Genomic DNA, 53,769 nt, shown 5'->3' with positions numbered 1-53,769 from the left:
CTTTCCGGGTCCACCGCTGGAGGGTTGACCGCAACGGCGAACAGTTCCTCCCCGAACGCCGTCATGGGGACGGTGGTGCTGGCCCCAGCAACACCCTAACCTAAAGAATCTCTGCAAGGCTGGAGGCCCCGCTCTTAGAACGGGGCCTCCAGCCTTGCCCTCATTCTGGACAAGTCCTGCTTAGATTCACGCGTGGAGGCGGCTTCTTCAGCGTGTGCAAAAACTATCCGGCGCCACTACCGGTAGAGTTTCGGGAAATAGCCGCAGCCTGCCCCGGGCAGTAATTACAGGGCAGGCAATGTGGACTCCACAGCCGTCTTTGAGGAACGCTGCATGCCTGAAATCCCCGGTCAGAGATCGTTGGTCTTTGAGTTTGACAGTATCCAGCAACGGCAGATGTGGCACCGGCACGGCCTTGGCGCATCGCCTCCAAGGGCTGACGCTAAAAACCTCACGGAAGAATTTTCCGGCCTGTTGCGGGTCGCCGACGTGTTAGCGGTTGAAATTCTGGTGACGGATTCGCAATTGTTGGACGGGGCCCTGTTTTTACACCACGGACCCGTGGGCGTACGGAAGCTTATGGCACGCAGCCCCGCGGAGCTGCCCGGAATTGTGGTGCTGGGCCGGGATGGGAATCTGGCCGAATGCCTACGCAAGATGTTGTTGGGACGGGACCCTGACGCCACAACATTGGCAAAGTTTGACTCCTCCACCTTGTCCGCGATCGGTGAGGATGCCGCAAAGATAGCGGAAGTGCTCCCAACCCGCGACAAGAAGCGGCTCGCAGACTGCGACGTTGCAGACATTGCCACAGTGGTTGCCGCAGAACTCCAGGGTGCATTGCATGGCAACAGCGAGGTTGTGGAACCCACTGGGGTGTTCGCGGAGTTGGCACGGCAGTGGGACGCTTGGTTCAAGGCTGCAGAGGACAAATTCTTTGACGTGCAGCCGTGGTCCGGAGCAATATTTGATATGGATTGGGCGCGGACCAAAAGGCCGGTACCCGACGAAATTCGGCTATTGAGCCAGGACGATGCAGCGCTGAACGAATCCCTGGACGTGTTGAAAGCCCACAACGGGCGGAGCACAGTCATGGCCCACCTCAATGATCCAGCTATCCCGCTATCAACACGCAACGTGGAGCAGCTTTGGGAATGGTGGAACAGCTTGTACTTCGATGCCATGGCCAAGCAGCATGGCTGCAGCTGGCTCCGGCTCACGGCAGACCAGGCGGAAGCTGCCGTCCAGGAATCTGGTGGGGGAGGAGGGCATAAACCCATTCAGTTTGAAGGTGAACTGTTGGGCGTGCTCAGCGCCATGCCTCCCACCGTGTATGCGTCAGCCAGGCATGCCTCACGCAAAGCCAGAGACAGGTGGCACCGCCATGCCAGTCAAGAGCACTCCAATGGCTTGGCCTACGCCATTACCAAGTTCAATGAGCCCATTGACTTGGTGGAGGCTCGTAGTTCACTGATCCGGCAGGCCGCGCTCATCCTCGGAGCGGCCATCCTCGGCGGCTTGGCCAGCATCTTCATCTCCGCCACCGCCGGTTGGGCCGCCGTGGTCAGCCTTGCCGTGGTGGTTATTTTGGCCACCCCAATAGCTGAATTCAGGGAACTGCACGCCATGCGGGGAAAGAAAATGAAAGCCTTTATTAATTACGCCGGAGCACACAATGCCTGAGTCTAAACCCCAGCGGGAGGAAGTCTGGAGCTCGCACGGCACTCCAGAGCTCAAAGTCCTGACGCAAAATGTTGACCACAACGGCCGCCAATGGCTGCAGCACATAGTCCAGGCCGACGGCGGAAACGCGGGGGTGGTTGTCGTTGCCACGCTCGGAGGCAAGTTTCTCATGGTGGAGCACTACCGCCCCGTCACCGGAACCACACTGCTTGAATTCCCCCGCGGATTTGGGGCTCCTCCCGATCCACGTCTGAGCGCCGAGGAGCAAAGCTGTGCGAACGGTTCACGAGAGCTTGCAGAAGAGACCGGCATAATCAGCCTCTCGGCCAGGTTCCTGGGCCACGTCTGGGCGGACAGCGGCCTGCTGGGAAACCGGATTGCCGTTGTGGCGGTGGAGGCTGCCACGCAGGATTCAACCCAAGCCGTGGACGGGGAAACCGACTCTCACCACTGGTTGAGCGCAAAGGAACTAACAGCAGAAATCAACACGGGGCGAATGTGCGACGGAATCAGCCTGGCCGCCTATTCGCTGTGGTGTGCAAAGCCGGCCGAACGCCCTGAGGAACCAATCGGGGTAAGCCCCGCCTTTGATGCCCCCAACACCGATAGATGCGACAATTAGGTGAGCTGGACGTGACGTATTGTCTTTCGTCTAGCGTGGGCCGATAGCCGGCCCGCTGCACTATTGCCAAGGAGCGCACAACTGGTGACTGGAAAAGCCGATCATGGCCATGCCCTTCCGTTGACGGATACGGAAGTTTTGCGCATCCGCAATGACTTCCCCATCCTGGAGCAGGAAGTCAACGGCAAGCCGCTGGTCTATCTGGACTCGGGTGCCACCTCGCAAAACCCGCTCAGTGTCATGGAAGCGGAGCAGGAATACTACGAGCAGCGCAACTCGGCCGTGCACCGCGGAGCCCACACCTTGGCCGTGGCAGCCACGGATGTTTTTGAAGACGCTCGGGAGACGGTTGCCGCATTCATCGGGGCAAAGAGCAACGAGCTGGTCTGGACGGCCAACGCCACAGCTGGCCTGAACCTGATCGCCTACTCCTTCGGCAACGCCAGCATCGGCAAGGTCTCGGAGCACGCCAAGCAGTTCGCCCTCACCGCAGGGGATGAGGTGCTGGTCACCGAGATGGAACACCACGCCAACCTGATTCCCTGGCAGGAGTTGTGCCGCCGCACGGGCGCCACCTTGCGCTTCATTCCCATTCACGACGACGGCACCCTGGACATGGACGCCGCCGCGGCGCTCATCACCGAGCGCACCAAGGTCCTGGCCTTCACCCATGTTTCCAACGTCACCGGTGTCATCAACCCGGTGGCCGAACTGGTGAACTTGGCGCACACCGTTGGCGCGCTGGTGGTTCTGGACGCCTGCCAATCGGCCCCGCACCTACCCCTTGACGTCAAGGCACTGGACGTTGACTTTGCCGTGTTCTCCGGCCACAAGATGCTGGCCCCCACCGGCATTGGTGGTGTGTACGGCCGCGCCGCGCTGCTGGACGCCATGCCGCCGTTCCTGACCGGCGGCTCCATGATCACCACCGTCACCATGGAAGAGGCCGGTTACTTGCCAGCTCCTCAGCGTTTTGAGGCTGGCACCCAGCCCATCTCGCAGGCTGCGGCCCTCGCTGCCGCCTGCAATTACCTGAGCGAGACGGGCATGGACCGGATCCATGCGTGGGAAGCCGAACTTGGCCAGCGTTTGGTGAGGGGGCTGGAAGGGATCGAAGGCATCAGAGTCTTGGGTCCGGCGTCGGGCATTCCGCGGGCTGGCCTGGCCGCCTTTGAGGTGGCTGGCGTGCACGCGCACGACGTCGGACAGTTCCTTGACGCTGCCGGCATCGCCGTTCGCGTGGGTCACCATTGCGCCCAGCCGCTGCACCGCCGCTTGGGCTTGAACTCTTCCACTCGGGCGAGCACCTATTTGTACAACACGACTGCCGAAGTTGATGCGTTCTTGGCTGCGGTGGCCGGGGTGCGTAGCTACTTTGGCGTGGAAGGTGCGTCATTGTGAGCGCGTTGGATTCGCTGTATCAGCAGATCATTTTGGAAGAGTCCAAGACCCGGCGCGGCGGTGACCTGCGTAACGATCAGTTGGACGGGCAGCATTTGCCGGCCAATGTGGGCCAGTGTCACCAGCTGAATCCGGTGTGTGGGGATGAGATCACGCTGCGGATTGAGACAGAAGGGAATGAGGTCTCCGGCATTCACTGGGCGGGGGATGGGTGCTCTATTTCGATGGCGTCGGCCTCCATCCTCAGCGATATGGTGGTGGGTCTGAACCGTGCCGAGGTGGCCGCGCTGATTGAGAATTTCCGTGAGGTCATGCGTTCTCGCGGAAAGGTTGTGGCGGACGAGGAGATCCTAGGCGATGCTGCAGCGTTGTCTGGGGTGTCGAAGTTCCCGGCAAGGGTTAAGTGCGCCATGCTCGCCTGGGTTGCTGCCGAGGATGCGATGAACCAGACGCGCTAGCTAGGCACATTCCCTTAGCGTATGACTCGGGCGTTGTGCAGGATTTGACGCCGGCGCAGTGCCCAGATGAACAGCACCAGTATGGCCCCTATGAATGCTCCGAAGGTGTTGGCGACGATGTCGCTCCACGCCGGAAACCGTTGGGGCAAGAAAATGCCTTGAGCCAGTTCGACCGCGCCGGAAACTGCCGCAGCAATGATTACTGAGAGCCACCACCATGGACGATGCAGGCGCAGTGTCAGCATGATCCCGAAGGGAATAAACAGCGCGATGTTGGCCGCAAATTCAATCTGCCGGTAGCCGATGAACCACTGGGGTAAGCCGTGACTGTGTAGCCACATGATGACGTGGTTGAGGGCGCCGTCAATAGGTCTGTCCACTGGTGACGGCCAAAACAAGATGGCCACCAGTGTGGCAAAGTAGACGATTGCCAGAACGACGGCGATCTTGTGGCTGGTGGTTCTCACAACGGTCAGTCTAAACGGGAAACTACTGCTCGTCTGTGCCCTGTTGGTAGACATCAGGGATACCGTCACCATCGTCATCGCGATTCTCGATGACGGCCAGCTTCCTGTAGTGCTTATTCCTCAAGCGAAGCACCACAGTGGCCAACAGTGCCGCGGTCAAGGAGCCAGCCAGAATGGCGACCTTTGCGTGGCTGTAGTGCGGGCTGTCGTCACCAAAGCTGAGTTCGCTGATCAGCAAGGAGACTGTGAAGCCGACACCCGCCAGGAGTGCAAGCCCCACAACATCGATCCAAGCCAGCCCGTCAGCGAGCTTGGCCTTGGTGGTCTTGGTAACGAGCCAGGTAGCGCCAAGAACTCCTATGAACTTGCCGAAAATCAAGGCCACGACAATGCCCACTGCCACGGTATCTGTGAACGCAGACTTCAGCCCGGCGATCCCACCCAAAGCAACACCAGCGGAGAAGAAAGCAAAGAGGGGCACTGCAAGACCGGCAGAAATGGGACGCATGAGGTGTTCAAAGTGTTCGGCCATTCCCGGACCAGCATCGGGCCCTCCCCGCTTTGCTGAGCGGATCACAGGGACAGTGAAACCGAGGAGTACGCCTGCGACCGTGGCGTGGACGCCCGACGCGTGAATCAAAGCCCAGGTGGCAAACGCCAAGGGGATCAGCAGATACCAGGACCTGATCCGTTTCTGAACCAGCCAGGTGAACGCGAGCAAGGGCAGGATTGCCAAAGCTAGGAACCCAAAGTTCATCTCGCCGGGGTAGAAGACGGCGATGATAGCGATGGCGATGAGATCGTCAACGACGGCAAGTGTCAGTAGGAAGGTGCGCAATGCGGTTGGTAGATGGGTGCTGATCACGGCCAGAACAGCCAAGGCGAAGGCTATATCAGTGGCTGTGGGAATGGCCCAGCCTTTGAGGACTTCCGGGCCAGCAGTCCAGTTGACGGCTACAAAGAAAAGCGCCGGGATAATCACACCACCCACCGCTGCGGTGATGGGGACGATTGCCCGCGCCGGATTGCGCAGATCGCCTGCCACAAATTCACGTTTGAGTTCCAGACCGGCAACGAAGAAGAAGATGGCCAGAAGGCCGTCAGAGGCCCAGCCGCCCAGACTCAGGTTGAGATGGAGGGCCTCGGGGCCGATCTTGAAGTCGCGGAGGTTGAAGTAGCTTTCCGCGATGGGTGAGTTTGCCCAGACGAGGGCGATCACCGTTGCCGCTAGAAGCAGAGCACCGCCCACGGTTTCGGAGCGGAGAATATTGTTGATGCGCACAAATTCGGGGTAGCTTCCGCGACCAAAAATGCGGGGTGTTGAGTTGGAGCTCATGGGCTGGATGGCCCTTTCGGTGGTGCAAAAGCGCCGACGCAATACATACTGCGACAAACTGCGCGGGCTTTTGGGGTTAGCAATGGCATTGCCGACCAGACTTCCCGGCGCACCTGATCACTAGTTTACAGCTTTGCTGGGTGGTATCCGACGGTACCCATAACAACATGATTGTTGAGCGGACCGTGGTGCCCTAGGTGAATGATCACTAGCCCATTGGCCAGAGAACTTAGCTGATTGGGGTCGAAAGTTTAGCCGTTTCGAAGTTGGTCTTCGTGTCGCTTATGGGTTTGGAAGAAAGGACTGCCTAATGGGGGCATGATTCTTTTCGAATAGGAACTCTTCATGAAAAAAGTTATGAAGGCAGCTGTAGCTGCTGGAGCCGCAGGTGCATTGCTTCTTGGGGGAGTCGGGACCTTGGCATTGTGGAACGCTGACGCAAACGTCAACGCGGGGACGGTCACAACGGGTCATCTGACAATGACAACTGACGCCGCAGAGGGAGTCTGGACCGAGACGAGCGAGGGGGTGGAGCCAGAAAGCGCTGCATTTAATCCCCTCACGGACCGAATGGTTCCCGGTGACGTCCTCACGTTCAAGCAGAATGTGATTATCGGTGCATCCGGCAAGAACTTGAAAGCGTTGCTCAGCGAAACCGGTCTGACTGGTGGGACAGTTCTTCCTGCCGAGGTGACAGTTGCTCTTGCCGTGGATGATTCGGACGCTGGCGTGTCGCAGGACGAGGATACCGGCGTGATTACTTTCGGCGCGGCAGCTGAATACACCGTTCCGGTGACGGTGACGGTGACTTTCTCAGACTCTGCCGTGGGTACCATGAACACCGCCGTTGATCTCGGTGCTCTGACCTTGACGTTGAACCAGGTCCGCTAACCGACGACGCCTTAGTCCTACATGCGCAAGATCCTCGTCACCGCCCTTGCTGCGGCCGTGTTTGTGGTGCTGTTTGCCAGCGCCCAAGGCACGGCCGCGCTTTGGCGTGCCGAGGCGCAGCTAGAACCGGGCGCCATCACGACGGGGACTTTGTCCCTAGCTGCGGGTGACGGTGTCACAAACGAACAAAACTTTGGGTTTTCTTCCCTCAACACTTCTGTCCTGGCGCCGGGAGGATTCGTCCAGGCACCTCTGACCATTAGCAACACCGGAACCACAGCGTTGACTTACACCCTGGCTGGGGCGCACTCGGTGACCACAGCGCCAAGTGCGGCGGATACGGAACTGGCTGGCGCCGTCGTCCTATCCATCCATGGCACAGCGGAAGCTGCGGTTTGTACGGCGGATTCCCCAAGTGCTGGGGTGGAGCTGTACCAAGGGTCATTGTCGGCTGGTGCAGCATTTGCTCAAGGCAGAGAACTGGCGCCAGACGCTACAGAAACACTGTGTGTGCGTGTCGCGTTGCCGGAGAAAGTGGAACCGATAGCGGCTGGTGGCTCCATCGAACTGCAACTGGGCTGGCGAGGTGACCAGCTGTGAGCACCGGCGTTGAGCAACCCCTCGAAACAAAGCCGGCGAAGGGCCGCAGAGCTGAACGCGTGGAGAAGACCGGCCCCTTGTGGTGGTTCGGACAAATCGCATCATGGTTTCTGCTGCTCACAATCCTTGCCATTGCCGCCGTCATGATTGTCATTCCGCGGATCGGCGGGGCCACTGCCTACACGGTGTTAACCGGGTCCATGGAGCCGGGCATGCCGCCGGGCAGCCTAGCCGTGGTGCGACCCGTGGACCCGACCACGCTGCGCACCGGCGATGTCATCACGTATCAACTGAAGTCGGGTGAACCCGCCGTCGTGACCCACCGTGTGGTGGGTGTGGGGCACACACTTGACGGAGAACTGAGGCTCACGGCCCGCGGGGACGCCAACACGGCCAACGACCCGCCCATTCAGGCTGAGCAGATCCGGGGCAGTCTTTGGTACAAGGCGCCTCTGCTGGGTTACCTCAATTCGGCGCTGAGCGGCTCGCAACGTCAGTGGCTGACCATCGCCGCGGTGGCAGGGCTGCTGGGTTACTCCGCATTTATGGCCGCCAGCGCCCTGCGTGATCGACTCGGAAGGAACCCGAAATCATGACCTTACTCATCGCTCAGCATCATGGAACGGGACGCAGGGCTGTCTTGGCTGTTGTAGTCGTTGCAGTCTTAAGTACGACGGCGGCACCCGCCTTTGCGCTGGCGGATCCACCCTCCGAAGTGGCTCAGGGGGCGCCTGCCGGGCTGTCTCCGGACAGGGGCAGCTCAGCGGTCCGGCTTGCCTACAGCGCTGACGGTGTGGGCTTTTCACAGACTGTTCCCGCAATCTTTGAAAACACCCCCAAGCTCGTGCCGGGTGAAAGCGTCGAGGAAAAACTGTGGGTGCGCAACGACTACGACGTCGCCGTGGACGTCGTGGTTGGCGCGCCCGTCCTTACCGCCGGCGGACCAGGCGCTGCGGAGCAACATGTTTCCGTCCCAGTGGGACAGGCGCCTGTTGAGGTGGAGCCGTCCACCGTTGTGACTTTGGACCCGGGCGCCAGCGGAACCGTACTCGTCCGGCTGACGTTGCCGGAAACAGCGGGCAATACCAGCCAGGGTCAGGCTTGGCCGGTCAATTTGCAGGTCAACATCAGTGAAGCTGCATCCTCACCGGAAGCTGCGACACAGCATGTAGAACTCGGTCATACGGGTGGCATGACTGGGATCTGGCCGCTGTCCGTTGCCGCAATCCTCGCCGGGGTGGGTGCGTACGCCGGTGCCCGCCGGCGCAACCGCCACCCCGTGACCGCCGTTCATGAAGGAACTGGATCATTTGAAAGCAGTGGATCATGAAGACCCGGCGGAGTACGGATGCCGTGAGAGGGGCCCGTAGCGGCAATCAGGTGAAGGCGCTGCTGTCATTGGGGCTCCTGGCCGGTTTTGGGGCAGTGTCTACTTTGGCTTCCTGGACCGGGGGAGCCACCGCAACGTCCACGATTGGTGCTGGCACGGTCGCTATCGGGGTGGGTGCCACGGGGCCGACAGTAGAGGAACGCTATACGTTCGATATGGGGACGAACTGGTATCCCGGTTTGAGCAAGACCACCATGATCACGGTAAAAAATACTGGAACATTGGCGGCACGGTACAAGGTCTCCGGGGCGATTGCGGACGAAAACGGTGAGGGCTGGGGTGCGGCCATGGCTGTGCAAATTGCCAACGGTGCCAGTTGTGAAGAGGGTGTGCTCTTGCAGAAGGATGCAGGCTCGGAATTTGATGAGCCGACTACTCAGGCGTCGTTAGCAGCTGGCGAAGCGCAGACACTGTGTGAGGAATATTCACTGCTCACCAATGCACCCACCACGCTCCAGGGAAAGTCGACCACCATCACCCTGAGGTTCACGGCAACCGTGGGGGTGTCGTCCTGACATGAAATCTCCCATGGCGGCCCAAAAGACGGTGCTGGAACGGTGGCTGCTCAATGTAGGCGCCGTACTTGGTGCGCTCTGCTTGGTATTGGCTGCAGCATCTGTGGTGTTTGGCATCAAGCCGTTGATCTTTTCATCCGGCTCCATGGGGCCAGCGATCCCCACCGGCTCTTTGGCGCTGGCTGTTCCGGCAGCTGCTGCCGAGGTCGCCCTTGGGGATGTGGTGTCGGTGGTAACCTCCGACGGCGTCCGCGTCACCCACCGAGTTGTTGCCAACGATCCCGCGACTGGACTGGCTCTGAAGGGTGACGCCAACCCTATCGCGGACCTGCAGCCCTATACCGGAGCAAACGTTGACCGGGTGGTTTTCAGCATCCCAGGGATGGGGTACGTGGCGAGCTGGCTCTCGTCGCCCTGGCTATTTGGGCTGGGTGGATTGCTCTGTGCCTACCTGATATACGTAGCGTTCTTCAGGCGTGACGCCGTCCCCGGAACAGAATCTGCGGACGGCGAGCCAGTCTCTAGTGTGACCAAGCCGCGGACCCGGCGTCGGACTTGGCTGGGGATTGGCGCCATGATGACGGTGCTGGCCTTGGTGGTTCCGCTGGGTCTGTCTGCGAAAGTGGAATCCACGCAGGCGGCGTGGACAGGGAGTGCAGTTGCCAGTTCGGGTGTGACAGCGTCAAAGATGCCTCCTGCGGGCGCGCTGAGCTGCCAGAAGGCCGCGAGTGGCAACCGATCAGTGACCGTCAAATGGCAGGCTCCGAGCAACGCTCCTGTGGCAGCGGACCTCTACCGGATCGAGGTGACGGCGGGAGGTCAGAGCAAAGACGTTACTGTGCCTGCAAGTACAACGTCGCAGGTATTGTCTTTGGATGACCCGAATGGACTTTTGGGAGGCCTCGTGGCCGCGCTGGGAAACCTTTTGGACTTCCTGTTGGGTGCGCCTAAACCCGTGGGCGTGAGCGTTGTGGCGATTTATCCAGGGGGCTGGGAATCCGGGGCTGTGCTAAATGGTGACATTGCCAAGATGGCGCCGTATCTTCTGGTATCGGCGAAGATTGAATGCACTCAGTAAGAGTCAGCAACAAGGAGACTTGGGAGGGCGGTATTTCTCCGCTATCTCTTCTTGTTGGCACGCTCGACGCGCCAATCCGATTGCGAGATGTGCACGGCCGGGCCGTTGCGGGGCGAACTCGAAGGTGAATTTGGGATCTCATCCCGACCGGAGAACCTAGAAACCGGAGCCACTGCAAGCGTTGCCAGCGAAACGTCACCAACGACACTCTAAAGTTCGCCTCCAATTCCGCCCCGCGGGCCTTCTGGAGGAGGCTAAGTCATCAACACATTGACGGGCATCGTGCCAATCACTGAAGGCATAGAAGCTGCACTGTGCTAGCCCGGCCGGTGAAATGCACAATGGCCCCGGTGGCGGCTCCTGTCATTCGCAGGTGCCACCACTGAGGCCACTCTTGTGTTTCACGGCACCCGGGTGGGCCGGGCGCCGTCGTGCTTGGAAGAATCAGCTGTGGCTGTTCAGCCATTCCTGCGCCAGCGTGGCCTGCAGGTTCAGTGCCCGCCCAATAACCGGCTCGGCGGCGGAGGCGATCTTCGCGCCCAAGAACGGCACGCTGGACTTGACCTCACCGGTCAGCTCAACCACTGTCGACTCGCCCGAGACCACCAGCTTCTGCACGGCCGAAACATCCACGGGCGCCTTGGCCACGGTCAACTTGATGGTGTTGGTGCGTGAACCGTCGGCTGCCGGGGCGCTCCAGGACTCATCCTGGGTCACCGTCAGGGTTGCGCCGAGCACCTTCTTGGCAATGTCGGGCATGCGCGTGGTGGGCAGGGTGCGCACCGTCTGGGTGGTGAACGCGCCGGTGGTGGCCCCGTTGATGGTGAAGGACTGCAGCTCGCCCCCCACGGTTTCGCTGACATGCTTGATGAAATCTTCGTTGGCAAAGACATCTGTCACGCTCTGGGCGGTGGCAGTAAGAGTTGTTGAGGCGGCAAGCGCCATGGTTCCTCCAAGATAAGGGGGTGTTTGGGGCAGTTCCTAGGATAGCAAGGCAGCGGGCGAGTAAGCTGGACAAGGTCCCGGAGTCGCACGCAGATTCTGGGCTTTCGTGCTGTCTTCAGCGCGCACAACAACGTATTTTTGCGGTTTCTGCCGTCAAGCACCAAGGAGAAAACCACCCATGAGTCTTGCAGGGTTGCGAACAGCGCTTTTAGAAGATCCACTGTTCGCCCGGGTGCGCAGCTACGCCGCCGCCAAACCGGCCACCCGCAGCACCGACGTGGCCTTTAGCGCACCCGCAGGCATGCGCGCGGTGCTCCTGGCTGAGATCGCCGATGGTTTGTCCGCCAGCCTCGCCACTTCCGCTGACCGACCGGGCGTTGTCCTCGCCGTCACCGCCACGGGCCGCGAGGCCGAAGACACTGTGGCCGCTCTGCGCTCCTACCTGCCCGACGCGGCAGTGGCAGAGTTCCCCAGTTGGGAGACACTCCCACACGAACGCCTCTCACCGCGTTCGGACACCGTGGGCCGTCGCCTCTCCGTGCTGCGCCGACTGGCTCATCCCGAGCACGACGCCGGAGATCACCTTCGTGTGATCGTGGCACCCATCCGTGCGGTGGTCCAGCCACTGGTGGCTGGCTTGGGCGAGTTGGTGCCAGTGCGGGTGAAAGTCGGAGAGGAAATCCCCTTCGCCCAACTCATCAAGTCGCTCTCGGATGCGGCATATGCGCGCGTGGATATGGTCACCCACCGTGGTGAATTCGCCGTGCGCGGTGGCATCATCGATGTCTTCCCGCCCACCGATAACCACCCGATCCGTGTAGAATTCTTCGGCGACGAGGTTGATTCCATGCGGTGGTTCAGCATCGCCGATCAGCGCACACTCACATCCGTCAAGGGCTCGGTCAGCCACCCGGACGAACTCTACGCACCCCCCTGCAGGGAAATCCTCATTACCCCAACGGTGATGGGCCGGGCCGCAAAGCTCAAAGACGCCATGCCTGGCGCGGCGGCAATGTTGGAAAAGATTGCCGGCGGCATTGCTGTGGAGGGTATGGAATCCCTGGCGCCAGCCCTCGTTGACGGCATGGTGCCGCTGGCCTCCTTGTTGCCTGCCGCATCCATCGCCGTGGTGCTGGATCCCGAAAAAGTCAGCGCCAGGGCGCACGATCTGGAATCCACCAACGAAGAGTTTTTGGAAGCCGCCTGGTCCACAGCGTCCGACGGCGGCAACGCCCCGCTCGATCTGTCTCAGGCCAGCGGTGGAGCCGCCGGGGTGGATCTGGCCTCGGCTGGGTTTAAGTCATTGGCGCAAACTCGCGAGACGGCCCTCGAGTATGGGATTGGCTGGTGGGCTCTGAGTTCTTTGGCTCAGGATGAAGAACTGGAGCCGTCCACCGACGTGCTGAACCTGCACGCCCGGGAACCTCGGGGCTACCGGGGCGATGTGGCAGAGATGATGGAGTTCATCGGCTCCCGCGTCAAGGACCAGTGGCGGATTGTCGTAGCCACCCAGGGCCCCGGCCCGGCCCAACGCCTGGCTGAGCTGTTCCACGAAGCCAACATCCCGGCGTCGCGCGTGGACTCACTGGATGCGCCGCCGCAGCCGGGCATCATCGAGGTGACCACGGCAGATACCGGGCGCGGCTTTGTCCTCGACTCGCTCAAACTGGGGCTGCTCACCGAAGCGGATCTCTTGGGGCGAGCCTCTGCCGTCTCCACCCGCGACATGCGCAAGATGCCTTCGAAGCGGCGCAACGCCGTGGACCCCCTGCAGCTTGCAGCCGGGGACTTTGTGGTTCACGAGCAGCACGGTGTGGGTAAATTTGTGGAGCTCATCCAGCGCAAGGTGGCTGGTGCCGGCGTAGGCGGGGCTGCCGGCCTGCGCGAATACCTGGTGCTCGAATATGCGCCGTCCAAGCGTGGGGCTCCGGGAGACCGGCTATTTGTGCCCACCGATCAGCTGGATCAAGTGACCGCGTATGTGGGTGGGGACGCCCCGGCGCTCTCAAAGATGGGTGGCTCCGACTGGGCTGCCACCAAGTCCAAGGCTCGCAAGGCCGTCAAGGAAATTGCTGGAGAACTGATCCGGCTGTACTCAGCGCGTATGGCATCGAAGGGCCATGCCTTCGGGCCAGATACCCCCTGGCAGGCCGAGCTGGAAGAAGCCTTCCCGTACGTTGAGACTCCGGATCAGCTGGTGGCCATCAACGAGGTCAAGGCTGACATGGAGAAGGAAGTCCCCATGGACCGGTTGATCTCCGGCGATGTGGGCTACGGCAAGACTGAAATTGCTGTGCGAGCTGCCTTCAAGGCGGTGCAGGACGGCAAGCAAGTTGCCGTTTTGGTGCCCACCACGCTGCTGGCGCAACAGCACTACGAAACGTTCAACGAGCGTTTCTCCGGTTTCCCGATTCGGGTGAAGCCGCTGTCGCGCTTCCAAACTGCCAAGGAATCCAAAGAGATCACGGAGGGCGTGCGCACTGGATCGGTGGACGTTGTCATCGGCACGCACCGCCTGCTCTCCAAGGACTTCGCCTTCAAGGACCTTGGCTTGGTCATTGTCGATGAGGAGCAGCGTTTTGGTGTGGAGCACAAGGAGGCTCTGAAGAAGATGCGCACCAACGTGGATGTCCTCGCAATGAGCGCCACACCCATTCCGCGAACCTTGGAAATGTCCATGACCGGCATCCGAGAAACCTCCACGCTGGCCACCCCTCCCGAAGAACGTCACCCCGTGCTGACGTACGTCGGTGCACATAGTGATAAGCAGGTGGGTGCTGCCATCCGCCGCGAGCTCATGCGCGAGGGCCAGGTGTTTTATGTGCACAACCGGGTTAAATCAATTGAGCGCACCGCCGCCCACATCCAACAGCTGGTGCCCGACGCCCGTGTGGCCGTGGCACACGGGCAGATGTCCGAGTCCCGGCTGGAGCAGATCATCGTGGACTTCTGGGAGAAGCGCTTCGATGTGCTGGTGTGCACGACCATCATTGAGACCGGCCTAGACATCTCCAACGCCAACACGCTGATTGTGGAGCAGGCCAACAACTATGGGCTGTCCCAGCTCCACCAGTTGCGTGGGCGTGTGGGACGTGGACGTGAGCGGGCCTACGCATACTTCCTCTACCCGGCAGATAAGCCGCTGGGTGAAGTTGCGCTGGAACGACTCAAGGCCGTAGCCGCACACAACGAGCTCGGCGCCGGAATGGCGTTGGCCATGAAGGACCTTGAAATCCGTGGCGCCGGTAACTTGCTGGGTGGGGAACAGTCAGGCCACATCCAAGGTGTTGGCTTTGACCTCTACATCCGTCTGGTGGGCGAGGCTGTGGCCGACTTCCGCGGCGACGGTGAAGAGCGGGCCGCCGAGATGAAGATTGAACTGCCCGTCAACGCCCACCTGCCGCACGACTACGTGCCGGGGGAGCGGCTGCGCCTTGAGGCCTACCGGAAGCTGGCCGCTGCTGTCACTGTTGAAGCCATTGCCGAGGTAGAGGCTGAACTTATTGACCGGTACGGAGAGCTGCCGCCGGCGGCCGTGAACCTGCTGGCTGTGGCCAACTTCAAGGTACTGGCCCGGGCGGCAGGGCTGACGGACGTTGCTCTGCAAGGCAACTTCATCAAGTTTGCTCCTGCTGAACTGCCAGAATCCAAGGAGATGCGTCTGAACCGCATGTACCCGGGGTCCATGGCAAAGCCTGCGCTGAACGCGATTCTGATTCCGAAGCCGAAGACTGCACGGATTGGTGGCCGCGATCTGGCCGATGCTGAAGTGCTCAAGTGGGCCCAGGGCGTGCTTGAAGCGATCTTCGAGACGACACCGGAAACGGTGGCAGCGAAGTAACGTGCTGCTTCGGAGCCTGCCAGCAGCGCTATGCTCCGGACTGGAAGTGGGTCTGGCGCATCTTGATCACTGGCGCCAGACCCAGCATGAGTCCGGCGCATAAAAAACGGCTAGGCGGCTTCGAACCGAAGCTCGCGGAGGGAATCGAGCGCGGCATCGCCTATGTGGTGCAGCTGAACCAATGCAGCGTGAGCTGTTGCAGGGTCCCCGGCTTGGGCTACCGCCAGGATCTGTGCTCCTGAGGCCTCCAATTGTGCGGCGCCCACCATCGCGGCGGAGACTTGGATGCTTCCGGCAGCGTCACGTGCTTGCTCATGGTTTCCCGCCGCGACAGCCTCTTCAAGCCGCGCCATCCGGCGCGGCCACATCATCGCGAAGGCATTGGCGAAGTTGGAGGCCAGTTGTGTGCTGCCCAGATCGGTGGCCAGCTGCGCCAGCGCAGCACGGTCAAGGACAGGCAAACCGCCAACATCGAAGATGCCGGCAAGGGCGGGAGTATTTCTGCCATCCATGTTTCTGGCAGTCTTAGCCCACGCATTGCGCCCGGTCACCAAACGAGCCATGGCACGGGGATAGTACAAGTACGTGGCGTAAAGATACATCAGGGCACCGATCCCCAAGAAGATGCCGCCAAATCCGCGGCCTTCCTCTCGTGTCTTGCCGCGGTAGAGGACTCCCCAGCTGGCATAGGGGATAAACAAAAATACCGCAGCAACAGCAATCTGGGCCAGTACATCGGCGCCGGTGGTGAGACCAAAACGCCCGTCAATGACGGCCAAGTACGTAAGGACTGGTACCAGCGCCAAGTTGATCATCATAATCAGCGGCTGGGCCATGAAGTAGTGGATTTCTAGCGCACCCGAAAATTTCAGGGCCTTGGCACGCCGTAGTTCCGGCAACAAGGATGCACACTCCATATTGCCCTGGGCCCAACGGGTCCGTTGGGTCAGTAAGCGCTGTGTGAACGGGAGCGCCTCCTGAGAAACATGACCCTCCGGGACGTAATGATTACGCCACCCCAAACCCAAGATGCGCAAACCCAATTCATAATCCTCAGCGAGCTTATTGCCCCACGGTTTGCCATATTTCTCGGCCACCTGATCCAGTACCGACATGCGGGTGAACTGTCCGTTGCCACCCATGCCCACAGTGCCGGTGCGTACGCGCAGCGCTTGCATGGCCGAATTGGTGGCACGGAACTCCAGATCCTGCATCCGGATCAAGTATCTCGCCACCACATTCGCAAACATCCCGCGTTCCGGCAGTGGACGGCGGTCATCACGGTTCTTCATCCAGACTTCCAGTTGAGCCGCCCCCACCGTAGGATCGCCAAATGACTCGGGACCCGATAGAAACTTCAGCGCATCATCGGAGAGATATCCATCGGCGTCGAGGATTCCGATGACTGTCTGAGCTCGGCGCGTGCGCTCATTTCCCACGAAGTCAGAGACCACCGAAAAGGCATAGTTCAAGGCCTCGCCCTTTCCAATTCTGGCCTCGGGGCGAACCCGAGAAATCAGATGCACCTTGTCATCAAACGCCATGGCCCGGGTGACCACGGCGGCTGTGCAGTCCTCGCTGGCGTCGTCAATGACCCAGACATGGGCAAAAGGAAAGCTGGTGCGGGCCGAGGAAATAGTTGCCGCCACAACGTTTTCCTCATCCCTGCACGGGATAAGAAAATGCCACTCGAGCGATTCCGGGTCGCCGGTGCTGTTGGGGCGTCTGCGCCAATAACCGTAGTAGAGCATGGAGATATACGTGAGCGCACACGAGGCCGTCAAGGTTACCGCCAGCAGTGCAGTATCCCGCCAAAAGTTCTCGCCGAAGTTACCGAACAATCCGGAACTGCAGAAAACTACAAAGGCTGCCGCGCCGTAGAGCAACGCCAGAATCACCATGATCACTGAATCGGCAAGACCTCGGACAGGGGGTGAAGCTGGTGGCACAGGGCAGTCCTAGGGATCGTCAGAGGGCGAAGGTATTTATCACTATACTGGGCAAATGCTGGACTTCATGGGGAAAAACGCACTGGTGATTGAAGACGATGATGACATTAGAGGCCTGCTGGAAATAGTGCTGGGGCAAATGGGATTTACCGTGACTGCGGTGGATACCGGCACTGCAGGACTCAGCAGCGCGCAAGCCCTCAGCCCGGACTTGGTGACCTTGGATGTTGGACTGCCAGATGTCGATGGTGTGAGCGTGCTGAGGGAACTTCGCACCTTCCACGAAGGCACTGTGGTCATGCTGAGCGCTCGCGGCCAGCAGGGTGACATTGATTCGGCCATGGCTGCTGGAGCAAGCGGCTATCTTCTGAAGCCGTTCCGACCGGCATCGCTGAAACAAGAACTCGTGGCCATCCTTGCCAGCTGATCTGTCCGCCGATCGCACGGCCACCTTGGAGCCCCTTAGCTGGCGTGGAACGGTGGAGAGAGAATTCTTTGGCTTGCCTCGGGTCCATAGAGCGCTGCTGAGTCAGGCACCTCTGACAATCACGACGCTGGTCGTTGTCATCTTCTTGGCGCTGATTGATCCGGCCTTGATAACAAATTTGCTGTTTGTTCTGGGCTTGTCCGGGGTGTTTCTGCTGGTGGGGGTAGCGGCACTGCTGCGCTGGAAAGTTCTGCCTGACTGGTTCATCTGGGTGATCCCGTTGGCCGATTTCATTGCCATTGGGGCCATGGTGCACGGCGCCAACCAATCGTTGAGTGGGCTTTCGCTGCTATCAGTCTTTCCGGTCTTGTGGTTGGCGTGGTCGGATATGCCGCCAAAATTCACCCGGATCATAGCCTTTGTTGGTCCTTTGACCATTGCGTGGGCACCCTTCCTGTTCGGCGGGGTTGAACCCAGCCGTGCTGGCCTGATCAAACCATTACTGATTCCTATCATTATGTTGGGTCTGGCTACTGCCGCCACCGTTGTCACCAAGAGTCTTCAAGTGCAAGCCGAACGCTTGAGCGCAGCAACGGGCGAGGCTCAGCTGCGGGCCAGCCAGCTGGACAGCATCATCAACGTGGCTGAGGTTGGCGTAGTTGTTGTCGACGGAGGAGGCCACGACCTTCTCATGAACAAATACCAACAGGCCATCCATTCCCTGGCTCTGCCTGCTGCGAAGGCCGATTCAGCGGAGGCTGAACTGCTTGTTTTTGGTCCTGACCGGTTAACGCGTGTCCCGTCTGAGGAGAGGCCCGTCCGACGCGCGGTCAACGGTGAGGAATACTCGGGGGAACTGTACTGGATTGGGTCGGGAACCGGACAGCGGGCAATGTCTACTTCGGCTCGCCAGATTGTGGATGAGTGTGGGGCCCGCCGAGGGGCAGTTGTGGTGTTCCACGACGTAAGCGAGGTGATGGAGGCGGTGGCTGCGCAGGAGGACTTTGTGGCCAGTGTTTCCCACGAGTTGCGGACCCCGCTCACCTCTATTCTGGGGTACCTAGAGTTGGTGCTCGATGATCTTGACGACGACGTTGCCGCCAGCTATCTCAAGATAGTCTCGCGGAATGCTGAACGGCTACTGAGACTGGTCAACGACCTGTTGGGATCTGCACGTGAGGCTATGACGCTCACCCCGCAGATGGGTGACTTGCAAGCCATCCTGGTCTCGGCGGTAGACGCGGCTCGACACCGCGCTGAACAGCGGAACGTGAGGATTCACCTCGATGTGGAATCGGAAATGCTGGGCAGCTTTGACCGCGGCAGAATCGGGCAAGCGATAGATAATTTGATCTCCAACGCAGTCAAATTCGCCTCCAGCCCCGGCATTGTCGAGGTCGTCGGAAAGTCCACAGCCACCGGGTTGAGCGTGTCGGTGCGTGACGATGGGATCGGAATAAGCCCCGAGGAACAAATGAGCCTGTTCACCCGCTTTTACCGCACTGAGTCAGCTCGTCAAGCTGCAGTTCCTGGCGTGGGGTTGGGTCTAGCCATCACGAAGACCATTGCGGACGCTCATGGCGGGACCGTGACAGTGGCGAGCACCGTGGGCGAAGGCAGCACGTTCAGGCTGAGTATTCCACGCTGAGGATTGGGAGGGCTAACTCTCAGCGCTGGCGGACGCGGGGACAACCATGAGAGGTGAGGTGACCGGCGTCGTGCTTGTTAAACAACTGAACCGCAGCACGGGCTTTCGCCAGTTGCTGCGGTTCAGTGAGCGTACGCCCAGCATGAGCATTTACGTGGGGGTGAAAGTCGCCCCTCCTACTCGGTTCTTAGCGAAAGCACTTAGGCGTTCTGCGCCCTCGGCGCCCCCATTCCTGGGTTGATCTGATGTGGACCACTCGCCGACGGGCGGACGTCGAAGTCGAACATTGCGGTGGGCAGGTACACCGTTGAACAGGAGTTCGGGATGTCAACGACGCCGGAGAGCCGGCCCTCAATGGGAGCTGCACCGAGGAGCAGATAGGCCTGCTCCGGAGCGTAGCCAAACTTCGACAGGTAGTCGATGGCGTGAAGACATGCCCGCTGATACGACAGATGCGAATCCAGGTAGCGCTGCTCACCGTCCAAAGTGACTGACGTGCCGGAGAAAGCGATCCATTCGCTGAACTGTGGCTCGACTCGCCCTGGCATGAAGATGGCATTCTCGGAGACACCGTACGTGTCCATACCGCCGCGAATGATGTCCACACGCAAATCGATGAAACCACCCATCTCGATGGCGCCGCAGAATGTGATTTCGCCGTCACCCTGGGAGAAGTGCAAGTCACCCAGGGACAGGTTCGCGCCGTCAACAAATACAGGATAGAAGATCCGGGTCCCCTTGGACAGGTTCTTGATGTCCTGATTTCCACCGTTTTCACGCGGTGGTGCTGTACGAGCGGCCTCGGAGCCAACCCTGCCCCATTCGCTGGCCGGCACACCGCCCAATACGGCGTGCTCTGCCTCCGGCGGGAGAGCCAGCGGCGGGACACGGAGCGGATCGGTGGCGATGAGGTCACCCTCGCGTTTGTTCCATTTGGCCAAAAGTGCTGCCGACGGGGCGGTACCCATGAGTCCAGGGTGGATGAGGCCCTCGAAGGAGACCTCCGGTACGTGCCGCGACGTTGCGACTTGACCGGTGAAATCCCAAATTGCCTTGTACGCATCCGGGAACTGGTCGGTGAGGAATCCGCCACCATTGTTTCTGGAGAAAATGCCGGTGTAACCCCAGCCCTGCCCAGCCAAAGGCCCGCTGTCCTCCTGCGGGATGGGGCCGACATCCAGGATGTCAACGATCAGCAGATCCCCCGGCCTGGCACCCTCGACGGCGAATGGCCCCGAGAGCTTGTGCACCGTCAACAGGGGCGCATCAAGAATGTCCTGGGCGGAGTCGTCATTCTTGATGGCGCCATCAAACCACTCACGACAATCCACGCGGAACACGTCGCCAGGCTTGACCGTGGCTACCGGCGGTATCTCAGGGTGCCAACGGTTATGGCCTAGCTTTTCCTGATCCTCGAACTTCTTGGTCGAATCGAGCGGAAATATCACTTCAGGCATGGTACTTCTCCTTCTTATCGATGCAGTACGTAGTGGGAATCTGCGTCCTTTCAGGGGCGCGGAAGTTTTTGGTGCAAGGGGTTGTGCGAGTAGCGCGTTGCCCGCTTTGTTGCAGGGGAAAGCCCGGTCACCACCTCGGGGCTGTGTGCACTTCGTTTGGTTGAGTCAATAAGCTTGAATTCAGCCGAGTTGGCGATCGACAGCCTAGGTGAGCTCATCCGACGTCGAGCCTGTTGGGAACATTTGGGGCACGCCGTGGATTCGGGGGCTGCTGCCATGGTGAACGCGGCTTCAAAAACAGTTCCTTCTGGACATTGGAAGTCGTACAACGGCATGAACTATCCTCTCTGACAGGACCGGACGCTAGGCGTTTTGAGTTACTGTGCTGGTTTCATTTGGTTTGTGGCTGGTGCGACGAGAAAGTGCGTAGGATGCAACGAGGGCAAAGACTCCGACCACCGCCAAGGTGATGGCCTCGCGTGGACCGGTGGTGTAATTTCCGCTCAGCAGCAGGAGCGCCGGGATGGTGCCGGTGATGTGGGCGACGATGATGGTGAACCAGCCTGTGAAATCGTTCAGCGAGTCTTTTCCCAGCCCCAGGAGCAGGAAGAAGAGCGTCCATAGTATGGCCCAAATGAACCAAATGACGCCGAAGAGGGGGTCATTAATCGCAGTGAATTGCAGGACCCCGAAGACCACCGCAACGACGGCCACAAAAAGAGAAAACCAGCCCAATCCTTCGCCTGGAAGGTTGAAAATCTGGTTAATGCCTACATATAGATATGTGAAGCCAAATAAATACAGGCCCGAAGCGCCGAAGATGGCTGCTGGGTCACCGTTTGCTTGGGACAAGATGATCGTGGGAAACACGATCTGCATAACGCCCACGAATAAATTAAAGACAGCGGCGGACTTGCCAGGGATTTTTCCCAAGAGCATGAGCCCATTTATGAACAGAACTGCACCGACATAGAGTAAACCAACATTACCCACCGGGATGTCCTTCCGACGCTGTTGCGGCATGACGAATAGGGAGGAGAGGCAGTGAAATGACTCCGATTACGGGGCCCTGACGCATACACTATCGCCGATTTTGTGCAACTACAAGAGCTGATTCAGCAAACTGAAGTACAAATATGACGTGGCGTGCATTGAGTGCAGCGTACGTGTGCTAAGAGCGAATGTTGGCTTTCGCTGCAGCGGATCTTAAACAAGTGACCCGCAGCAAGTGGCTTTCGCCAATTACTGCGGGTCAGATGTTTGCTACTTGGTCTCGACGAGCTCTGGTCTCGACAGGCTCGACCGCCGGGGTCTCGGTGTTACTCGCCTGCGGAGTCTGAACGGCCCATGATGGTCACGGGAACGAAGATGGCCAGTGAGCACAGGCCGATGCCAAGGCCGGCCGGCACAAACGCGTGTGCGAAGCTCTCAAGGCTCCAGTACGAGAAAGCAAAGATTCCGCCAAGGAACAAGGCAAAGAAAATGACGAACAAGACGACGGACTGCACAGTGCTGTTCTCGCCGCGGTAAGCGTTGTTGGACACGGTTTCTCCTTCCCCCTAAGAGGGGAGCTGAGTGGATGCACCGAAGAGCCGGCGCGTTGATCTACCCACGATCTTAGTACGGATTAATAGGAAGAGGCGCCCGCGCCGCCGGTGACGATGGCAATACCTGAGCTGGTGCCGATCCGGGTGGCTCCGGCCTGGATCATTTCCAGAGCTTTTTCTCGGGTTCGGACCCCGCCAGAGGCCTTCACCCCGATATCCGGGCCCACGGTTTCGCGCATCAACGCAACGTCCTGGGCCGTGGCACCGCCGCCGTTGAAGCCTGTGGAGGTCTTGACGAAATCGGCACCGGCTTCGACAGCGGCCTGGCAGGCGAGAATCTTCTCGCCATCGCTGAGCAGTGAGGTTTCAATGATGACCTTCAGCAGCGAATCAGCTTCATGGACTACCTCGGCCACAGCAGAAATATCGCTGACGAGGGCGTCCCGATCCAGTGCGCGGGCGGAGGCGATGTTGATGACCATATCGATCTCATCGGCGCCGTCCATGGTGGCACCGCGGGCCTCGAATACCTTGACATCGGTGTTGTGTGTGCCGAGGGGGAAGCCCACCACGGTACAGGTCAGTACGCCCGTGCCGAGCAGTGCCTTTTTCGCGGCTTCGACCCAGACCGGGTTGACGCACACGGACTTGAAATGATGTTCGGCGGCTTCTTTGCACAACCGCAGGATGTCATCGCGGCTGGCCTCGGGCGCTAAGAGGGTGTGGTCAATGTAACGGGCGAGTTCATCGCCGGCTTGGCCTGCCGCGAAGGGGCTGGTGGATGTCATGGTGCGTACCTTCCGACGTGTTGATGTGTATCACCATGGTGCCACAGGAACTGGTCAGCGCAATCGGTAGCCGCGCTTGAGGACGGTTTCCACAATGCTGGGATCAGGCAGTCCCGCACGCAGCCGGCTAATGGTCATATGCAGGGAGTGTTCGGCATCACCGAGACCCAGCGTGCTGCTGAGTTCCGCCTGCGATTTGATGGCCCGGTCACCGGTCATCAACGCCTTCAATAACTGCAGAGGTGCCGGTGGCAGCGACACCGGAACGCCATCGACGCGCAGCGACTGACCGCGCACCTCCAACACCGTGCCGCAACTCTCGGCGCGCAGCACCCCTGTCTGTTCCAGATGCTCGCACACCAACCGGATCAGGGCGCCCATCCGAAACCGTTCCGGGACAAGTGGCGTGATTCCGGCAGCCAGCAGAGGTGCTGCCGTAACCGGACCCACTACGGCACTGATCACCGCGCCCAAGCCTGCGCCCAAGCCTGCGCCCAAGCCACCAACTTCGGTACCGTCACCTCGAAGTGCATTGCGGAATGCGGAGCCGCGGCCCAGCGCATCGGCGGTGCTCAGTACCGCGTCGACGGCCGGGGCGCTGGTAAACGTCAGGACATCGATCTCCTTGTTGATCACGGATTCAATGAGCTGCGGCAACTTGTCTCCGTCCTCAGCATTGATCCAGCGGTACGGGGTGACAGTCAGCACCGTGGCCCCTGCCTTGCGCAGCCGGGAGAGCGCCGCGACATCTGTGTAGCCGTGGACCTGGACTGCCACGGTTTTGCCGTTGACCCCGGTGGAAATGACCAGATCGGTCAACGTGGCTGTGGTTTCATCGGCGCTAATGCCATCGTCATCGAGTCCGGCGGCCCGGACCGCGCCGCGGGCTTTAGGACCACGGACATAAATGGCGGAGGTAGCCAGGGTGGCCAACAGTTGTTCACCCTGCCCGGCAGCATCGGCCGCCTCAGCCCAGCGACGCATCCCGTACGCCGTAGTGACCATGACAATGTCCGGGGCTGCGGCAATCACCGCAGCTGTTTCGGCGAGCAGGGCGGCATCGTCCTGGACCGGGGCAATCTTCAGCGCAGGAGCGTGCTGTACCTGGGCGCCGCGGCGTTCCAGCGCGTCTATCAAGTCTGCGGCCCTGCGGTGCGCGGTGACCCCAATCCGGAAACCTCGCAGTGGTTGCTCCAGCTGGACGGAAGGGGGCTGTGGTGTCTCGCTCATGGAATCCTTCAAGCTGTTTGCAAAGTAGCATCCACGGTCGGGATGGCCAGGCCAGTCAGGTCAGCTAGGTTCACCACATCCCCAATCACGATGACAGCGGGGTTGCGGCAGCTAGCCGACGCCTGAACAATGCTACCGAGTGTTGCGATGGTGGTTCGCTGGGTCAGCGCAAATCCGTTCTCCACGATAGCCACGGGCGTTTCCGCAGCCAGTCCCGCCAGCCGCAGCCCGGCCACCAATGACGGGAGTGTGCCGATGCCCATAAGTACTACAACGGTGCCGCCCAGCCCGGCCAGATGCGCATACTCGTGAGTCTCCAACGGCGCATGACCGGAGACCACTGTGAACAGATGACTGACATTACGGTGTGTGACGGGAATGCCGGCCGCACCCGGGACGGAGATGGCGCTGGTGATGCCGGGGATCACTGTCACGGCAATACCAGCCGCCACAGCCGCGGCCATTTCTTCGCCGCCGCGGCCAAATACAAATGGATCGCCGCCTTTGAGCCGGACCACGTGCAGACCGCTGCGGGCGCCGTCGATCATGCGGGTGTTGATCGCCTCCTGCGGCACCTTGTGATGACCTGGGGATTTGCCGACGTCCACGAAGGTGGCCCGCGGTGCCAACTGTGCCAAATCCTCGGTGGGGCCGAGTCGGTCAAAGTAGACCACATCGGCTGCGGCCAGCGCTTTGGCGGCGCGCAGAGTGAGCAGATCGGCAGGACCCGGACCGCCGCCGACGAGGGTGATGCGACCCTTGCGAGCGGTGCGTGATGTGGGTGCGGTGCGTGACGTGGGTGGTGTGCGGGATGTCTGCTGTGTGTGCGGCATCTGAGTCACCTTTAGTTCTGGTTCGCAGTGGCACTGCGAACGGGGATGTGGGTGGCGATCACGACTGAGCCGGCTGCTGCCTTTTCCGATGCTGTGGCGGGGCGGATCTGGCCGCGTTCGGGCACAAACACAATGGATTCATCCGGGGTGTGTGGGGCGTTGACAAAGGAACGGAAGCGGCGCAAACGTTCGGGGTCGGCCAAGGTGGCGGCCCATTCGTCCTCGTAGTTGTCCACGTGTGCGCCCATGGCGGCTTCGAGATCGGCGGCGATGCCCAGTGAATCGTTGACCACCACCTCCACGACGTGAGCGATCCCGCCGTCGAGCTCTTCTTGCCAGCGGGCCGTGCGTTGGAGCCGGTCAGCGGTGCGGATGTAGTACATCAGGTAACGGTCAATGTAGGCGATGAGGGTGGTGTCGTCGAGGTCTTTGGCGAGCAGCTGGGCGTGGGCCGGGGTGGCGCCGCCGTTGCCGCCCACGTACAGGTTCCAGCCGTCCGCCGTGGCGATGATGCCCACGTCCTTGCCGCGGGCCTCGGCGCATTCGCGGGCACAGCCGGAGACCCCGAATTTGATCTTGTGCGGGCTCCGTAATCCGCGGTAACGCAGCTCCAAATTGATCGCCATGGCGACGGAATCCTGCACACCGAAGCGGCACCAGGTGGAGCCCACGCACGATTTCACGGTGCGCAGTGACTTCCCATAGGCCTGCCCGGATTCCATGCCGGCATCAACCAGGATCTTCCAAATCTCCGGCAACTGCTCCAGCCGTGCCCCGAACAGATCGATCCGCTGCCCGCCGGTGATCTTCGTATAGAGGCCGAAATCCTGGGCCACCTTGGCAATGACAGCCAACTTTTCCGGGGTGATTTCACCGCCCGGGATGCGCGGAACCACCGAGTAGGTGCCGTCCTTTTGCATATTGGCCAGCGCCCTGTCATTGGTGTCCTGCAAGGTGCCGCGGCCCTCATCGAGCACATAGGCGCTGTTTTGGCTGGCAAGGATGTTGGCAATGGTGGGCTTGCAAATATCGCAGCCGCGCCCGGACTTTGTTGTCTCATCCACGCCGAAACGGGCCAGAATATCGGGGAAACTGCTCAATTCTAGGGCCTTCACGGCTTCGAAGATTTCCCGGCGGGACATATCGAAGTGCTCACACAAGGCCTTGGATACAGTGATTCCGGACTTCTTGAGTTCTCCCTCCATGAGCTTTTTCAGCAGCGGGACGCAGGAACCACACTGGGTGCCGGCACGTGTGCACGCCTTCAAACCGGGCAGATCCTGCACCGGCGCATTGCCGTCGCAGCTGCCGCAACCATTGACGGCGTCGCGAATTTCCCCGGCGGAGACATTGTTGCAGGAGCACAGGATGGCATCGTCGGGAAGCTCGACGGCGGGAGCGTCACCGCCGCCTGCTGCAGAAAGGAAGGCGCCGGGTTCGGCCGGCAATTCCCGGCCCAGTAGCGGGCGCAGAGAAGTATAGGGGGCGGCATCGCCCACGAAGATGCCGCCGAGAAGGACCTTGGCGTCGGCGCTGGTCACGATTTTTTGGTAGACACCGCGGGCCGGATCGGCGTAGACCACCTCAAGGCTGTTCGCTGTGCGGGCAAAGGCGTCACCAAAGCTGGCAACGTCCACGCCGGAGAGCTTGAGCTTGGTGGCCGTGTCGAAGCCGGGGAATGTGGCGCTGCCACCGTGTAGGCGGTCCGCCACAATCTCGGCCATGGTGTTGGCGGGGGCCACCAAACCCAAACACATGCCGCCAAAGTTGGCCACCTCACCAATGGCCCACACTCCAGGGACCGTGGTGGCGCAGCCTTCATCGATCACAATGCCGCCGCGCGGGCCCAGTTCGAAACCGTGGCCGGCATTGCCGTCGCGGTCCTTGGCGAGTTCGTCGCGAGGCCGCACGCCAATGGCAACCACCACCAGATCGGCGGGTACCACCGCCCCGTCGGCCATGAGTACGCCGGTGACCTGGCCGGCGTCGTCCGTTTCAATGGCGGAGGGGTACACGCCGGCGGTGGCCGACATGCCCTTGGCCGCCACTAAACGGCCCAAAGCCTGTCCGGCGCCCTCGTCGAGCTGGGTGTCCATGAGCCAACGGCCGCCGTTGATGACCACGGAGGCGGCGCCGAGCTTGATCATCCCGGCAGCGGCTTCGAGCCCCAACAAGCCACCGCCAATGACTGCGGTGTTGACGGTGCGGCCCAACTTTTGGCCTAGGGCGGCGAGCTGCTGGTTCAGGGTCCAGACATCATCCAGGGTGCGGTAGACGTGGCTGTGCTCGGCGCCGGGAATTCTCAGCCGCGCTGCGTCAGAGCCTGTGGCCAGCACCAGCTCGTCATAGGGATACAGGGTCAGCTCGCCGTTGGCCAGGGTGTGGACGGTGCGAAGGACGGGATCGATCCGGGTTACCTGCTCACCCGTGACAAGTGTGATGGCTGGGTGCTCCCACAGGGTCCGATCGCCCAAGGACAAATCGGTGTTCACCTCTGTGAGGGCCTGGCTCAGCGCCACCCTGTCATAGGGGAGGTGTGCTTCCTCGGTGAGGACGGTGATGCGCCAATCGTTGTGACCCCGGGCATGCATCGCCTCCACAAAACGATGAGCGGCCGGTCCGCCACCCACCACAACAATGCTGCGGAACTCGCTGGCCGGGGCTTCTTCGGTGATGGCAGCTCTGGTGCTGGCGTCCGCCGTGGTGTTCAGTTCGCTTGACTTCGTCATGACTGTGGCCTTTCACTGGGAGCCCGGTGCTGGCGGCCTCATGTTTGCGGACTCTGTTGCGGCCCTCTTGATGGGCCAGATGCCTGCGTCAACGTGTGATTCCATGCTAGGAAAGTGCCATTACTGACTCGTTTCGCCTGTGTAACGAGGAGTTAACATATGCCTCACGGGGACTTGGGCTGCGGCGGTGAGCGAGGTTTAACATTGCCGTCACAGGGGCCGCGGACAGGGGAAACATTGGCTTCCTAGTGTTGCTGATAGTTGCCCGAATCGATCAAAGGAACACTCATGGAACAGCTCATGGAAATGCCACGCACCGCCTCGTTGTCAAGAACAGTCTCGACACGCACCACACCGGTTCACACCTTTCCGGCGGGCCCGGCGTCGCGCTGGTTTCCTGTATGCAAACTGGGCGATCTTGAAGATTCGTGGGGCGAGGCAGCCCTGATCAACGGCCAGCAGGTGGCGTTGTTCCGCGTAGGGGAGCATGAGGTTTTTGCCGTCTCACAGGCGGACCCCGCCACGCATTCCCATGTCATGGCCCGCGGCGTGGTGGGCTCCCGCGGCGACAGCTACACGATTGCTTCGCCGCTGCATAAAGAGGTCTACTCGCTGGCCACCGGGGAGTGCTTTGGCAGGCCTGAGCTGTCGCTGGACACTTTCCCGGTTCGCGTGGTGGCCGGGGCCATTGAGGTTGAGCTTTAGAGGTTTTCCAAACCGAGGGCAGCCTTGACATCAAGGACCACGGCGGCCAACGCACGTTGCGTTTCTTCTTGGGCTGCGGCGAGTTGTTCGGCTCCGCTCACCGGGACAATCACTTCCAAGTAGCACTTGAGTTTAGGTTCTGTGCCGCTGGGACGGATGATGACCCGGGTGCCGCTATCGGTCCAGTAGGCCATGCCTTCCGTGGGTGGCAGCTCGTCGGTGCCTATCGACAGATCGGCGAGCTCGGCCACGGGGGAGCCGTCAAAATGGGCGGGGGGCTGCTCGCGCAGCCGGGCCATCATGTTGTGAATGTCGCTGACGTCTTCGACCCGAATACTGATTTGGTTGCTGGCGTGCAGGCCGTGGGTCAAGGCCAGATCATCCAGAACATCAAAAAGCGTCCGGCCAACGGCCTTGAGAGAGGCGGCCATTTCCGCCAGCAACAAGCCAGCCGAAATCCCGTCCTTGTCACGCACCACCTCTGGTGCAACACAGTAGCCCAGCGCTTCTTCGTAGCCATAGCTCAGCGACGGAACCCGCGAAATCCACTTGAAGCCGGTCAGGGTTTGGACATGTCCGTATCCGGCAGCGGTGGCGATCTTGCTCAGCAACCGTGAAGAAACAATCGAGTTGGCGAAGACGGGGGTGCCTGGTTGCGCTGTTCCGGTGTTCTCCGTTCCGCTTCCCGCTGTTCTGGCGCGGCCACCTCTTGCCGCCAAATGCGCTCCGAGCAAGGCTCCCACCTGGTCCCCGTGGAGTTGATGCCACACTCCGGTCGCTGGATTGAGCACACCAACGGCCACCCTGTCAGCATCAGGATCATTGGCCAACACCAGATCAGCCTCGACCTTTTCGGCTAATGCGAATGCCAAGTCCATGGCGCCTGCTTCTTCCGGATTAGGGAAAGAAACGGTAGGGAAGTCCGGATCCGGGGTGGCTTGTTCAGCTACGGCGTGGACATCGGCGAAGCCTGCGCTGTGCAGCACGGCCAAGGCCGTTTCATGGCCCACGCCGTGCAGGGAGGTGTGCACAATGCGTAGCTCTCGCGCGGGGAAAGCCGTAGCGTCAACGAGCCCGGCGACAGACTCCTTGTATTCCTCAATCAGGGCATCGCCGAGGACGTGCCAACCATCGGCAGCCATCTCAATACCAGAGGTATCGCCCAGTTCAGCGGTGTTGGCGACCGCGTCAATATGACCGGCGATCAGGGAATCATGAGGAGCCACGATCTGAACTCCACGGGCCTCCGGTGCTACAGCCCGGCCACCCAGGTACACCTTGTAGCCGTTATCTTGGCGCGGGTTGTGGCTGGCGGTCACCATGATCCCGGCTTCGCACTCCAAGGCACGCACAGCGTAAGCGAGCACGGGCGTTGGCAGCGGCGCTGGCATCAGGAAAGTCTCAAGGCCCGCCGCGGTGAAGATGGCCGCGGTCTCCTGCGCAAAAGCCTGAGAGTTGTAGCGGGCATCAAATCCCACCACTGCTCTGGGGCGGTAGGGGAGGGGAGGCACGGAGGAGGGATCGGCGTCGTGCGCGTCCTTGTGCTCTAGCTGCTCCTGCTGGGCCAGGGCCAGCAGATGGGCGGCGACCCCGGCGGCGGCGCGGCGCACCACCACCTTGTTCATCCGGTTCGGGCCGGGCCCCATGGCGGCACGGAGCCCGGCGGTGCCGAACTGGAGATTGCCGGCAAAGCTGTCGAGCAGCTCGGCCAACTCGGCGGGATCGGTCGCGGCGGCGGCGATCAGCTCCTGCAGCTGGGCAGCCGTTGCCGGGTCCGGATCGTGGGCAGCCCACTGTCCGGCGGCAGCTTGCAAGGCCTCAACCTCGAGCGCGGCGTTGGACTCGGAGCGATTTTCGTTTAGATGTCTCACGAGACCAATGTAACCGCACCGGGCACGAACTCCTACAACTTGGCGATGATGCCCGCCAAGAGCGCCGAAATACGCGGACCTGCGGCGGCACCGGCCTCGATGACTTCGGTGTGGCTCAGCGGGGTGGCGCTGATGCCCGCTGCGAGGTTGGTCACCAGCGAAATGCCGAACACCTCCATGCCGGCGGCGCGGGCGGCAATAGCCTCCAACGCCGTGGACATGCCCACCAGATCCGCTCCGATGCGCTTGGCGTACTGCACCTCGGCGGGGGTCTCATAGTGCGGGCCGGTGAACTGTGCGTAGACGCCTTCATCGAGGGTGGGGTCCACCTCGCGGGCCACGGCACGCAGCCTGGCCGAGTACAGATCCGTCAGATCCACGAACGTCGCACCCTCCAACGGGGACGTTGCCGTCAAGTTAATGTGGTCGCTGATCAACACGGGGGTGCCGGGGCTCCAAGCTTCGTTGAGTCCGCCACAGCCGTTGGTCAGCACCATGGTGGTGGCGCCGGCGGCCGCAGCCGTGCGCACACCATGCACCACAGCACGCACACCCTTGCCTTCGTAGAAGTGGGTGCGGGCGCCGAGCACCAGCACGTTCTTGCCGCCCGGGGTGCGAATGGAGGTGAGTGTGGCCACATGGCCCACTACGGCCGGGGCGGAAAAGCCGGGGACCTCGGCAGCGTCCAGAACCGCTGTCACCTCGCCAATAAGCCCAGCGGCTTCACCCCATCCGGAGCCTAGAACCACGGCAATATCATGCACCGGCACGCCTGAGTGCTCGGCAATATAGGCTGCTGCCTCGCGGGCAAGCTCGGCGGGATCGGTCTGGGCTGGCATCTGCGCGGCAGTGTTTTCTGGCGTCTGTTGAGTAGTCACGGAACCAACATACCGGCACCGGCGGCCCAAACACAGGGCGCGTGGAATTGTCGCATGGCGCGGGCTAGGGAACAATGAATGATTGTGACTAGTCATCAGGATGTATTTGCGCCCTTTGCCCTTCCCAGCCTTGCGATCCTTGGCGGTGGCCCCGGCGGTTATGAAGCCGCCATGGTGGCCGCATCAATGGGAGCCGAGGTGACCATTGTGGAACGTTCCGGAGTGGGTGGTTCTGCCGTTTTGACGGATGTGGTCCCCTCCAAGACCCTCATTGCTGTAGCTGAAGCCATGAACCGCAGCATCGACTCCACTGAGTTGGGGGTGAGCTTCAATCTGGCCGAGGGCAACCCGAAGAAGGCCATCAAGGCTGATCTGAAGCAGATCAACGAACGTGTGATGCGTCTGGCCAAGGAGCAGTCCACCGACATCCGCCGGAGCCTTGAAGCCGTGGGCGTGAAGATTGTCATTGGCACCGGCCGCCTGCTGGATAACCGAACCATTGAAGTTGACCGCGGCGAAACCCGCGAAGTCATCAAGGCCGACGCCATTCTGGTCTCCGTGGGCGCCCACCCACGCGAGCTCGCCACCGCTCAGCCCGATGGCGAACGCATTTTCAACTGGACCCAGATCTACGATTTGGATGAGCTGCCTGAAGAGCTGATCGTGGTTGGTTCCGGTGTCACCGGTGCCGAATTCGCCTCTGCGTTTAACGGCCTAGGCTCCAAGGTCACCCTGATTTCCAGCCGCGACCAGGTGCTGCCCGGCGAAGACTCTGACGCCGCCGCTGTGCTCGAAGACGTCTTCGCCCGCCGCGGCCTGCGCGTCTTGTCCCGCTCACGCGCCGAAGCCGTGGAGCGCACCGCCGACGGCGTAGTGGTCACCCTCGGCGACGGCTCCCAAATCACCGGCTCGCACTGCCTGGTCTGCGTTGGCTCAATCCCCAACACCACCGACATTGGCCTGGAAGCCGCCGGCGTCGAGGTCACCTCCTCCGGTCATATTAAGGTCGACGGCGTCTCCCGCACCAGTGCGCCCAACGTCTACGCCGCAGGTGACTGCACAGGTGTCTTCGCACTGGCATCCGTGGCCGCCATGCAGGGCCGCATCGCCGTGGCCCACTTGGGCGGCGACGGCGTGCGCCCGCTCAAGCTCAACCACGTATCCTCGAACATCTTCACCTCCCCGGAAATTGCCTCCGTGGGTGTCTCCGAGGCTGACTTGGCTTCCGGCAAATACCAGGGTGACGTTCTGAAGCTGTCATTGCAGACCAACGCCCGGGCCAAGATGCGTAACGTCAACGACGGATTCGTTAAGATCATTTCCCGCAAGGGGTCAGGAACCGTTATTGGTGGTGTAGTGGTGGGGGCCGGAGCTTGCGAGCTGATCTTCCCGATAGCACTAGCCGTAACCCAGAAACTGCACGTGGACGATGTCGCCAATACCTTCACCGTGTACCCGTCATTGTCCGGGTCCATTTCCGAAGCCGCCCGGCGCCTGCACGTGCACATGTAACTTTGTGCGGGGACGTTGACCCGTGAGCTTGCGGGGACGTTGACCCGTGAGCTGTGGTCGTTTAGAACCGTCTAAGCGACCACAGCTCACGGGTCAATTCTGTTTTACGCCTCAGTTTTACGCCGCGGCCGGGGCGAAATGGGCCTCGATCAGTGATTTCAGCTCTCCGTGGCAGCCGCCGCAGCCGGTTCCGGCACGCGTGGTGGCGGAAATCTCCGGAACAGTTGAACATCCGGCCGTCACCGCGGCCATGATCCTCTCTTCTGTGACACCGGCACAGCGGCACACCGTCCTGGCCGGGTCGGGCGCCGCGCTGACGTTGCTGTCTCGGTCCGAGCCATCCAAACGCAGCAGCGCCGAGCGGTCCGCCGGAAGTTCGGAACCGCGTTCAAACAACAGCGTCAGTTCCGCGCCAGCCCGTGGCATACCGACGCTCACGAATCCTGCCAGCACACCGCCACGGGTACTCATTTTCACGTATTTCCCGTGCTCGGGATCAGCCCACTGACTCACCGCCAAGCCGGGAACATCCTCGAATGGCCCAGCTGTAACATCTCCAGCCGCCGCCACATCAACACCGCGAGCCTTGAGCATGATGACCGGCGCCCGCTCCGCAGGCAGAGGAACACCAGGAACAGGAACAGCGGGTAGAGCAGCCGGCAGCTGAACGGCAGTTGCTGCGGAGCCGATCAAGAACGCGGCCAACCATTCTGCCTGCCGCCACCCTGGCCCTATCAATCCCAGCGGCCCTGAACTGTCAGCGCATTCAGCACATTGTGTATCCAAACAACGAACCTGGGCACAATCGCCCATCGCGAAAACATTATGATCGTGATGCGCCATCAGCTGGTGGTCCACCAAGATACCCCGGTCCGTGGCCAGTCCGGCGCCGGCTGCTACCTCAATGCGAGGCCGCACACCACAGGAGAGCACCAGTAGTTCTCCCTCCACGGTGGCCCCCGCCTCCTGAAGTAAACCGGAAAAGGTGGGAACGCCGTCGGCCGATGGGCTCAATTCAACCCCGACGGCACGCGCATGCGAGACCACAGTGATGCCCCGCGCACGCAGTGCGGCGGCCACGGTATGACCCGCGCCGGCGTCGATGCTGCGGCCCATGGTGTGCGCACCGTGGTGGACCACCGTCACGTGCGCGCCCTCGTCGCGCGCGGCCAGGGCGGCTTCCAAACCGAGGATTCCGCCGCCCAGCACCACCACGCGCGCTTGACGTTCGACGGCGTTGCGCAGCACCGCGGCATCGGCCAGATCGCGCAGGGTGCTCACGCCAAGGGGGAGCGGGACTTGCGCGGTGGGATCGGGATTGAGCCCATGCAAGGTGGGAATCACAGGGCGAGCACCCGTGGCGAAGACCAACTTGTCATAGTTGATCCGCCTGCCATCGGAGAGCAAAACTCCGCGGCGGGCACGGTCCACCCGCCGGACCAGTACAGCCATGTGAACGGACACCCCAGCAGCTATGAGTTCCGCTGGATCGGAGACGGAAATGGCGTCCTCGGTGGTCCTGCCCACGCCCAGATCGGCTACGAGCACGCGGTTGTAGGCGGGGGTGCTTTCCGCACCAATAATGCTCAGGGCCAGCTCGCCGCGACGGACGCTGGGCAACAATTCCTCTGCCAGTCGGGCCGCCACGGGCCCGTAACCAACCACCACGATGTGCTGGGGCTGGTGCTGCTGCCGGGGTGTCAACGTCATGCGACTGCCTCCAATGCTGTTGCACCACTTGGTAGTTCTTCATCCACCGCGCACGCCGTGACCGTGACCGAGGTGGCTTTGAATTCCGGCATGCCGGAGATGGGGTCCACGGCTGCGCTGGTGAGCAAGTTTGCGTTCTCCGCTTCCGGAAAATGGAAGGGGAGGAAGACCGTATCGCTTCGAATCGCCGTGCTGTACGTGGCCCTACACCGCACCGTTCCGCGCCCGCTCGCGATGGTGACCAGTGCGCCGTCGAGAATTCCTCGGGACTGCGCTGCTAGCGGATGGATGAGCAGCTCGGCCTGAGGGGCGGCATCAGCCAAGGCCTGCACACGCCGCGTCTGGGCGCCGGATTGGTAATGCTCCAACAACCGGCCGGTGACTAAGGCCAGCGTGGCGCCGGTGAATAGCGTGTCCCGAGTATTGGCGCTGTCCCTAGTATTGGCGCGGGCGCGGGCGCTGGCGCCTGGCCGAGAAGGCGACGGCGCTACCGGGGTCAGCACCGCCTTGCCATCGGGATGAGCGAAGCCTTCCAGGAAGAGCCTTGGCGTACCCTGGCTGCCAGCAGGAAAGGGCCAGTAAGCTTCGGCGCCGGCATCTAACATGGCGTAATCGATGCCGGAGTAATCGGCCAAGCCACCAGCGGAGGCGGCGCGCAATTCGGTGAACACGGTTTCCGGATCCGGGCTGAAAGTGGAGGGCGCATTCAGTCTGCGCGCCAGCTCTGAGATGATCCACAGTTCCGAACGTGCGCCCGCGGGAGGCGTAACGGCGGCCCGGCGACGCAGCACCCGACCCTCCAGATTTGTCATGGTGCCCTCCTCCTCGGCCCATTGCAGAACAGGCAACACCAGATGGGCCTCCCGCGCCGTCTCCGACATGAAGAAATCGGACACCACTAGGAAATCCAGCTGGCGTAGACCCGCAAGTACCTCACCGGCGTTGGGCGCGGACACCACCACGTTGGCGCCGTGAATGAAGAACGTGCGCACGCCGTCGGGCTTGCCCAGTGAGGCGAGAAGTTCGACGGCGGGTACCCCCGGACCGGGGATGTCCGCCGGTTCCACACCCCACACCTTGGCAACGTGGACGCGGGCGGCGGGGTCGGTGATCTTGCGGTAGCCGGGGAGCTGATCGGCCTTTTGCCCGTGTTCGCGCCCACCCTGCCCGTTGCCCTGGCCGGTGAGCGTCCCATAACCGCTGCTCGCAGAGCCGGGGAGTCCTAGCAAGAGCGCCAGGTTGATGGCGGCGGTGGCCGTGTCTGTGCCGTCCACATGCTGTTCCACACCGCGCCCAGTGAGGATATAACTGCCGCCGCGCTGGGCACCAACGGCCAGAAGCCGGGCGGTTTCGCGCAGTTGCGCAACGGGTACGCCCGTTACCGACTGCACGCGTTCGGGCCACCAGGAAGCCACGCTGCGGGCCAACTGCTCATAGCCCCTGGTGCGGTTGTTGAGGAAGTCCTTGTTGGCTAAGCCGTCGTGAATGACGATGTGGCACAGGCCCAGCAATAGCACCAGATCGGTGGCGGGCACGGGTGCCAGATGCAGGCCAGCACCGTCGGCGGTGAAGTCCGCCGTGGCAGTGCGCCGGGGATCCACCACGATGAACCCGCCGGCTGCCCGGGCACCTGCCAAATGCTGGACGAACGGCGGCATGGTCTCGGCAACGTTGGAGCCGAGCAGCAAAACTGTGTGAGCGGTATCAAGATCTGCGAGCGGGAAGGGCAAACCCCGGTCCAGGCCGAAGGCCCGGTTGCCGGCGGCTGCGGCCGAGGACATGCAAAAGCGGCCGTTGTAATCGATGCGGGAGGTGCCCAAGGCCAGGCGGGCGAACTTGCCCAACTGGTAGGCCTTTTCATTCGTCAGGCCTCCGCCGCCAAAAACGCCCACAGCATCGGCACCATGCTGCTCGCGGGTGCGCACGACGTTTTCGGTGATCAGATCAAGAGCTTGCTCCCATTCGATGGGGCGGTGCTGACCGTCGGCTCCGCGGAGCAGGGGAGTGGTGACGCGGCTGGCGTGGCCCAATAGTGCTGCGGACGTCCAGCCCTTGCGGCACAGCCCGCCACGGTTGGTGGGGAAATCGCGGCCAGCAATGGTGGGTTCCGGCTGTGCTGCTGGCGCCGGCGCTGGGGGCGCTGCTGGTGCTGCGGACGCTGGGGACGCTGCGGGGGCCGGAGCTGCTGCTGGAGCTGGCGCCGGAGCTGGGGACGCGGGTGCCGCAGCCGTCACGGTCATGGCGCATTGCAGAGCACAGTAGGGACAGTGCGTGTCCGTCCCGGACTCAGCCCCCGCGGTGGCTGCCGCGGGGGAGGGAAGGTGCGCGTCCGGCGTCGTACTGGTCATTTTGGCGGCGGGGATCATTACACGTTTCCCAGCGATGCGGCCGATGAGCGGCGCAGGTACACGGCCCAAGTCAGCGCCATGAGGGCCAGGTAGGCGGCGACGAATCCGATGAACGCGCCTTCGTAGCCGCCGGTGGACTGGCGGGAGGCGTTCAACACCTGCGGGACCACGAATCCGCCGTAGGCACCGATCGCGGAAATGATGCCCAGGGCCGCCGAACCCTTGCGAGTGGCGCTCATGTGGCCGGCGCCGTCGCCCGCGTCGCCCGCGTCGCCAGCGTCGCCAGCGTCGCCAGCTTCGCCTGAGGCATTGGCGCGGAGGGCGAAGACCATGGGAATCATGCGGTACGTGGAGCCATTACCGGCACCGGCTGCGGCGAAGAGCACCAGGAACAAGACGAGGAAGAGTGGGAAGCTGCCCAGTGGGAGGGTCAAAACCTGGACCATGGCGGTCAACGCCAGCACGCCGAAGCAGGCGACGGTGACGCGGGCGCCACCCCAGCGGTCGGCCAATTTGCCGCCGTAGGGCCGGGCGAGCGAACCGATCAGCGCGCCCAGGAATGCCAGCGAGATGATGGCCGGGCCCAGCTTCAATCCCACGCCGGGGCCGAAGGAATCCATGATCAGCTTCGGGAACACGGCGGAGAATCCGATGAATGAGCCGAAGGTGCCGATGTACAGCAGTGCCAGAATCCACAGGTGCGGTTCGCGGAGGGAGGCGAGGGAGCCGGCCATGTCGGACTTGGCGCTGGAGAGGTTGTCCATGTATTTCCAGGCGCCCCACGCAGCGATGAGGATCAGCGGTACCCACATGAGTCCGGCTAGGGGGAGCCCGAGAGTTCCGGCGGCCAGGACGGTCACCGCGACAGGCACCATGAACTGTGCGACGGCGGCTCCTAAGTTTCCGCCGGCTGCGTTCAGTCCCAGCGCCCAACCCTTTTCACGGGCGGGGTAGAAGTAGGTGATGTTCGCCATCGAGGAGGCGAAGTTGCCGCCACCCAAACCGGCCAGAGCGGCCACCACGAGCATGGTACCGAACGGGGTCTCCGGGTTACCCAAGCACCACGCCATACCGAGGGTGGGGATCAGCAGCAGTAGGGCAGAGACGATGGTCCAGTTACGCCCGCCGAATTTGGCCACCATGAAGGTATAGGGAATGCGCAGTGTGGCGCCCACAAGGGAGGGGATGGAAATGAGCCAAAAGAGTTCGCCGGAGCTGAAGGTGAAGCCCGCCGCTGGCATGAAGACCACCACGATGGACCATAGCTGCCACACCACGAAGCCGAGGAATTCGCAGGCGATGGACCAGGCGAGGTTTCGTTTGGCAATGGCGCGCCCCACGCTGTTCCATTGCTTTTCATCTTCGGCATTCCAGTGGTGCAGCCAACGGCCGCGAGTGTTGGTGAGTGCTGTTCCGGCGCCTGTAGTTGTGCTTTTGCTGGTGGAGATGCTCATTTGTTCAGCAGTCATGACAAACCTCCCGGTCGCTGTGGTGACTGTGCATTCCTGTTGCGAATGCGGTGTCTGTGTTGTAATCGTTTGTTCTGACAGCAACGATAGAGAAGCGGAGTTTCGGGGCAGCTCCCGGGGTGTGACATTGTTGTGACGTTTAGCTAACCGCCACCGGCAAGACACGGTGAGGTCATTCCAGCAGTGGTCACAGCACCTCAAATAATGCGGTGTGGCTCTCACGTGGGTTAACGTGTCTTCATGACTACATCACCCGCAGGCCGGGGCGGAACAGCCGCGCCGGCCCGTCGAGAGACATTCTCGTCGCGAAGACTCTTCATCCTCTCAGCCATCGGTTCCGCCGTTGGATTGGGCAATATCTGGCGATTTCCGTATGTCGCCTACGAAAACGGCGGCGGCGCCTTCCTCATTCCATATCTCGTGGCACTGCTGTGCGCCGGTATTCCTCTCTTGTTCCTGGACTACTCGGTGGGCCACCGCTTCCGCGGATCCGCCCCGTTGTCCTACCGCCGCTTGCACCGCGCGGCCGAGCCGATTGGCTGGTGGCAGGTGCTGATCTGCTTCATCATCGCCGTCTACTACGCCGCGATCATCGCCTGGGCTGCCATGTATGCGTGGTTCTCGATTACGAAGGCCTGGGGCGATGACGCCAATGCTTTCTTCAATAGCTACCTGCAAACAGCCGATACGGCTGGAGTCTCCTTCGACTTCGTCTCTGGGGTCTTCTTCCCCATGCTCGCCGTATGGATCGTAACCATCGTGATCATGGTGGCAGGCGTGAACAAGGGTATTTCCCGCGCCAACGCTGTCATCCTGCCGTTGCTGGTTGTCATGTTCGTGATCCTGGTGGTTCAGTCACTGTTCCTAGAAGGAGCCATGGAAGGCTTGAACGCCTTCTTCACGCCGAACTGGGCATCCCTGCAAGACGCTAGCGTGTGGGCCGCCGCCTTCGGTCACGTCTTCTTCTCCCTGTCAGTGGCCTTCGGTATCATGGTCACCTACTCCTCGTACCTCAAGCGCAAGACTGACCTGACAGGCTCGGGCATGGTTGTTGCCTTCGCTAACTCGGGCTTTGAAATCCTTGCCGGTATCGGTGTCTTCGCAGCCCTGGGCTTCATGGCTGTGGCCTCCGGCTCTGCCGTGGACGAGGTCGCCTCCGGCGGGATCGGGCTGGCCTTTGTGGCCTTCCCGACGATCGTCTCCGAAGCACCCTTTGGTGCCGTGCTCGGTGTCCTGTTCTTTGGGTCCTTGGTGTTCGCCGGGTTGACGTCTCTCATTTCGATTCTTGAGGTCATCGTCGCCGCATTCCAGGACAAGCTGGGCTGGAGCCGTAAGGGTGCTACCTTGGTGGTCACGATCCCGATCGCGCTCATCTCCTTGGTGCTGTTCCCGACCACCACGGGCCTGTACCTGCTGGATACCTCCGACGCGTTCGTGAACCAGTTCGGCATCCTAGCCTGTGCACTCGTCACGGTCATTGTGGTCTCGGCCGGGCTGACAAGCCTGCCGCGTCTGCAAAGGCACCTGAACAAGACCTCCTCCCTTAAACTGGGCTCATGGTGGCGCATCCTCGTCGGCGGTATCGTTCCAGTGGCTCTGGGCTACATGCTCATCACCGAGGTTCAGGCCAAGAGCGCCGAGCAGTATTCAGGCTATCCGGCCTGGTTCAACGGGGTCTTCGGTTGGGGCATGGCAGCGGCGTTGATCGTTGGCGCAGTGCTGCTCTCGCTGATCCCGTGGAGCGAAAAGTCCAGGCTCAAGGACCCTGAGTACGACGAATTCGACACCGCCGCAAAGCTAGAGGGCGATGTCGACAACAACCTCAAGGAGGTTAAGTAATGAGCACACCCGCGATCATCATGATGATCATTGCGCTTCTGACCATTGGCGGCGGTTTGAGCCTGGCCATCTGGAACCTATCCCGCCACCCGGAAGATGAGGACCAGCTTCCGGAAGAAATGCCGCACGAGCTCTAGCAGCAATGTTCATAACAAGGCATCACAATGGCGACTTGGACATGTTCCGGGTCGCCATTGCTATGCCCTCACGCTGAGGTGAGCCATAGCCAAGATGACCATACTGTGGATGGATTGTCCAACAGGTGGACACTAGGGGTACTCTTGGTAGTCGCAGAGTGAAATAAAAAGGTTTTGCCACCAAATTCGTTGACTTGTTTATTCGTGTGTGCATTGCACGAGATGAGCTACTCATTCGGTCGATGGCAAAGCCCCGAGAGAAAGCCGAGCCATGAGCTCTTCTAAGAAAACGGCGACGCTGGAGGGCCAGCCAGTCAACAGCCGGGGCAGGGTCATTGTGGCCAGCCTTATCGGAACCACTATCGAGTTCTACGACTTCTATGTCTATGCCACAGCAGCCGTTCTGGTCTTCCCGGCACTCTTCTTCCCAAATGCCGACGCTGCCACAGCGCTGCTGAGCTCCTTCGCGATCTTCGGTGTGGCCTTCATCGCCCGCCCGCTGGGCTCCATTGTGTTCGGCCACTTCGGTGACAAGGTGGGGCGCAAGGGAACGCTGGTGGCGTCGCTGCTCACCATGGGTATTGCCACCTTCCTGATCGGCTGCCTGCCGACGGCGCTCGTGCCCGGTTGGACGTTCTGGGCGCCGGCACTGCTGGTGGTCATGCGGTTCATGCAGGGCCTGGCTCTGGGAGGCGAGTGGAGCGGTGCTGCACTGCTGGCTACTGAAAACGCTCCGGAGGGCAAGCGCGCCATCTGGGGAACCTTCCCGCAGCTGGGTGCGCCCATCGGCTTTATCCTCGCCAACGGCATCTTCCTGTGGCTCAGCCTCGGCATGAGCACGGAGCAGTTCCAGGCGTGGGGCTGGCGCATTCCGTTCCTGCTCAGTGCCGTCATGGTCATCGTTGGCCTGTACGTCCGGCTGAAGCTGGTAGAAACACCCGCATTCCAGAAGGTTATCGACCAGGGTGAAGTCTCCAAGCTCCCCGTTGGCCGCGTGTTCAAGACCAGCTGGCGCCCGTTGATCCTGGGTACGTTCGTCATGCTGGCCACCTATGTGCTCTTCTACCTGATGACAACCTTCACACTGTCCTACGGCACTACCCCGGCCACGATCGAAGCAGCAAAGGCCGCGGCGGAGGCCAAGGGTAAGCCGATGAGTGCTGACGCCGTTGCCAACTGGGTCGCAGGTCTTGGCTACACGCGCAACGAATTCCTGGTCATGCTGATCATTGGTGTGGTCTTCTTCGGTATCTTCACGCTGGTCTCAGGACCTTTGGCGGAGAAGTACGGCCGTCGCAAGTCCTTGCTGTGGATCACCGGCGGCATCTTGGTCTTTGGATTCACTTTTGTACCGCTGTTCGGTGCGGGCACCGCAGGTGTCATGACGCTGCTCATTGTGGGCTTCTCGCTGATGGGTCTGACCTTCGGTCCTATGGGTGCGCTCTTGCCGGAATTGTTCCCCACTAACGTGCGGTACACCGGCTCCGCCATCAGCTACAACATGTCCAGCATCCTCGGTGCTGCCGTGGCTCCGTTCATTGCCGTGGCTCTCTGGCAGGCAGCCGACGGAAGCCCCGTCCTGGTGGGTGTCTACCTGTCCTCAATGGCTGTGCTGACACTGATCGCCCTGTTCATCATGAAGGAAACTCGCGACCTGGAATACACCTCCAACGTCAGCTGATCCTCACCCGCTCCACATCTAAGGGCCTCGACGAGCTTGACCACTGCTGTGGAAGAGCCCATCGAGGCCCTTTTGGATTCCCAACTCCATCGAGACAGAGTTTCCTCGGGAAAACTCATTATCCGCTCACCTACGACGACGGGAGGTGCCCTTGCGCTGGAAGGACACCTCCCGTCGTCGTACTTTTTTTTGGGTTATTCCACGGAGAGATACAGGGTTTGCAATTGCCCTGCAGTTTGATTTCCGCACGACTTGAGTGAGGCCATTTTTATGGTCGCTTCCGAATGGTCACGGCATTCTAGAAGGTGAATGAGATCGTTGGTCACAGTGCCAAGCCGCGCAGCGCCCACCATAAGTGCGGAGCTTCGCAGGCTCAGGGCTGAATCTAGCGCGTCTGCCTTGTTGCCGGAGGTGACAGCTGTATAAATGCGTTCAAAACGCCCGGGCCACATTTCTATATACCGGCGAACAAAGTTTCGGGTTAGATCCTTCTCGCCGCCCAAGGAGTCTTCCAATTCCAGAAGCGTCGTGATGCAGACGAGCGGCGGCTTAGTCATCACCATCTGCTCCCTTCTCCTCCGAAACTGATCAATTGTGCGGCAGTTTGTCCGCGGTTTACCCTCGGCTAGTCCTAACCCTAACGCGCGAGAGGCTTGCTGTGGTCAGTATTTTGCCGCAAGAGCGAGGACTTGCGTGAAGCTTAAGTTACCGGAGAGTTTGCGCCATTTAACGCTGTCCCTTTGGCTAGGAAATAGACGTTGTCAGCGCTGATCTTGAGGATTCCTTGAGCTTCAGGGTTCGTCGTTGGTTCTTGAGTTGTTCTTGCCGGAATCTTCCGGATTTTTGAGGCTATTTCTTGAGTTGGTGACGGCATTGTTGTTCTCATCGGCAGGATCACTTGCTGAGAAGAATATGAACAAGGGGTCTGGCAATGAACAAGATGACTAAAGGCGTAATCGCAACCGGTGTTGGCATCATCCTGCTGGTAGGCGGCGGCGGAACACTGGCTACCTGGAACCAGGCACAGAGTGCTTCCATGGGCAAGGTTGTTGCCGGTGATTTGAACTTGGTTCCCGCCAGCGCAGGTGTGTGGACCAACGCCTCAGGCACCGTGGTCAACGTTGCAAATTACAAAGTAGTTCCCGGTGATACCTTGACCTATTCACAGCCGCTGAACGTCACCCTTGTCGGTGATTTGATGGTTGCTCGTCTGGCCGTCACAGGCGCCTCCGCGGCAGACGGTTTTGGTAGCAACGCAACAGTGTCCGCAACCACGCTGACCAAGAGTGACAGCAAGGTTGTTGCTGCGACGGCCGATCTGCGCCCAGCAGATAGCGGAGTAGTGACTGCCTCCACCACTTTTACGTTCAACAAATCAACCACAGCCCGCGATGCTGTTGCAGCGTCTGTTGACCTCAGCGGCATTGGCTACTCGCTGGTACAGCAAGCGCCTGTAGATACCAACAACAAGTAACCTCAGTCCGAGGACCCCGGTGGTGTGCCGGTTACCAACGGCACACCGCTACCCCTGCCACTCCCGACGGAAGCAACCATGAAGAGCATGCACGCATTGAAAGCAGCCGGTCTGGTGCTGGTTGCAATACTGCTGGCCATGCTCACCGTCCAAGGAAGCTATGCGCTCTGGAACAAGGCAGTCAGTTCCAACGCCGGAACCGTCAAAGCCGCGGACTTCCGGATTAGCCTGACTGACACCGACACCAACCGGGTCACCGATATGACGTTGGCCAATGGGACTGCAGCGACGCTTTCACTGAGCACCGCTCCGGCGGGCCTCATCATCCCCGGACAAAGTACGTACTCCGGGGTACGCGTTGGCAATGTCACGGACGCCGGCGGCGTCTTCACTGTTAGGGCCAGTACCGGTGTCCCGATAGTCGAGAACAACACGGGAGCTTCTCTGGCCCCCTATTTGTTCATCAAGACTGTGGCTGCGACGTCACTGTCCCAGTGCAGTCAATCAGCGATCTATGCTGGCGCACCAACGTCAGGAACTGCAACGTCAGACATCGCCAAGAATGGGACCGGTGTGTTCTGTTTCCAGTTCACACTTGCCGCAACTATGCCGGCCAGCCTCAGCGGGCAGAGCGCCAAAATTGCCGTCCCGATCCTCGTCAACCAACTCTAAGAGGGAACACCATGTCTGTCATCAACCAAGCAGATCTCTATATTGGGACTCGCCGCGATGAAGCTGCCGAAGCTGCTGTTGGCACCGAGGTTGCCGTGGCTGCCGTGGGGCATAGCGCTGGGGGAGCTCTGCGCTTCATTGCTCGAGCGTTGAACTATCTGCTGTTGCTCATTGTGACTCTGGGTGCCTTGGTTATGGTGGTTGTTCCTATGGTCACCGGCTCGCAAACGTTCACAGTGCTGACAAGTTCCATGGCACCGAAATACGCTCCAGGCTCTTTTTTGGTGGTTAAGCCAACACCTTTTGAAGAGCTGCGCGTTGGCGATATCATCACCTACCAGATCGAGTCCGGGAAACCGGCGGTCATCTCACACCGAATCACCTCCATTGGAGCCACCCAGTCAGGTGCGCGAGTCTTGACTACCAAGGGCGATAATAATTCCCTCGCGGATTCAACCCCGGTGCAAGAAGTGCAGGTCAAGGGGAAACTGTTCTACGCGGTCCCATATGTAGGGGTCATCGCCAATGCCGTAGGCCAAGACCGTGACGTTCTTCTCCCCGTCCTCGCCGCGGGATTCATCGGCTTTGGTGCACTGAGTATCATCAGGGGAGCGCTCGAAAAGAAGCGGTCAGGCCATAACGCGAGGCACAGTCTTTGACGGGCAAGAAAATAGCTCCCTCCGCCCTGCGTCCGCTAAGGATGGGCGCCGCAGCAGCTACCGGCGTGGCGATACTGACTTTGATTCTGTCCCCGCCCGCCGTGGCCGCAGATGGTTCCGAGCAAATATTGGAGCTCAGCAGTGACGGGATCCACTATGCTCCCGAAGGTCTGTCAACCGTGCTCTCCCAGGGCGGTGGACTTGTCCCGGGCGAATCGAGATCCGACACTGTTTGGGTGCGCAATGCCAGCACGCAGGTAGCCGATTTTTCTTTCGCTGTGGTGAACACGGCTGCTGTTTCTGGATCTGGTTTAGCAGACCACTTGCAGCTAGGGGCTTCCGCTCCGTTTTGGAGCGTCAGTGCCAGCGTTCCGCCCAGCTTTGGAGTCTGCACCACAATGATTGAAAACCGGACACTCTCTGCGGGAGAATCAGTGCCGATTGATCTAGCACTCAAGTTCAGCAGCGTGGCTCCTAATTCAACACGCAATCAGAAGTCCAGCTTTGACATGGTCTTCCTGCTGCAGGACAGCGACGGCGGGGTGCCGGTTTCCCCATGCGCGCCCCTAAGCGCTGCCCAGTCCCGTGATACATCCACGGGCCGGATCACCGTCAACAGCGGCACAGCCTCACACGTTACTACGGCAGCACTTCCCGCTGGACCAGTGGAACAAGTGGACCCGGCGGCTCCGTGGCCGGCAGATGCCCTGCCACAAAGTAATGTTGTTGCCACGGGCCGCAGTCCTTGGTCGTGGCTGGTACTGCTCAGCGCTGGCACGTTTGTGGGGATTTTGCTAAGACGCCGAAAAAGTCAACGAAGGACACCATGACCACCCATGAATCCCACGATCCCGGCCATAATGCGGGCCCTGAGGTGCCACGGCGCGGCTTACGCACGTGGCCGGGTTTTACAACAGCCGCTGTTGCCTTCGTGGTGACAGTCCTTCTCGGATCCGGGGGCATTGCCATTGCCAACTGGAACCAAAGCGCCACGGCAACCATTGATATCACGGCCGGGGCCGCACCAGCCCCCACTCCAACCGTGGTGCCAACTCCAACCCCCACCGTGCCCGCAGCTGGCACCGCGAACATCGTGGCAAATCCCGCTATAAAGCCATTACCTGCAAAGGTGGACGCGGCCACTATCACCTGCAGCAGTCCTGGAAGTTCTGGAAATTTCACCATCGCATGGGGTGGGAGCCAATCCTCAAGCATCAGCTACGTGGCCTCACTGAAGTCGCTGACCGCTACGACTGACTTCCAGAAGACACAGACCGTCAGCCAAAAAACCGTCGGCTTTTCTCTCGACAACAAGAGCACCGCCTACGGAAATTATCTTTTGCGGATCCAACCCGTGAATACCAGCACTGGCGTTGCTGGGGACCCGAGCTACCGCACACTGCGTCACTTCGGTAAGGACAACTCCGGCTGCGACTACGGGGCCACAGATGGTCAACCACCTTTGGGCGCTTTGGCGGTGACCACTGAACCCATGCCTGCACGCCCCAATGACAATTTGCTCAAGGTCAGCTGGGCCCAAGGCGCAGCCACCAGCTATGTGGTGACCATTGTGCTTGCTACTGCGGATCCAAAGTACGGAGCCGAGTTCTCTACCTCGACGCTGGGGACTACGTTGATCTTCCCACCACGGCCATGGAATCAGGCCGGGACCAACGTTGGTGATGCCGCCTTCTTTGGGCAGTACTCGCTACGGATTCTACCGATGAATGGAACGCAAGCAGGGGATCCGATCTATAAAACCGTCCAGTACGGGCCTTACGATCTCACTGTTTGGTAGCTTCGGAGGCTCAGAGTTCTGCGTTCAGCGTTCGGAGTTCCGAGTCCAGGACACAGGCCGGGATGACAATGCTCATGGTGGTGCCTAGGCCCAATTGACTTTCTACGGACAGGACACCGCCGTGAGTGTCAATGATGGCTTTGGAGATCATCAGACCCAGACCTATGCCAGGGATGCCGCGGCCAACAGCGGTGCCGGCCCGGAAGAACTTTTGGAACATACCAGCTTGCTCTGACTCACTCATGCCCAGCCCAGTGTCAGCGACCTGAGCGTGAAGGTCGGTGCCGTCAGCCCAAGCACGCACGCTCAACGTCCCACCATCAGGTGAGTACTTAATCGCGTTGGAGATGAGGTTGTCCAGCACCTGGCTGATCCGAACGCCGTCGACCATTGCTATAAGCGGTTCCTGGCACTGATAGTCCACCTTGACGTCATTGGCTGTGGCTGCCGGAGTCGCAGAGGCAATACTGTCCGAGATCAACTGGAAAACATCGCTGGGGGAGCGCTCTACCGTAATGGAGGAGGTGGTGAGCAGATCAGCCACGAGACCGCCAAGTCGATCCGCATTTCGCTCTGCGATGCTAAGGAAGCGCACAACGTCACTGGGGTCCAAATCTGGTTCTTCAAGAACCATGGATATATACCCTTGGATGGCTGTCAGAGGTGTGCGGAATTCGTGGGAAACATTCGCCACAAAGTCATCCTTGGCGCTGAGGGCATTGACCATGTCGGTGACGTCGTGGAAGGCGATGACAGCGCCATCATTGGCGTTCTTGCTATCGCGGATCATTCGGGCCGTCGTGGATAGGGCGCGGGCTTGCTCTCCTGTGCCGATCCAGATCTGGAAATTCGTGAACGTTTCACCGTTGATAGCCCTGCGAACGGGACGCGACTGGGCCGGGAGTGCAACATGGTCCGGGCTGAACAGCAGCAGTTCGCTCTCATTGGGATCAGCAATATTGTTCGGCCTGCCCAAATCATGAATGGCCCTTTGAGTGGTGTTCATGAGGCGGTCATTGCCTTGGGCGTCAACGACCACCACGCCAACGCCTACGGTGTCCACAACAGCATCCAAAAGCCGTTCTCGATGCTGGCTTTCGGCAAGAGCTGCGCGAAGCTGCTTGTCCTTGGCCTGCAGACTGGTGCGCTGCCCCTCCATGCTGGTGGTAATCACCACCACCGTGATGGCGAAGAACAACATCATGAACGGGAAAAGCAACGGTTTGGCTAGAGCTTCACCGCTCACCTGTCCGGAGCGGAACACTGAAATCCAAACAATCACTAAGCTTGCCAAGGTACTGGAGACAATGGCTGTTTTGGGGGCAATGCCGGATGCGCACAGCCAAAACACCGGAAACAATCCCAACAGTCCTACAGAAGAAAGCAGAGTCTGGCTACCTTCACGGAAGAACGCCACCACAATGAAATCTAGGTAGGGGATCACCAGAATCGAGGCAGGATGTAGTTTGTCCCAGGGGACTACCACGCAAGCCACAGCCAACACGGCGTTGATCACCAAGCCGGTCACTAGATGCTGGTTACCCATGAGTTTTGGATACAAAAGGGAGATCAGAACTGCCGCCAAAACCACCGTCATAAAGAAGGGGAGTTGCGCTAGGATCACGCGTACGCGCCGTGACCGCTGATAGAACAAGCGGCCTATGAGCTGATTTGTGGGTGTTTCAGACACAATCACTTCCACTAAAAACTTTTCTCTTCCCATGCCGTGGGGCTGGTAACCACGGTCATTGTCGCGGCTGAGACAAAGAAGTGATGACTGGAACCGGAAGAACCAAGGGCCGCAGCTTAAGATGATGCCATACTGGAGTTACAAATGGGCCTGGGGGCTCGCCAAGCGCCTTATATGGTGTGCTGTTTAGTGGTCTAGTGAATTTGGTGGGGAAAATGGACAATCCTCGTGTGGCTGTCATTGTTGAAGATGATCAGGATATTCGGGAACTGATCGGCGTAATTCTTAATCAGTCAGGTTTTGAGGTTTACGCCGCTAGTAACGGTGCTGACGGTGTGGCCCTGGTTCGAGAGAAGAAACCTGCAATCGTGACCTTGGATTTGGGGCTGCCGGACATTGATGGGTTCGAAGTAACCCGGCGAATCCGGCTCTTTAGCGATGCCTACATCATCATGCTGACGGGCCGCGCTGATGAAATGGACACCCTAATAGGTCTTGAAACCGGTGCTGATGATTACCTCACCAAACCTTTCCGGCCCCGCGAGCTGAGGGCCAGGATCGGTGCCATGCTGCGCCGCCCACGGTTTGCCGGCGAGGAATCGCTGCTTGCGCCCGTAGAAACTACTCCGGTGCTGGCAGCGGAACCCGAATACGGAAACGATCCTCAGCCGGTGATGGCAATGGCTCAAGGTGCAGCATCCGCGGAACCGGTCTCGGTCAACGGACTCTTGCTGAACAGTGGTGACCGGACAGCGGCAGTGGATGGAAACGAACTTGAGCTGACCCGAACCGAGTTCGATATTCTGCACGCCCTCGTGCACAGCGGCAAACAGGTTCGTACCAAGTCAGATTTGGTGCGTCGACTCCGCGGGGATGAATACGATGTGGGAACCTACATCAGCGACGCTGATGAGCGCACCATTGAGGTTCACGTAGCGAATCTGCGACGCAAACTGGGGGACAATCCGCGGGAGCCTCGCTGGATCAAAACTGTTCGAGGCGTGGGCTACCGACTGGTCCACTGACGCCCGCGCGCCGGACCGCACCAGAAAAGCTGGCGCTTTCTTAGCGCGGGTCTAGCAAGAGAATAGGGAGCGCCCCCATTGGGACACTCCCTATTCTCTGTTCGGGCTTATCTTTTCAAACTCAACCGTCAGCCCGGTGCTTCAAGCGCTCTAGGACCCGCTCACTCAGGACCACCTCGTGGGGGATTGCCTGGAGTTCGGTTGAACGGGACTCGATGCCATACTCGGCTAAGATCCTGCGAATGTAGTCCCAGTACGCCGTGACGGCATCCGCCATGGTCTGCTCGCCATAGGGCTCATCCGGGCCCACGACGGTGCGTGCCGTCTCCCGGATTTGCTCCGGCCGGGCCTGATCCCACGGCTGATTCGAATTCCAACCACGGTCATCCAACACCACGAGCGAGCGCCCATTAGCAAGCTCCGCTTCAAGGAGCACCGACACGGAAACACCTTGAGAGTTGGCGCCTTCAGTAAGCTCGACAACGCTGACAAAGCGGGTGACTACGGCCATGGTGGGCTCCAACTATCGAGGAAAACGGACCTGGGTGGTCCTAGAGTAAATGCGCTTAGTCTTCGATGGTTGCCAGTACGGCACCGGCGGAAACCGTGTCCCCGGCAGCTGCGCTCAGACCCGTGACGGTACCTGCGCGGTGTGCCGTGAGCGGTTGTTCCATCTTCATGGCCTCCAGAACCACGATCAGATCCCCTTCAGCGACCACATCACCATCAGCAACGGCGACCTTTACAATGGTGCCCTGCATTGGCGAAGTCAGCGCGTTACCATTGGGGGCAGCGGGGCCCGAGCTACGGGTGCGGCCAGCCTTTTTGGCCTTCTTCGTCCCGTTGCTGGAACCGTTACTGACAGCGAACGACGACGGCAGCGTCACCTCAAGCCGTTTGCCACCCACCTCGACGGTCACACTTTGACGCGTGCCGGCGTCGTCCGCGGCACCTGCAGCTGTGGCGAGGTCGAAGGCGGGGATGGTGTTGTTGAACTCGGTCTCGATCCAGCGGGTGTGGATGGTGAAAGGCAAGCCGCCGGTGGGTGCGAAGGCGGGGTCGGCAACCACTGCACGGTGGAAGGGGAGCACGGTGGGCATGCCGCCGATTTCCATTTCGGCCAGGGCGCGGTTGGCGCGCTGGATGGCCTGCTCGCGGGTGGCGCCGGTGACGATCAGCTTGGCCAGCATGGAATCGAAGTTGCCGCCGATGACCTCACCTGCCGTGATGCCGGAATCGACGCGGACGCCGGGGCCGGTGGGCAGGTTCATGGTGGTGACGGTGCCCGGTGCCGGCATGAAACCGCGGCCGGCGTCCTCACCGTTGATGCGGAATTCTAGTGAGTGGCCGCGGACTTCGGGATCGCCGTACCCGAGTTCTTCGCCGCGGGCGATCCGGAACTGTTCGCGGACCAAGTCAATGCCGGTGACTTCTTCGGAGACCGGGTGCTCAACCTGCAGACGGGTGTTGACCTCGAGGAAGGAAATGGTGCCATCGGTACCGACGAGGAATTCGCAGGTGCCGGCGCCTTGGTACTTCGCTTCGGTCAAGATGGCCTTGGAAGCTGCGTAGAGCTGCGCGTTTTGTGCGTCCGTCAGGAACGGTGCAGGTGCCTCTTCAACCAGCTTCTGGTTGCGGCGCTGGAGTGAGCAGTCCCTGGTTGAGACGACCACGACATTGCCGGCGGCATCGGCCAGGCACTGAGTTTCCACGTGGCGCGGGGCGTCGAGGAAGCGCTCCACGAAGCACTCGCCGCGACCAAAGGCGGCGACGGCTTCACGGACTGCGGACTCGTAGAGCTCCGGGATTTCTTCACGGGTGCGGACCACCTTGATGCCGCGTCCACCACCACCGTAAGCAGCCTTGATGGCCAGGGGCAGGCCGAATTCATCGGCGAAGTCGAGCACTTCTTGGGTGTTCTGCACTGGGTTCTTGGTGCCGGGCACCAGGGGTGCGCCTACCTTTTCGGCGATGTGGCGCGCCTGCACCTTGTCGCCCAAGGATGCGATCGCGGCGGGGGAAGGACCAATCCAGACCAGACCGGCGTCGATCACTTTCTGAGCGAACTCAGCGTTCTCGGACAGGAAGCCATAGCCGGGGTGCACGGAGTCGGCGCCGGACCGGCGTGCGGCGTCCAGAATTTTCTCCATGACCAGATAGGAGTCCGCGGCCGTGGAGCCGCCCAGTGCGAACGCTTCATCAGCCATCCGCACATGCAGTGCCTCGCGGTCCGGCTCGGCGTAGACAGCCACGGAGGCAATGCCTTCGTCGCGGGCTGCCCGGATGATCCTGACGGCAATTTCGCCGCGGTTGGCGATCAGTACTTTGCTCAGCTTTTGCGCCGGGGCAGATGGTGAAATACTCACAGACGGACTCCTTCTATTCTCAAGAGAGCCTAGCGCGAATATGTGGATTTTCCTCACACCTGATGCGCTTTATGCGTGTGTACTGCCGATCTTTTGTGGGGTTCCTACAAGAATGTGCTTGCTCAGCCTCCGGCGATGAGGCGCAGCGTGGCGATGTGGTGTTCCCAAGCCTGCTTGCCGTCTGCGCTCAGACTTAGCGAGGTGCGGGGGAACTTGCCCACGAAGCTCTTCTTAATGTTCACGAAACCTGCCTTCTCCAAGTGCGACAGCTGCTTGCTGAGCACCGAATCACTCACTTGGATAGTGTTGCGCAGGTCCTTGAAATCCATGGTCTCGGTCTTTGACAGAGCCGCTGCAATGGAGAAGCGGACAGGCTGGTGCAGGACCTCGCTGAGTTCATGGCGGGGGTGCTGGGGCTGGTCTTGAGCGTCCGGGGCTTCTTGGGGGCTCATGCGCGTAGCTCCCTGAATGCTGCGCCGACGCCGGCTGCCGCAAGGACGACTGCTGCGCTGATGTAGTAGACCAAATTGCCTTCGGGGAACCCCAGGGCGCCGATGGTGATGGCTGCACCGTAGAGCACAAAGTACGCGATGAGCGAGGTGGCGAACCGCTTGGAGAAGCCGGCCTTGGTGGTGCGCATCATGAACGTCCAGGTGAAGGCCGTGATCATGGCCCAGGCGCCCACGCTCATGGCCATCAACTGTGCGCCGTAGCCGGTGTGGGCAACAATGTGAAAGCCGATCATCATCATGGAGCCGATGATGGCCAGCGAGTTGAACACCATGGCGGTGGGCCAGCCGGCGGCGCTGGTGGCTGAGGTGCCGATGCCTTCGGCCCGGGCGAGGAGCTGGCGGGCTTCTTCTGCAGACGGGGAGGTGTTGTGCTGGCTCATGGAGGGCCTTTCGGTTGAGTCACGCTTCCTGATGGCTCAACTATACGAAACTACTTTCCATTACGTCAAGTACTTTCGTTGAATTCCTAACGATGGCGCAAAAGTGGGCACGAGTGGTGCGTATGTGTTCACGAATGGCGTGCAAATGCCCCGGACTGTGAACTCATACGCACGACTCGCCGCGAGTGGTGCGTATAGGTGTCCATACGCAAAAGTGGGCGCAAGTGGTGCGTATGTGTTCACGAATGGCTGGCAGTGTCAGGCCCAGAAGTCCGTGATTGCGACCCCGTGTTTGGCCAAAAGGCGACGCAGCGTGGAGATGGACAGTCCCACCACCGTGTGCGGGTCGCCCTCGACGCCGGCGATGAAGGCCCCCGCGAGCCCGTCGATCGTAAACGCGCCAGCCACCTGCAGGGGTTCGCCCGTGGCAATATAGGCGTCAATTTCGGCATCCGAGACGCCCTCAAAGGTGACCACCGCACTGGTGACCTCCCCGTGCCCGACGGGAGCTCCGCCGTCGTGCGTGGAATGGGTGGTGGAAATGAGCCAATGGCCGGTGTGCAGCACGCCGGAGCGTCCGCGCATCAGCCGCCAGCGCTCGCGCGCAACGGCCGGCTCCCAGGGTTTGCCGTAGGGGACACCGTCCAGCTCGAATACGGAATCGCAGCCGATCACCAGGGCGCCGGATTCGCTGGCGGCCACGGATTCGGCTTTGGCCCGGGCCAGCAGCAGCGCGGTCTCGGCTGGGGTGAGCGGGCCGGCAGCGGCGGTGAGTGCGTCCTCGTCGGCGTCGGAGACCAGGACGCGGTGGGCGATGCCGGCGTCGGTGAGGAGCTTGGTACGGGCGGGGGAGGCTGAGGCGAGGATGAGCTGAGGAGTCATGAATCCAGCCTAGACGCCTAGCGCCAGGGCCGACGCCGGACCGTCTCGCCTATGCTTATGGCTGGCCTTCGGGCGTATTCAGAGAGAGGGAGCGAAATGGAAATCGCCATGGCAGGAGCAATTGTCGTCGCCGTAGTGGCCGTCATTGTGCAGAAGAGCAGGCAGGCGCGGAACCGGCGGAAATAGCTGCGCCCGGCTTGGGCATGGGCTCAAAGCGATACCGCTAAAACGTACATTTTAGCGGTATGATGATTGTTATGAACAAGGTATCTGCAACCATGGCCCGCCAGCGCTGGGCCGAAACGCTGGACGCCTCACGCCATGAG

49 protein-coding genes (1 of these 49 only partly in view) are annotated in these 53,769 nt (G+C 60.8%); 25 read left to right on the top strand and 24 right to left on the bottom strand.

The window, feature by feature from the left end; genetic code table 11:
• Positions 1 to 333: 333 nt before the first annotated feature.
• From AB0P14_RS01500 to sufU, 4 genes are all read left to right on the top strand, one after another.
• Positions 334 to 1,683, top strand: a complete 1,350-nt coding sequence (locus tag AB0P14_RS01500; protein ID WP_363836810.1) for a hypothetical protein — start codon at positions 334 to 336, stop codon at positions 1,681 to 1,683.
• Entirely contained in the window at positions 1,676 to 2,305 is a 630-nt protein-coding gene (locus AB0P14_RS01495; RefSeq protein ID WP_363836808.1) for an NUDIX hydrolase, read from the top strand. Before AB0P14_RS01500 ends, AB0P14_RS01495 begins: the two co-directional genes overlap by 8 nt.
• 84 nt (positions 2,306 to 2,389) lie before the next feature.
• A complete protein-coding gene (locus tag AB0P14_RS01490) occupies positions 2,390 to 3,706 on the top strand; it encodes a cysteine desulfurase (protein ID WP_363836806.1) in 1,317 nt (438 codons plus the stop codon).
• The gene (gene sufU / locus AB0P14_RS01485) at positions 3,703 to 4,164 is read left to right on the top strand and encodes a Fe-S cluster assembly sulfur transfer protein SufU (protein WP_363836804.1); all 462 of its coding nucleotides are present in this window, start codon (positions 3,703 to 3,705) and stop codon (positions 4,162 to 4,164) included. The genes AB0P14_RS01490 and sufU overlap by 4 nt, the downstream gene beginning before the upstream one ends.
• A 14-nt stretch (positions 4,165 to 4,178) precedes the next feature.
• Here the strand turns inward: sufU and AB0P14_RS01480 are convergent, their stop codons facing one another.
• Both AB0P14_RS01480 and nhaA read right to left on the bottom strand, forming a co-directional pair.
• On the bottom strand, positions 4,179 to 4,631 hold the full coding sequence (locus tag AB0P14_RS01480) for a VanZ family protein (protein ID WP_363836802.1): 453 nt from the start codon (positions 4,629 to 4,631) through the stop codon (positions 4,179 to 4,181).
• Positions 4,632 to 4,653: 22 nt separating this feature from the next.
• Positions 4,654 to 5,967 (bottom strand): Na+/H+ antiporter NhaA, encoded by a 1,314-nt coding sequence (gene nhaA / locus AB0P14_RS01475; protein WP_363836800.1) that lies wholly within the window; start codon positions 5,965 to 5,967, stop codon positions 4,654 to 4,656.
• A 345-nt stretch (positions 5,968 to 6,312) separates the two neighbouring features.
• Between nhaA and AB0P14_RS01470 the strand changes: the two genes are divergently transcribed.
• Genes AB0P14_RS01470 through AB0P14_RS01445 form a run of 6 tightly spaced genes read left to right on the top strand, consistent with a single transcriptional unit; the run spans position 6,313 to position 10,441 of the window.
• The gene (locus tag AB0P14_RS01470; RefSeq protein ID WP_363836798.1) at positions 6,313 to 6,858 is read left to right on the top strand and encodes an alternate-type signal peptide domain-containing protein; all 546 of its coding nucleotides are present in this window, start codon (positions 6,313 to 6,315) and stop codon (positions 6,856 to 6,858) included.
• Between the two features lie 21 nt (positions 6,859 to 6,879).
• The gene (locus AB0P14_RS01465; RefSeq protein ID WP_363836796.1) at positions 6,880 to 7,458 is read left to right on the top strand and encodes a hypothetical protein; all 579 of its coding nucleotides are present in this window, start codon (positions 6,880 to 6,882) and stop codon (positions 7,456 to 7,458) included.
• Positions 7,455 to 8,054, top strand: coding sequence for a signal peptidase I (locus AB0P14_RS01460; RefSeq protein WP_363836794.1), 600 nt, complete (start codon positions 7,455 to 7,457; stop codon positions 8,052 to 8,054). The genes AB0P14_RS01465 and AB0P14_RS01460 overlap by 4 nt, the downstream gene beginning before the upstream one ends.
• The gene (locus AB0P14_RS01455; protein WP_363836792.1) at positions 8,051 to 8,788 is read left to right on the top strand and encodes a hypothetical protein; all 738 of its coding nucleotides are present in this window, start codon (positions 8,051 to 8,053) and stop codon (positions 8,786 to 8,788) included. The genes AB0P14_RS01460 and AB0P14_RS01455 overlap by 4 nt, the downstream gene beginning before the upstream one ends.
• Positions 8,785 to 9,363, top strand: coding sequence for a hypothetical protein (locus AB0P14_RS01450; protein WP_363836790.1), 579 nt, complete (start codon positions 8,785 to 8,787; stop codon positions 9,361 to 9,363). The genes AB0P14_RS01455 and AB0P14_RS01450 overlap by 4 nt, the downstream gene beginning before the upstream one ends.
• A 1-nt stretch (position 9,364) precedes the next feature.
• The gene (locus tag AB0P14_RS01445) at positions 9,365 to 10,441 is read left to right on the top strand and encodes a hypothetical protein (RefSeq protein WP_363836788.1); all 1,077 of its coding nucleotides are present in this window, start codon (positions 9,365 to 9,367) and stop codon (positions 10,439 to 10,441) included.
• A gap of 444 nt (positions 10,442 to 10,885) precedes the next feature.
• On the opposite strand, the gene AB0P14_RS01440 is transcribed toward AB0P14_RS01445, so the two are convergent.
• On the bottom strand, positions 10,886 to 11,386 hold the full coding sequence (locus AB0P14_RS01440; protein WP_363836786.1) for a DUF2505 domain-containing protein: 501 nt from the start codon (positions 11,384 to 11,386) through the stop codon (positions 10,886 to 10,888).
• Positions 11,387 to 11,564: 178 nt separating this feature from the next.
• On the opposite strand from AB0P14_RS01440, the gene mfd reads away from it, so the two are divergent.
• Positions 11,565 to 15,227, top strand: coding sequence for a transcription-repair coupling factor (gene mfd, locus AB0P14_RS01435; RefSeq protein WP_363836784.1), 3,663 nt, complete (start codon positions 11,565 to 11,567; stop codon positions 15,225 to 15,227).
• A gap of 110 nt (positions 15,228 to 15,337) precedes the next feature.
• Here the strand turns inward: mfd and AB0P14_RS01430 are convergent, their stop codons facing one another.
• Entirely contained in the window at positions 15,338 to 17,176 is a 1,839-nt protein-coding gene (locus AB0P14_RS01430) for a glycosyltransferase (RefSeq protein ID WP_363836782.1), read from the bottom strand.
• Positions 17,177 to 17,231: 55 nt separating this feature from the next.
• Here AB0P14_RS01430 and AB0P14_RS01425 point away from each other — a divergent pair, with 55 nt between their 5' ends.
• Entirely contained in the window at positions 17,232 to 17,603 is a 372-nt protein-coding gene (locus tag AB0P14_RS01425; RefSeq protein WP_363836780.1) for a response regulator, read from the top strand.
• The gene (locus AB0P14_RS01420; protein ID WP_363836778.1) at positions 17,593 to 19,251 is read left to right on the top strand and encodes a HAMP domain-containing sensor histidine kinase; all 1,659 of its coding nucleotides are present in this window, start codon (positions 17,593 to 17,595) and stop codon (positions 19,249 to 19,251) included. Before AB0P14_RS01425 ends, AB0P14_RS01420 begins: the two co-directional genes overlap by 11 nt.
• 200 nt (positions 19,252 to 19,451) lie before the next feature.
• Here the strand turns inward: AB0P14_RS01420 and fmdA are convergent, their stop codons facing one another.
• The 8 genes from fmdA to nirB all read right to left on the bottom strand — a co-directional run bounded on the left by fmdA (position 19,452) and on the right by nirB (position 27,781).
• The gene (fmdA, locus tag AB0P14_RS01415) at positions 19,452 to 20,708 is read right to left on the bottom strand and encodes a formamidase (RefSeq protein WP_363836776.1); all 1,257 of its coding nucleotides are present in this window, start codon (positions 20,706 to 20,708) and stop codon (positions 19,452 to 19,454) included.
• Between the two features lie 50 nt (positions 20,709 to 20,758).
• Positions 20,759 to 21,043: a zinc ribbon domain-containing protein gene (locus AB0P14_RS01410; protein ID WP_363836774.1), complete on the bottom strand. Its 285-nt coding sequence runs from the start codon at positions 21,041 to 21,043 to the stop codon at positions 20,759 to 20,761.
• A 28-nt stretch (positions 21,044 to 21,071) separates the two neighbouring features.
• On the bottom strand, positions 21,072 to 21,731 hold the full coding sequence (locus AB0P14_RS01405) for an AmiS/UreI family transporter (RefSeq protein WP_363836772.1): 660 nt from the start codon (positions 21,729 to 21,731) through the stop codon (positions 21,072 to 21,074).
• A 296-nt stretch (positions 21,732 to 22,027) separates the two neighbouring features.
• Entirely contained in the window at positions 22,028 to 22,252 is a 225-nt protein-coding gene (locus tag AB0P14_RS01400; protein ID WP_363836771.1) for a hypothetical protein, read from the bottom strand.
• 83 nt (positions 22,253 to 22,335) lie between these two features.
• Positions 22,336 to 23,043: a deoxyribose-phosphate aldolase gene (gene deoC / locus AB0P14_RS01395; protein ID WP_363836769.1), complete on the bottom strand. Its 708-nt coding sequence runs from the start codon at positions 23,041 to 23,043 to the stop codon at positions 22,336 to 22,338.
• A gap of 54 nt (positions 23,044 to 23,097) precedes the next feature.
• Positions 23,098 to 24,273: a uroporphyrinogen-III synthase gene (locus AB0P14_RS01390; protein WP_363836768.1), complete on the bottom strand. Its 1,176-nt coding sequence runs from the start codon at positions 24,271 to 24,273 to the stop codon at positions 23,098 to 23,100.
• A gap of 8 nt (positions 24,274 to 24,281) precedes the next feature.
• A complete protein-coding gene (gene cobA / locus AB0P14_RS01385; RefSeq protein WP_363836766.1) occupies positions 24,282 to 25,106 on the bottom strand; it encodes a uroporphyrinogen-III C-methyltransferase in 825 nt (274 codons plus the stop codon).
• A gap of 11 nt (positions 25,107 to 25,117) precedes the next feature.
• Entirely contained in the window at positions 25,118 to 27,781 is a 2,664-nt protein-coding gene (gene nirB / locus AB0P14_RS01380) for a nitrite reductase large subunit NirB (RefSeq protein ID WP_363838123.1), read from the bottom strand.
• Positions 27,782 to 28,123: 342 nt separating this feature from the next.
• Here nirB and nirD point away from each other — a divergent pair, with 342 nt between their 5' ends.
• A complete protein-coding gene (nirD, locus tag AB0P14_RS01375) occupies positions 28,124 to 28,540 on the top strand; it encodes a nitrite reductase small subunit NirD (protein WP_363836764.1) in 417 nt (138 codons plus the stop codon).
• Here the strand turns inward: nirD and AB0P14_RS01370 are convergent.
• Both AB0P14_RS01370 and AB0P14_RS01365 read right to left on the bottom strand, forming a co-directional pair.
• Positions 28,537 to 30,354: a phospho-sugar mutase gene (locus AB0P14_RS01370; protein ID WP_363838120.1), complete on the bottom strand. Its 1,818-nt coding sequence runs from the start codon at positions 30,352 to 30,354 to the stop codon at positions 28,537 to 28,539. The two genes, nirD and AB0P14_RS01370, sit on opposite strands and share 4 nt — an antisense overlap.
• Before the next feature lie 89 nt (positions 30,355 to 30,443).
• Positions 30,444 to 31,250, bottom strand: a complete 807-nt coding sequence (locus AB0P14_RS01365; RefSeq protein WP_363838117.1) for a purine-nucleoside phosphorylase — start codon at positions 31,248 to 31,250, stop codon at positions 30,444 to 30,446.
• Positions 31,251 to 31,367: 117 nt separating this feature from the next.
• Here AB0P14_RS01365 and AB0P14_RS01360 point away from each other — a divergent pair, with 117 nt between their 5' ends.
• Complete coding sequence (locus AB0P14_RS01360) at positions 31,368 to 32,801, top strand: NAD(P)H-quinone dehydrogenase (RefSeq protein ID WP_363836763.1); 1,434 nt, start codon at positions 31,368 to 31,370, stop codon at positions 32,799 to 32,801.
• Positions 32,802 to 32,918: 117 nt separating this feature from the next.
• Here AB0P14_RS01360 and AB0P14_RS01355 read toward each other — a convergent pair whose 3' ends face one another.
• From AB0P14_RS01355 to AB0P14_RS01345, 3 genes are all read right to left on the bottom strand, one after another.
• Entirely contained in the window at positions 32,919 to 34,511 is a 1,593-nt protein-coding gene (locus tag AB0P14_RS01355; protein ID WP_363836761.1) for an FAD-dependent oxidoreductase, read from the bottom strand.
• Entirely contained in the window at positions 34,508 to 36,751 is a 2,244-nt protein-coding gene (locus tag AB0P14_RS01350) for a molybdopterin oxidoreductase family protein (RefSeq protein ID WP_363838114.1), read from the bottom strand. The genes AB0P14_RS01355 and AB0P14_RS01350 overlap by 4 nt, the downstream gene beginning before the upstream one ends.
• 125 nt (positions 36,752 to 36,876) lie before the next feature.
• Complete coding sequence (locus tag AB0P14_RS01345; RefSeq protein WP_363836760.1) at positions 36,877 to 38,328, bottom strand: MFS transporter; 1,452 nt, start codon at positions 38,326 to 38,328, stop codon at positions 36,877 to 36,879.
• 240 nt (positions 38,329 to 38,568) lie between these two features.
• Here AB0P14_RS01345 and AB0P14_RS01340 point away from each other — a divergent pair, with 240 nt between their 5' ends.
• The 3 genes from AB0P14_RS01340 to AB0P14_RS01330 all read left to right on the top strand — a co-directional run bounded on the left by AB0P14_RS01340 (position 38,569) and on the right by AB0P14_RS01330 (position 41,985).
• A complete protein-coding gene (locus AB0P14_RS01340; protein WP_363836758.1) occupies positions 38,569 to 40,167 on the top strand; it encodes a sodium-dependent transporter in 1,599 nt (532 codons plus the stop codon).
• Positions 40,167 to 40,304 carry a methionine/alanine import family NSS transporter small subunit gene (locus AB0P14_RS01335; RefSeq protein ID WP_363836756.1) on the top strand — a complete coding sequence of 46 codons (138 nt, stop codon included), beginning with the start codon at positions 40,167 to 40,169 and terminating at the stop codon, positions 40,302 to 40,304. Before AB0P14_RS01340 ends, AB0P14_RS01335 begins: the two co-directional genes overlap by 1 nt.
• Positions 40,305 to 40,575: 271 nt before the next feature.
• Positions 40,576 to 41,985: an MFS transporter gene (locus AB0P14_RS01330; protein WP_363836755.1), complete on the top strand. Its 1,410-nt coding sequence runs from the start codon at positions 40,576 to 40,578 to the stop codon at positions 41,983 to 41,985.
• A 194-nt stretch (positions 41,986 to 42,179) separates the two neighbouring features.
• Here AB0P14_RS01330 and AB0P14_RS01325 read toward each other — a convergent pair whose 3' ends face one another.
• The gene (locus AB0P14_RS01325) at positions 42,180 to 42,542 is read right to left on the bottom strand and encodes a hypothetical protein (RefSeq protein ID WP_363836753.1); all 363 of its coding nucleotides are present in this window, start codon (positions 42,540 to 42,542) and stop codon (positions 42,180 to 42,182) included.
• 374 nt (positions 42,543 to 42,916) lie between these two features.
• On the opposite strand from AB0P14_RS01325, the gene AB0P14_RS01320 reads away from it, so the two are divergent.
• The 5 genes from AB0P14_RS01320 (at position 42,917) to AB0P14_RS01300 (ending at position 46,588) form a co-directional block, all read left to right on the top strand.
• A complete protein-coding gene (locus tag AB0P14_RS01320; RefSeq protein WP_363836751.1) occupies positions 42,917 to 43,459 on the top strand; it encodes an alternate-type signal peptide domain-containing protein in 543 nt (180 codons plus the stop codon).
• A gap of 87 nt (positions 43,460 to 43,546) precedes the next feature.
• The gene (locus AB0P14_RS01315; RefSeq protein WP_363836749.1) at positions 43,547 to 44,131 is read left to right on the top strand and encodes a hypothetical protein; all 585 of its coding nucleotides are present in this window, start codon (positions 43,547 to 43,549) and stop codon (positions 44,129 to 44,131) included.
• 11 nt (positions 44,132 to 44,142) lie between these two features.
• Positions 44,143 to 44,790, top strand: coding sequence for a signal peptidase I (locus AB0P14_RS01310; protein ID WP_363836747.1), 648 nt, complete (start codon positions 44,143 to 44,145; stop codon positions 44,788 to 44,790).
• Positions 44,787 to 45,620 carry a hypothetical protein gene (locus AB0P14_RS01305; protein WP_363836745.1) on the top strand — a complete coding sequence of 278 codons (834 nt, stop codon included), beginning with the start codon at positions 44,787 to 44,789 and terminating at the stop codon, positions 45,618 to 45,620. Before AB0P14_RS01310 ends, AB0P14_RS01305 begins: the two co-directional genes overlap by 4 nt.
• Positions 45,617 to 46,588: a hypothetical protein gene (locus tag AB0P14_RS01300; protein ID WP_363836744.1), complete on the top strand. Its 972-nt coding sequence runs from the start codon at positions 45,617 to 45,619 to the stop codon at positions 46,586 to 46,588. Before AB0P14_RS01305 ends, AB0P14_RS01300 begins: the two co-directional genes overlap by 4 nt.
• Before the next feature lie 10 nt (positions 46,589 to 46,598).
• Here the strand turns inward: AB0P14_RS01300 and AB0P14_RS01295 are convergent, their stop codons facing one another.
• Positions 46,599 to 48,278, bottom strand: coding sequence for an ATP-binding protein (locus AB0P14_RS01295; protein WP_363836742.1), 1,680 nt, complete (start codon positions 48,276 to 48,278; stop codon positions 46,599 to 46,601).
• A gap of 215 nt (positions 48,279 to 48,493) precedes the next feature.
• Between AB0P14_RS01295 and AB0P14_RS01290 the strand changes: the two genes are divergently transcribed.
• The gene (locus tag AB0P14_RS01290) at positions 48,494 to 49,303 is read left to right on the top strand and encodes a response regulator transcription factor (protein ID WP_363836740.1); all 810 of its coding nucleotides are present in this window, start codon (positions 48,494 to 48,496) and stop codon (positions 49,301 to 49,303) included.
• Positions 49,304 to 49,424: 121 nt separating this feature from the next.
• On the opposite strand, the gene AB0P14_RS01285 is transcribed toward AB0P14_RS01290, so the two are convergent.
• From AB0P14_RS01285 to AB0P14_RS01265, 5 genes are all read right to left on the bottom strand, one after another.
• A complete protein-coding gene (locus tag AB0P14_RS01285; RefSeq protein WP_363836738.1) occupies positions 49,425 to 49,814 on the bottom strand; it encodes a hypothetical protein in 390 nt (129 codons plus the stop codon).
• Positions 49,815 to 49,869: 55 nt separating this feature from the next.
• Positions 49,870 to 51,669, bottom strand: a complete 1,800-nt coding sequence (locus tag AB0P14_RS01280) for a biotin carboxylase N-terminal domain-containing protein (RefSeq protein WP_363836736.1) — start codon at positions 51,667 to 51,669, stop codon at positions 49,870 to 49,872.
• Between the two features lie 122 nt (positions 51,670 to 51,791).
• On the bottom strand, positions 51,792 to 52,121 hold the full coding sequence (locus AB0P14_RS01275) for a transcriptional regulator (RefSeq protein ID WP_363836734.1): 330 nt from the start codon (positions 52,119 to 52,121) through the stop codon (positions 51,792 to 51,794).
• Positions 52,118 to 52,561 carry a hypothetical protein gene (locus AB0P14_RS01270; RefSeq protein ID WP_363836733.1) on the bottom strand — a complete coding sequence of 148 codons (444 nt, stop codon included), beginning with the start codon at positions 52,559 to 52,561 and terminating at the stop codon, positions 52,118 to 52,120. The genes AB0P14_RS01275 and AB0P14_RS01270 overlap by 4 nt, the downstream gene beginning before the upstream one ends.
• Positions 52,562 to 52,819: 258 nt before the next feature.
• Complete coding sequence (locus AB0P14_RS01265; RefSeq protein WP_363836731.1) at positions 52,820 to 53,443, bottom strand: nucleoside triphosphate pyrophosphatase; 624 nt, start codon at positions 53,441 to 53,443, stop codon at positions 52,820 to 52,822.
• A 257-nt stretch (positions 53,444 to 53,700) separates the two neighbouring features.
• On the opposite strand from AB0P14_RS01265, the gene AB0P14_RS01260 reads away from it, so the two are divergent.
• Positions 53,701 to 53,769, top strand: the start of a protein-coding gene (locus tag AB0P14_RS01260; RefSeq protein WP_363836729.1) for a type II toxin-antitoxin system Phd/YefM family antitoxin. 198 nt of this gene lie beyond the right edge of the window; the window shows 69 of its 267 coding nt (coding positions 1-69); the start codon lies at positions 53,701 to 53,703; its stop codon lies off the right edge, out of view.

The sequence above is a fragment of the Specibacter sp. NPDC078709 genome, assembly GCF_040686795.1.
In the GTDB taxonomy this organism is placed as follows: domain Bacteria; phylum Actinomycetota; class Actinomycetes; order Actinomycetales; family Micrococcaceae; genus Specibacter.
The sequence above is the reverse complement of the archived record's forward strand: the minus strand, read 5'-3'. Positions and strand labels throughout refer to the sequence as shown.

Bases quoted from the DNA above. Each gene is read 5' to 3' on its own strand.
- AB0P14_RS01500 (WP_363836810.1), top strand. From the start codon at position 334: ATGCCTGAAATCCCCGGTCAGAGATCGTTGGTCTTTGAGTTTGACAGT.
- AB0P14_RS01495 (WP_363836808.1), top strand. From the start codon at position 1,676: ATGCCTGAGTCTAAACCCCAGCGGGAGGAAGTCTGGAGCTCGCACGGC.
- nhaA (WP_363836800.1), bottom strand. From the start codon at position 5,967: ATGAGCTCCAACTCAACACCCCGCATTTTTGGTCGCGGAAGCTACCCC.
- AB0P14_RS01470 (WP_363836798.1), top strand. From the start codon at position 6,313: ATGAAAAAAGTTATGAAGGCAGCTGTAGCTGCTGGAGCCGCAGGTGCA.
- AB0P14_RS01465 (WP_363836796.1), top strand. From the start codon at position 6,880: ATGCGCAAGATCCTCGTCACCGCCCTTGCTGCGGCCGTGTTTGTGGTG.
- AB0P14_RS01455 (WP_363836792.1), top strand. From the start codon at position 8,051: ATGACCTTACTCATCGCTCAGCATCATGGAACGGGACGCAGGGCTGTC.
- AB0P14_RS01450 (WP_363836790.1), top strand. From the start codon at position 8,785: ATGAAGACCCGGCGGAGTACGGATGCCGTGAGAGGGGCCCGTAGCGGC.
- AB0P14_RS01445 (WP_363836788.1), top strand. From the start codon at position 9,365: ATGAAATCTCCCATGGCGGCCCAAAAGACGGTGCTGGAACGGTGGCTG.
- AB0P14_RS01440 (WP_363836786.1), bottom strand. From the start codon at position 11,386: ATGGCGCTTGCCGCCTCAACAACTCTTACTGCCACCGCCCAGAGCGTG.
- mfd (WP_363836784.1), top strand. From the start codon at position 11,565: ATGAGTCTTGCAGGGTTGCGAACAGCGCTTTTAGAAGATCCACTGTTC.
- AB0P14_RS01425 (WP_363836780.1), top strand. From the start codon at position 17,232: ATGCTGGACTTCATGGGGAAAAACGCACTGGTGATTGAAGACGATGAT.
- fmdA (WP_363836776.1), bottom strand. From the start codon at position 20,708: ATGCCTGAAGTGATATTTCCGCTCGATTCGACCAAGAAGTTCGAGGAT.
- AB0P14_RS01410 (WP_363836774.1), bottom strand. From the start codon at position 21,043: ATGCCGTTGTACGACTTCCAATGTCCAGAAGGAACTGTTTTTGAAGCC.
- AB0P14_RS01405 (WP_363836772.1), bottom strand. From the start codon at position 21,731: ATGCCGCAACAGCGTCGGAAGGACATCCCGGTGGGTAATGTTGGTTTA.
- deoC (WP_363836769.1), bottom strand. From the start codon at position 23,043: ATGACATCCACCAGCCCCTTCGCGGCAGGCCAAGCCGGCGATGAACTC.
- AB0P14_RS01390 (WP_363836768.1), bottom strand. From the start codon at position 24,273: ATGAGCGAGACACCACAGCCCCCTTCCGTCCAGCTGGAGCAACCACTG.
- cobA (WP_363836766.1), bottom strand. From the start codon at position 25,106: ATGCCGCACACACAGCAGACATCCCGCACACCACCCACGTCACGCACC.
- nirD (WP_363836764.1), top strand. From the start codon at position 28,124: ATGGAACAGCTCATGGAAATGCCACGCACCGCCTCGTTGTCAAGAACA.
- AB0P14_RS01365 (WP_363838117.1), bottom strand. From the start codon at position 31,250: ATGCCAGCCCAGACCGATCCCGCCGAGCTTGCCCGCGAGGCAGCAGCC.
- AB0P14_RS01360 (WP_363836763.1), top strand. From the start codon at position 31,368: ATGATTGTGACTAGTCATCAGGATGTATTTGCGCCCTTTGCCCTTCCC.
- AB0P14_RS01355 (WP_363836761.1), bottom strand. From the start codon at position 34,511: ATGACGTTGACACCCCGGCAGCAGCACCAGCCCCAGCACATCGTGGTG.
- AB0P14_RS01350 (WP_363838114.1), bottom strand. From the start codon at position 36,751: ATGACCGTGACGGCTGCGGCACCCGCGTCCCCAGCTCCGGCGCCAGCT.
- AB0P14_RS01345 (WP_363836760.1), bottom strand. From the start codon at position 38,328: ATGACTGCTGAACAAATGAGCATCTCCACCAGCAAAAGCACAACTACA.
- AB0P14_RS01340 (WP_363836758.1), top strand. From the start codon at position 38,569: ATGACTACATCACCCGCAGGCCGGGGCGGAACAGCCGCGCCGGCCCGT.
- AB0P14_RS01335 (WP_363836756.1), top strand. From the start codon at position 40,167: ATGAGCACACCCGCGATCATCATGATGATCATTGCGCTTCTGACCATT.
- AB0P14_RS01330 (WP_363836755.1), top strand. From the start codon at position 40,576: ATGAGCTCTTCTAAGAAAACGGCGACGCTGGAGGGCCAGCCAGTCAAC.
- AB0P14_RS01325 (WP_363836753.1), bottom strand. From the start codon at position 42,542: ATGACTAAGCCGCCGCTCGTCTGCATCACGACGCTTCTGGAATTGGAA.
- AB0P14_RS01320 (WP_363836751.1), top strand. From the start codon at position 42,917: ATGAACAAGATGACTAAAGGCGTAATCGCAACCGGTGTTGGCATCATC.
- AB0P14_RS01315 (WP_363836749.1), top strand. From the start codon at position 43,547: ATGCACGCATTGAAAGCAGCCGGTCTGGTGCTGGTTGCAATACTGCTG.
- AB0P14_RS01310 (WP_363836747.1), top strand. From the start codon at position 44,143: ATGTCTGTCATCAACCAAGCAGATCTCTATATTGGGACTCGCCGCGAT.
- AB0P14_RS01300 (WP_363836744.1), top strand. From the start codon at position 45,617: ATGACCACCCATGAATCCCACGATCCCGGCCATAATGCGGGCCCTGAG.
- AB0P14_RS01290 (WP_363836740.1), top strand. From the start codon at position 48,494: ATGGACAATCCTCGTGTGGCTGTCATTGTTGAAGATGATCAGGATATT.
- AB0P14_RS01285 (WP_363836738.1), bottom strand. From the start codon at position 49,814: ATGGCCGTAGTCACCCGCTTTGTCAGCGTTGTCGAGCTTACTGAAGGC.
- AB0P14_RS01275 (WP_363836734.1), bottom strand. From the start codon at position 52,121: ATGAGCCCCCAAGAAGCCCCGGACGCTCAAGACCAGCCCCAGCACCCC.
- AB0P14_RS01270 (WP_363836733.1), bottom strand. From the start codon at position 52,561: ATGAGCCAGCACAACACCTCCCCGTCTGCAGAAGAAGCCCGCCAGCTC.
- AB0P14_RS01265 (WP_363836731.1), bottom strand. From the start codon at position 53,443: ATGACTCCTCAGCTCATCCTCGCCTCAGCCTCCCCCGCCCGTACCAAG.